50 protein-coding genes, 1 tRNA gene and 1 pseudogene are annotated in these 50,542 nt (G+C 70.9%); 36 read left to right on the top strand and 16 right to left on the bottom strand.

Annotated elements, in window-relative coordinates; genetic code table 11:
• Nucleotides 1–64 precede the first annotated feature (64 nt).
• The 4 genes from FHS44_RS39435 to FHS44_RS39420 form a co-directional block, all read right to left on the bottom strand.
• Complete coding sequence (locus FHS44_RS39435; protein WP_184725612.1) at nt 65–529, bottom strand: hypothetical protein; 465 nt, start codon at nt 527–529, stop codon at nt 65–67.
• A 98-nt stretch (nt 530–627) separates the two neighbouring features.
• The gene (locus tag FHS44_RS39430; protein WP_184725610.1) at nt 628–1,440 is read right to left on the bottom strand and encodes an alpha/beta hydrolase; all 813 of its coding nucleotides are present in this window, start codon (nt 1,438–1,440) and stop codon (nt 628–630) included.
• Nucleotides 1,441–2,159: 719 nt separating this feature from the next.
• Nucleotides 2,160–2,576, bottom strand: coding sequence for a PPOX class F420-dependent oxidoreductase (locus FHS44_RS39425; protein WP_184725608.1), 417 nt, complete (start codon nt 2,574–2,576; stop codon nt 2,160–2,162).
• A gap of 73 nt (nt 2,577–2,649) precedes the next feature.
• A complete protein-coding gene (locus FHS44_RS39420; RefSeq protein WP_184725606.1) occupies nt 2,650–3,510 on the bottom strand; it encodes a helix-turn-helix transcriptional regulator in 861 nt (286 codons plus the stop codon).
• A 111-nt stretch (nt 3,511–3,621) separates the two neighbouring features.
• Between FHS44_RS39420 and FHS44_RS39415 the strand changes: the two genes are divergently transcribed.
• A complete protein-coding gene (locus tag FHS44_RS39415) occupies nt 3,622–4,386 on the top strand; it encodes an SDR family oxidoreductase (RefSeq protein ID WP_184725604.1) in 765 nt (254 codons plus the stop codon).
• Between the two features lie 345 nt (nt 4,387–4,731).
• Here the strand turns inward: FHS44_RS39415 and FHS44_RS39410 are convergent, their stop codons facing one another.
• The 7 genes from FHS44_RS39410 to FHS44_RS39380 form a co-directional block, all read right to left on the bottom strand.
• The gene (locus FHS44_RS39410) at nt 4,732–5,076 is read right to left on the bottom strand and encodes a hypothetical protein (RefSeq protein ID WP_184725603.1); all 345 of its coding nucleotides are present in this window, start codon (nt 5,074–5,076) and stop codon (nt 4,732–4,734) included.
• A 1-nt stretch (nt 5,077) separates the two neighbouring features.
• Entirely contained in the window at nt 5,078–5,545 is a 468-nt protein-coding gene (locus tag FHS44_RS39405; protein WP_184725601.1) for a hypothetical protein, read from the bottom strand.
• Between the two features lie 491 nt (nt 5,546–6,036).
• Entirely contained in the window at nt 6,037–7,455 is a 1,419-nt protein-coding gene (locus FHS44_RS39400; RefSeq protein ID WP_184725599.1) for a hypothetical protein, read from the bottom strand.
• Nucleotides 7,456–7,633: 178 nt separating this feature from the next.
• Nucleotides 7,634–8,365: a DUF6082 family protein gene (locus tag FHS44_RS39395; RefSeq protein WP_184725597.1), complete on the bottom strand. Its 732-nt coding sequence runs from the start codon at nt 8,363–8,365 to the stop codon at nt 7,634–7,636.
• On the bottom strand, nt 8,365–8,976 hold the full coding sequence (locus FHS44_RS39390) for a DUF6879 family protein (RefSeq protein ID WP_184725595.1): 612 nt from the start codon (nt 8,974–8,976) through the stop codon (nt 8,365–8,367). Before FHS44_RS39390 ends, FHS44_RS39395 begins: the two co-directional genes overlap by 1 nt.
• Nucleotides 8,969–9,238 (bottom strand): hypothetical protein, encoded by a 270-nt coding sequence (locus FHS44_RS39385; RefSeq protein ID WP_184725593.1) that lies wholly within the window; start codon nt 9,236–9,238, stop codon nt 8,969–8,971. The genes FHS44_RS39390 and FHS44_RS39385 overlap by 8 nt, the downstream gene beginning before the upstream one ends.
• A 140-nt stretch (nt 9,239–9,378) precedes the next feature.
• On the bottom strand, nt 9,379–10,449 hold the full coding sequence (locus tag FHS44_RS39380) for an ADP-ribosylglycohydrolase family protein (protein WP_184725591.1): 1,071 nt from the start codon (nt 10,447–10,449) through the stop codon (nt 9,379–9,381).
• 85 nt (nt 10,450–10,534) lie between these two features.
• On the opposite strand from FHS44_RS39380, the gene FHS44_RS39375 reads away from it, so the two are divergent.
• The 12 genes from FHS44_RS39375 (at nt 10,535) to FHS44_RS40500 (ending at nt 24,173) form a co-directional block, all read left to right on the top strand.
• Nucleotides 10,535–11,500 (top strand): zinc-binding dehydrogenase, encoded by a 966-nt coding sequence (locus FHS44_RS39375; protein ID WP_184725589.1) that lies wholly within the window; start codon nt 10,535–10,537, stop codon nt 11,498–11,500.
• Nucleotides 11,501–12,144: 644 nt separating this feature from the next.
• On the top strand, nt 12,145–13,191 hold the full coding sequence (locus FHS44_RS39370) for an NrtA/SsuA/CpmA family ABC transporter substrate-binding protein (protein WP_184725587.1): 1,047 nt from the start codon (nt 12,145–12,147) through the stop codon (nt 13,189–13,191).
• Nucleotides 13,188–14,030 carry an ABC transporter permease gene (locus tag FHS44_RS39365; protein WP_184725584.1) on the top strand — a complete coding sequence of 281 codons (843 nt, stop codon included), beginning with the start codon at nt 13,188–13,190 and terminating at the stop codon, nt 14,028–14,030. The genes FHS44_RS39370 and FHS44_RS39365 overlap by 4 nt, the downstream gene beginning before the upstream one ends.
• Nucleotides 14,027–14,743 (top strand): ABC transporter ATP-binding protein, encoded by a 717-nt coding sequence (locus tag FHS44_RS39360; protein WP_184725582.1) that lies wholly within the window; start codon nt 14,027–14,029, stop codon nt 14,741–14,743. The genes FHS44_RS39365 and FHS44_RS39360 overlap by 4 nt, the downstream gene beginning before the upstream one ends.
• 35 nt (nt 14,744–14,778) lie before the next feature.
• Nucleotides 14,779–15,855: an ABC transporter substrate-binding protein gene (locus FHS44_RS39355; RefSeq protein ID WP_184725580.1), complete on the top strand. Its 1,077-nt coding sequence runs from the start codon at nt 14,779–14,781 to the stop codon at nt 15,853–15,855.
• Nucleotides 15,852–16,820, top strand: coding sequence for an LLM class flavin-dependent oxidoreductase (locus tag FHS44_RS39350; protein ID WP_184725578.1), 969 nt, complete (start codon nt 15,852–15,854; stop codon nt 16,818–16,820). The genes FHS44_RS39355 and FHS44_RS39350 overlap by 4 nt, the downstream gene beginning before the upstream one ends.
• Nucleotides 16,810–17,961 carry an LLM class flavin-dependent oxidoreductase gene (locus FHS44_RS39345; RefSeq protein WP_184725576.1) on the top strand — a complete coding sequence of 384 codons (1,152 nt, stop codon included), beginning with the start codon at nt 16,810–16,812 and terminating at the stop codon, nt 17,959–17,961. The genes FHS44_RS39350 and FHS44_RS39345 overlap by 11 nt, the downstream gene beginning before the upstream one ends.
• Nucleotides 17,958–18,860, top strand: a complete 903-nt coding sequence (locus tag FHS44_RS39340; RefSeq protein WP_184725575.1) for an aliphatic sulfonate ABC transporter substrate-binding protein — start codon at nt 17,958–17,960, stop codon at nt 18,858–18,860. The genes FHS44_RS39345 and FHS44_RS39340 overlap by 4 nt, the downstream gene beginning before the upstream one ends.
• 145 nt (nt 18,861–19,005) lie before the next feature.
• Nucleotides 19,006–21,276 (top strand): catalase, encoded by a 2,271-nt coding sequence (locus FHS44_RS39335; protein WP_184725572.1) that lies wholly within the window; start codon nt 19,006–19,008, stop codon nt 21,274–21,276.
• Between the two features lie 70 nt (nt 21,277–21,346).
• On the top strand, nt 21,347–22,096 hold the full coding sequence (locus FHS44_RS39330; protein ID WP_246436727.1) for a class I SAM-dependent DNA methyltransferase: 750 nt from the start codon (nt 21,347–21,349) through the stop codon (nt 22,094–22,096).
• Entirely contained in the window at nt 22,096–23,088 is a 993-nt protein-coding gene (locus tag FHS44_RS39325) for an iron-containing redox enzyme family protein (RefSeq protein ID WP_184725569.1), read from the top strand. The genes FHS44_RS39330 and FHS44_RS39325 overlap by 1 nt, the downstream gene beginning before the upstream one ends.
• Nucleotides 23,085–24,173 (top strand): glycosyltransferase family 2 protein, encoded by a 1,089-nt coding sequence (locus FHS44_RS40500; RefSeq protein WP_312864009.1) that lies wholly within the window; start codon nt 23,085–23,087, stop codon nt 24,171–24,173. Before FHS44_RS39325 ends, FHS44_RS40500 begins: the two co-directional genes overlap by 4 nt.
• Here FHS44_RS40500 and FHS44_RS41550 read toward each other — a convergent pair.
• Nucleotides 24,137–24,259: pseudogene (locus tag FHS44_RS41550) on the bottom strand (hypothetical protein); the annotation flags it as partial. The gene FHS44_RS40500 and the pseudogene FHS44_RS41550 sit on opposite strands and share 37 nt — an antisense overlap.
• A gap of 51 nt (nt 24,260–24,310) precedes the next feature.
• Between FHS44_RS41550 and FHS44_RS39315 the strand changes: the two are divergent.
• Entirely contained in the window at nt 24,311–24,802 is a 492-nt protein-coding gene (locus tag FHS44_RS39315; protein ID WP_184725564.1) for a metallophosphoesterase family protein, read from the top strand.
• A 5-nt stretch (nt 24,803–24,807) separates the two neighbouring features.
• On the opposite strand, the gene FHS44_RS39310 is transcribed toward FHS44_RS39315, so the two are convergent.
• On the bottom strand, nt 24,808–25,611 hold the full coding sequence (locus tag FHS44_RS39310) for a helix-turn-helix domain-containing protein (protein WP_312864008.1): 804 nt from the start codon (nt 25,609–25,611) through the stop codon (nt 24,808–24,810).
• Nucleotides 25,612–25,677: 66 nt separating this feature from the next.
• Complete coding sequence (gene secA2, locus FHS44_RS39305; RefSeq protein WP_376771660.1) at nt 25,678–27,888, bottom strand: accessory Sec system translocase SecA2; 2,211 nt, start codon at nt 27,886–27,888, stop codon at nt 25,678–25,680.
• Nucleotides 27,889–28,046: 158 nt separating this feature from the next.
• Here secA2 and FHS44_RS39300 point away from each other — a divergent pair, with 158 nt between their 5' ends.
• Nucleotides 28,047–28,406 (top strand): VOC family protein, encoded by a 360-nt coding sequence (locus FHS44_RS39300; protein WP_184725560.1) that lies wholly within the window; start codon nt 28,047–28,049, stop codon nt 28,404–28,406.
• Nucleotides 28,407–28,593: 187 nt separating this feature from the next.
• Complete coding sequence (locus FHS44_RS39295; protein WP_246436726.1) at nt 28,594–29,442, top strand: DMT family transporter; 849 nt, start codon at nt 28,594–28,596, stop codon at nt 29,440–29,442.
• Here FHS44_RS39295 and FHS44_RS39290 read toward each other — a convergent pair.
• A complete protein-coding gene (locus tag FHS44_RS39290) occupies nt 29,439–30,569 on the bottom strand; it encodes an FAD-dependent oxidoreductase (protein ID WP_184725556.1) in 1,131 nt (376 codons plus the stop codon). The two genes, FHS44_RS39295 and FHS44_RS39290, sit on opposite strands and share 4 nt — an antisense overlap.
• Before the next feature lie 75 nt (nt 30,570–30,644).
• On the opposite strand from FHS44_RS39290, the gene FHS44_RS39285 reads away from it, so the two are divergent.
• On the top strand, nt 30,645–31,229 hold the full coding sequence (locus FHS44_RS39285) for a TetR/AcrR family transcriptional regulator (protein WP_312864007.1): 585 nt from the start codon (nt 30,645–30,647) through the stop codon (nt 31,227–31,229).
• 3 nt (nt 31,230–31,232) lie between these two features.
• Here the strand turns inward: FHS44_RS39285 and FHS44_RS39280 are convergent.
• Nucleotides 31,233–31,306, bottom strand: a tRNA-Met gene (locus FHS44_RS39280).
• A gap of 147 nt (nt 31,307–31,453) precedes the next feature.
• On the opposite strand from FHS44_RS39280, the gene FHS44_RS39275 reads away from it, so the two are divergent.
• The 19 genes from FHS44_RS39275 (at nt 31,454) to FHS44_RS39185 (ending at nt 50,422) form a co-directional block, all read left to right on the top strand.
• Complete coding sequence (locus FHS44_RS39275; RefSeq protein WP_184725554.1) at nt 31,454–32,143, top strand: TetR/AcrR family transcriptional regulator; 690 nt, start codon at nt 31,454–31,456, stop codon at nt 32,141–32,143.
• A 271-nt stretch (nt 32,144–32,414) separates the two neighbouring features.
• On the top strand, nt 32,415–33,464 hold the full coding sequence (locus FHS44_RS39270; protein ID WP_184725552.1) for an acyl-CoA dehydrogenase family protein: 1,050 nt from the start codon (nt 32,415–32,417) through the stop codon (nt 33,462–33,464).
• 1 nt (nt 33,465) lies between these two features.
• Entirely contained in the window at nt 33,466–34,593 is a 1,128-nt protein-coding gene (locus tag FHS44_RS39265; RefSeq protein ID WP_184725550.1) for an acyl-CoA dehydrogenase family protein, read from the top strand.
• A gap of 96 nt (nt 34,594–34,689) precedes the next feature.
• Nucleotides 34,690–35,931: an ABC transporter substrate-binding protein gene (locus tag FHS44_RS39260; RefSeq protein ID WP_184725548.1), complete on the top strand. Its 1,242-nt coding sequence runs from the start codon at nt 34,690–34,692 to the stop codon at nt 35,929–35,931.
• Nucleotides 35,932–35,938: 7 nt separating this feature from the next.
• Entirely contained in the window at nt 35,939–36,805 is an 867-nt protein-coding gene (locus FHS44_RS39255) for a branched-chain amino acid ABC transporter permease (protein ID WP_184725546.1), read from the top strand.
• A 2-nt stretch (nt 36,806–36,807) separates the two neighbouring features.
• Entirely contained in the window at nt 36,808–38,640 is a 1,833-nt protein-coding gene (locus FHS44_RS39250; RefSeq protein ID WP_184725544.1) for a branched-chain amino acid ABC transporter ATP-binding protein/permease, read from the top strand.
• Complete coding sequence (locus FHS44_RS39245; protein ID WP_184725542.1) at nt 38,640–39,389, top strand: ABC transporter ATP-binding protein; 750 nt, start codon at nt 38,640–38,642, stop codon at nt 39,387–39,389. The genes FHS44_RS39250 and FHS44_RS39245 overlap by 1 nt, the downstream gene beginning before the upstream one ends.
• A 17-nt stretch (nt 39,390–39,406) precedes the next feature.
• Nucleotides 39,407–40,153: an SDR family NAD(P)-dependent oxidoreductase gene (locus FHS44_RS39240; protein ID WP_184725540.1), complete on the top strand. Its 747-nt coding sequence runs from the start codon at nt 39,407–39,409 to the stop codon at nt 40,151–40,153.
• A 2-nt stretch (nt 40,154–40,155) separates the two neighbouring features.
• Nucleotides 40,156–41,337: a CaiB/BaiF CoA transferase family protein gene (locus FHS44_RS39235; protein WP_246436730.1), complete on the top strand. Its 1,182-nt coding sequence runs from the start codon at nt 40,156–40,158 to the stop codon at nt 41,335–41,337.
• On the top strand, nt 41,334–43,436 hold the full coding sequence (locus tag FHS44_RS39230; RefSeq protein WP_184725536.1) for an acetate--CoA ligase family protein: 2,103 nt from the start codon (nt 41,334–41,336) through the stop codon (nt 43,434–43,436). Before FHS44_RS39235 ends, FHS44_RS39230 begins: the two co-directional genes overlap by 4 nt.
• Entirely contained in the window at nt 43,429–43,875 is a 447-nt protein-coding gene (locus FHS44_RS39225) for a MaoC family dehydratase N-terminal domain-containing protein (RefSeq protein WP_184725534.1), read from the top strand. The genes FHS44_RS39230 and FHS44_RS39225 overlap by 8 nt, the downstream gene beginning before the upstream one ends.
• Before the next feature lie 26 nt (nt 43,876–43,901).
• The gene (locus tag FHS44_RS39220) at nt 43,902–44,321 is read left to right on the top strand and encodes a MaoC/PaaZ C-terminal domain-containing protein (RefSeq protein WP_221461837.1); all 420 of its coding nucleotides are present in this window, start codon (nt 43,902–43,904) and stop codon (nt 44,319–44,321) included.
• A complete protein-coding gene (locus tag FHS44_RS39215; RefSeq protein WP_184725530.1) occupies nt 44,318–44,701 on the top strand; it encodes a Zn-ribbon domain-containing OB-fold protein in 384 nt (127 codons plus the stop codon). The genes FHS44_RS39220 and FHS44_RS39215 overlap by 4 nt, the downstream gene beginning before the upstream one ends.
• Nucleotides 44,698–45,861 (top strand): acetyl-CoA acetyltransferase, encoded by a 1,164-nt coding sequence (locus FHS44_RS39210; protein WP_184725522.1) that lies wholly within the window; start codon nt 44,698–44,700, stop codon nt 45,859–45,861. The genes FHS44_RS39215 and FHS44_RS39210 overlap by 4 nt, the downstream gene beginning before the upstream one ends.
• Nucleotides 45,858–46,679, top strand: coding sequence for an enoyl-CoA hydratase/isomerase family protein (locus FHS44_RS39205; protein ID WP_184725520.1), 822 nt, complete (start codon nt 45,858–45,860; stop codon nt 46,677–46,679). Before FHS44_RS39210 ends, FHS44_RS39205 begins: the two co-directional genes overlap by 4 nt.
• Nucleotides 46,676–47,479, top strand: a complete 804-nt coding sequence (locus tag FHS44_RS39200) for an enoyl-CoA hydratase/isomerase family protein (protein ID WP_184725518.1) — start codon at nt 46,676–46,678, stop codon at nt 47,477–47,479. The genes FHS44_RS39205 and FHS44_RS39200 overlap by 4 nt, the downstream gene beginning before the upstream one ends.
• A 3-nt stretch (nt 47,480–47,482) precedes the next feature.
• Nucleotides 47,483–48,268, top strand: a complete 786-nt coding sequence (locus tag FHS44_RS39195; protein WP_184725516.1) for an electron transfer flavoprotein subunit beta/FixA family protein — start codon at nt 47,483–47,485, stop codon at nt 48,266–48,268.
• A 13-nt stretch (nt 48,269–48,281) separates the two neighbouring features.
• A complete protein-coding gene (locus FHS44_RS39190) occupies nt 48,282–49,247 on the top strand; it encodes an electron transfer flavoprotein subunit alpha/FixB family protein (RefSeq protein WP_184725514.1) in 966 nt (321 codons plus the stop codon).
• Nucleotides 49,247–50,422, top strand: coding sequence for an MFS transporter (locus FHS44_RS39185; RefSeq protein WP_221461836.1), 1,176 nt, complete (start codon nt 49,247–49,249; stop codon nt 50,420–50,422). The genes FHS44_RS39190 and FHS44_RS39185 overlap by 1 nt, the downstream gene beginning before the upstream one ends.
• The last annotated feature ends 120 nt before the right edge of the window (nt 50,423–50,542 follow it).

The raw sequence follows: 50,542 nt of genomic DNA, 5'->3' as shown, positions 1-50,542 counted from the left end.
GGATCACCCGAGGATGCCCTGCTCAACGGTCTGGACCCCGGCCGCTCGAATGGACGCGCTGAGGCTAGCGATCAACTCTCAAACACCTTCTGAGAGACATGTAGAAATCGTCGCTCGTTTCCCCGGAAAGCCGCGGCCTCTCTGCGCTCCCGGTACGGGAGGCCGTTATCTTGTTTTTGGCTTCCTCCCAGTTCGTCTGGATCTTCCTCGCCGCATCAGGAAGGAGATTTTCGGGAAGCTCGGACAGGTAGTAGGACCGGATGATGTAGATTTTTCCGGTGGGCTTGTTCCCATAGTTCGGGATACATGGATGGTCGGCGAGGCTGGTGGGGACAAGTTCGAGTTTCGGGGGAGGGGTGATTCCGGCGATGGCCGTACGGATGAGCCTCTCGACTCGTTCGGTGGCCTGAGTTTCGGACAGAGAGGGGCCTTCGGCCGTCATCGCTTCCTCCGTGGGGCTGCTGAGACAGCCTGTCGTCAGTAATACCAACACCGCCGACACCGTCGCGATGCGCAGCCGTCGTGTCATGTCTCCCTTTCCTGCGCTGGTGAACAGCCGATGAAGGTTGCCGGCCTGCGGTTGTCGAGCTCTGTGCCCCGACGCGGGAGCCGGTCGGGATTCCCGCATCATTGCTTCCCGGCGAGAACCATGGCGTAATCAGTGTGGGAACTGACCTCTTCGGTTATTCCGGTGACGATATAGCCGATATTCTGGAGTGAATCTTTTTCTTTCACCCAATAATCGGAATGACCGCCTTCTCCGGTGCGGAAACGGGTGGCGCCGAACCCGGACTTGCTGGGGTTCGCGGTGAACCAGCCAGCCTTGGCGACCAGATCGTCGTCGTTGGCTCCCACCCACACATGCTCTGCGTCGATGCCCAAATCCACGGCCTGTTCGACACCGACGCCGGGGCTGCCGACAAACACCAGGTCGTCGGCGAACGTGCCGAAGGGGCGTTGTGCCGCGGCCTTTCCTGTGGTCAGGGAGCCGTAGCTGTGTCCCACCATGGTCAGATGGGTCGGCACCTCGGGGTCGTGGGTGCTGTGCACCCCGTCGACGAAGGAGAGCAGTTCCTTCGATCCCTTCTCGGCGGCCCCGCTCATAGCCACTGTTTTGGCGGGGTTGACCAGCCCAGGATCGACCTGGGGAGCGTCGTAGCCGAGCCAGGCGATCGAGGCGGTCTTCTTGAGCGGGTCCACGCTGTTCGCCTGGTCCCACACGACCAGGGAACGCCGGAAGTCTTCGGTGCTGTTCTCCACCTGGGTGGTCAGACCGGGCACATACGTGGTGATGTGGTGAGCCTTGTCGGGGTCGCCATACGACACCACCGCCCGGCCATGCGGGGCCGTGGCGTCGAAGAGCAGCAACAGTGCCGGTGGGCGGCCCTCCTTGTCTCCCTTGTCGAGGGCTGCCCGTACCTCCGCGGCGGCCTTCAGCATGGCTGAGGCGTGGTCTCTCTCCTCTTGTGCGACCGTACGTTGCGCTTCAACGGCGAATCCACGCACAGCCGTGAGCACATGTTCTGCATCTGGGACCCGGCTTCGAGCAAAGGAGGGCCGGTCCTGTTCAGTTCCCTGATGAGGGATTCCATCTGTCCGACGTCTATCCCCCGGAAACCGCTGGGACCTGCGGACATGGTCGTCCGGGGTGGTGTGACCACCTGAATTCGTGGAGGGGACGTTCCCCCTCTCCGTACGATCAATTCCGCGATTTCGTCCAGTGCCCGTTGGAACGCCTGTTGTAGCAGTGCGCGACGTTGGAACAACTCTTTGGCGAAGGTGGGGGCACCGCCGCCCACCCAGGTTTCGGCCTGCGCTATCTGGCTGGCCTTGTCCAGGCCCGAGGCATTGGCTTGTGCGAGCCCGGCAATCCTACGGTGTGCTTCGACGGCGGCTTCCGTTTCGGCGTTCATGCTCGGGGCTGTCACCGCGGTATTCCACCATGAAAGGTTCCCGTTGATCAACGCCGGGGGTTTCGTGGGACGGTTTCTCTGTTTAGAGGGATGCAGTGGCCCTCACGTCTACCTTTTTGGGGTGGTGTTTCTGAATTTTCCGGCGCGTGCCGGGCGCTGCCGTACGGCATGAAAAACGGGGGCGAAGGCGGGGAGTGTCCTGCCCCCTGAGCTGTTGTCCGAGATCAGGGGGGAGGTCACGCCTGGTCAGGCCTGGTTGTTGTCCTTGAGGGTGCCCCAGCCGTGCCAGCGGTCTATTTGGATCCAGGCGCTTACTCGGGTGCGGTCTCGGCGGGGGTATTTTCTGCCGGTGTAGTGCTCGGAGATCCGGTCGATGTCGGTGAGGTCCTCGTCGTCGTGGATGTCGGTGACGTGGCCGATGAGGCTGATGTGGGTGTACCAGTCGCTCTCGTCGAGGACGGTGAGGGTGACGCGGGGGTCGTTGCGGAGGTGGTCGAGGCGTTTGCGGCCCTCGTCCAGGTTGACCAGGATCCGGCCGTCGTCCCAGAGGTACCAGGTGGCCGTGGAGACCGGCTGGCCGTCGGGCTGGAGTGTGGCGATGACGGCGGGGTTGGCCTTTCTCAGCATGGCGACTGCCTCTTCGGGAAGCGGCGGCTTCGACATGGTCCCTCCAGTTCGCGGTTCGCAAGATGTGCGTTCACGGTGCCACATCCCCGGTGTGTACGGCTTCGCGGCCCTATGGGAAGGACGTTTCCCCGGGGATGGGGAAGTGTTGGTGGCCCAGGACGGACAGGAGGCGGAGTTTCTCGTGGGCCTCGGTGTGCGGGGGAGCGGTGAGCACGAGCAGCGCCTGGGACTGGTCCTCGGTGAACAGGACCTGGCAGTCCAGTTCGATCGGGCCGAGTTCGGGATGGATCAGTGTCTTGTGGTCCTCGAAACGCCTGGCGACCTCGTGCCGTTCCCACAGCTCGGCGAACTCGGTGCTCGCCTTCCGCAGCGCCCTGACCAGCTCACCCGCTCTGGAACGGGGTCCCATCGACCCGTAGGCCGCCCGGAGGTTCGCGACCTGGGTACGGCTGTGCCTGTCATGGTCCTCCTCGGGGTAGCGCGACCGCGCCGAGGGATCGGTGAACCAGCGGTAGGCCTCGCTGCGGGCCAGGCCGGTGTGGTGGGAGCCGTCACCGAACAGGGCGTCGGCCATCCGGTTCTGGACCAGCGGTTCGCCCAGGTTGGACAGGATGAGCGCCGGAGTGTCGTCGAGACGGTCGAGCACCCGCAGCAGGGCGGGGGCGACGTGCGCCGCGACCGAGACCGCCGCCGGAGGGGTGTGCCCCGCCACCTGGAACAGGTAGTCACGCTCGTCGGTCGTCAGCCGTAGCGCGCGGGCGAGTGAGGCGAGCATCTGCTCGCTCGGCTGGGGGCCGCGCCGCTGTTCGAGCCGCGTGTAGTAGTCGGCCGACATCGCGGCCAGCGCCGCCACCTCCTCACGCCGCAGGCCGGGGGCACGGCGGCGCGCGCCGGTCGGCAGGCCGACGTCCCGAGGCTGCAGTGCCTCACGGCGACGGCGCAGGAAGTCGGCGAGCGCGCTGCGATCCATGGGTTCAGTATCCGCCCCCGACCCCCACGCCGACGGCCGTGAACCAAGGACCGCCGATCCCCCGATGCGGCGTCCCTGAATAGGCCGCGGCCCACGGAGCAGGCTGGACGTATGAACATCTCAGGGAACACCGTCTTCATCCCGGGCTCGACGAGCGGCATCGGTCTGGCCCTCGCCCTCGAACTGGAGGCCAGGGGGAACAGGGTCATCGTCGGCGGCAGGCGCGCGGACCTGCTCGAACGGATCGCCGCCGAGCATCCGGGCCTCGACACCGTACGGATCGACACGGCCGACCCCGCGAGCATCGAGTCCGCCGCAAAGGAGGTGCTGACCAGGCACCCGGACCTCAACGTCCTGGTCACCATGGCCGGGATCATGCGCGTCGAGGACTGGCACAGGCCGCAGACCTTCCTCGCCTCGGCGGAGGAGACCATCACCACCAACGTGCTCGGCCCCATCCGGCTCATCGCCGCGTTCGTCGAGCACCTCCAAGAGCAGTCGGACGCCACCATCGTCACCGTCTCCTCGGGGCTGGCTTTCGCGCCGCTCAGGGTCACGCCCAGCTACAACGCGTCCAAGGCCGCGATCCACATGCTCAGCGAGTCGGTACGGCTCCAGCTCGCCGACACGAACGTGAAGGTCGTGGAACTCGTGCCGCCGGCCGTCAGGACCGCGCTGCTGCCCGGCCAGGAGGAGAGCGACTTCGCGATGCCGCTTGAGGAGTTCGTGACGGAGGTCGTCGAACTGCTGCGGGAGCAGCCGGACGTCAAGGAGATCCAGGTCGAACGGGTGAAGTTCCTGCGCTACGGCGAGGCACGCGGCGACTACGACCGGGTCGTCGAGACACTCAACGCCTCCGACCCGCACGGGAGGTAGCGACGGCGCTCGTGTCCCGCACGGGCGGTGGTGAAACGTCTCAGGTCCACGCGGGAAGCTTCGAGCCACATGGGAGGTAGCGACGGCGCTTGCGTTCCGCACGGGCGGGAGCGAAACGCCTCAGGTCCGCGCGGAAGCAGTGAAGACCTCTCTGAGCCACATGGGAGTGAAGGCGCCTGCGATCCGCACGGACAGTAGTGAAACGTCTCAGGTCCATGCGGAAAGCAGTGAAAACGCCTCCGACCCGCACGGGAGGTAGCGACGGTGCCTGCGTCTCGCACGGGCGGTGGCGAAATGCCTCAGGTGGAAGCAGTGAACATGCGTCGTCGCCGTTGAGCGTCGGTCTCAGGCGTCGCCGATTCGTTCCAGGGGGTCGAGGAGAAGCCAGAAGCCGTCGTTTCCCGCCTCGGCCAGGACCGTCTGCGGTCCGGTGTCGGTCTCGTGCGGGCGGAGTTCGAGGTGGAGCGACACGGCGTCCTCCCCGGCGTCCACGGGCTCGATTCGCAGGTGTGCCCGGCCCAGCATGCGCCAGCGGAACCCCAGGGTCTCCCCGCCGAAGGCCACCGAGTGGATGCGGAGCAGGCCCGTGCCGTCCGGGGCGAAGATCACCTCGTCGCCGACGAGCACGGTCGCCGTGCCGCGGGCCGTACGCCATCTGCCGATCGGACCTCGGCCCAGGACGTCGTCCACGCTAGGAACCGGACACGGGGGAGCAGTCGTAGGTCATGAGATAGACCTCCATGGAGATCGACCCGGGCGGGGCGGCGAGGTCGTGGAAGTTGCGGGTCACGGCCGCCCCGAAGATACGCGGGTAGGTCTCGCGGATGGCGGCGTTGACCCGGGTCGCCAGGCGCACGCCGTTACCCCCGCCACCGTCGGCGCCGAAGGTCAGCACCATGCCCGCGTGCCTCCCGGCCAGCTGGTCGCGGTGCCGCAGGAGCTCCTGCCTGACCTGTACGGCCAGCGCCTCGTCACCCATGCCGGGCGAGAGCTGGAAGGAGATCGTGATCGGCTTCGCCTGGACGTCCCCGAGGCGGCTGACACAGGGGGACGGAGCGGGTTTGCGGGAGGGCCGGGGCTTGGTGGACGCGCTGGCGTGCGGCGAGGGCCGGTCGGGGGTGGGGGAGGGAGTCGGCAGGGGGCGGACGGTGTCCCGCAACGGCCGGGCGGTGCCCGTGGCGGTGGGCCCCGCCTTCCCGGGGGCCTGGGCCTCCGTGGCGCCCTGGAACTTTTCAGTGGCCTGGACGTCCGGGGCGGGCCTGGATTCTCCGGTCTGAGAGGTCCCGGTCTGGGAAGCCTCAGCCTGAGAAGTCTGAGTCTGGGGGGCCTCGTTCTGGGAAGCCTCGGTCTGAGCAGTCCCGGTCCGGGGAGCGTCGGTTTGGGCAGCTTCGGTCTGAGGAGACCCAGCCTGAGGCGCCTCAGTCTGGGGAATCCCGGTTTGGGATGGTTTGGCGGGGTGAGGTTCCGTCGGAGGCTGGGCGTTCGCGGAAGTTCGTGCCTCGGGTGCGGTCGTGGGATGGGCCTCGGCGGCGGCCCGGGGGTGTGGGTCGGGGGACTGGGCGCCCAGCATGATGATCGTCACGCCGAGCAGCAGGTCGGCGAAGAGCCAGCCCGCGAGCAGGGTCGAGGTGGAGGTCCTGCGACGGGAGGTCACCAGGCGGCCCTCCGCCGTACGTCCTGGTCATCCTCGGCGCGGGAGTCGTCCGAGCGAGAACCCGCGCGGGAGTCGTCCCCGGCACGAGCTCCCACACGAGGGTCGTCCCCGGGACGAGAACTCGCACGGGAGTCCTCGGAGCGAGAACCCGCGCGGGCGGCCAGGCGTTCGACGCGGGACAGGCGGGCCTCGGTCGTGGCGGACCAGCCTTCGAGGGCCTCCTTGATCTCCGCGCCCGTGCCGCCGAAGGTGCGGCGGAACTCCTCCGTCGTGCCGAGGAGGGTGTCGTTGACCCGTTCCCCGAGGAGATCGACGGCCTTCTCCGTCGAGGAGCCGACCGCGTCGATCGACAGGGCGGCGCGGTCGACGGCGTAGCCGATGCTCTTGGTGGCGTCCACCAGTTTGTCGATCCGGCTGTCCAGGCCGGAGACCGTGCCCTGCACCGACCGCATGGAGCGGACGAGTTCGTCGTTGAACGAGCGCCGCATGTCGAGGGTGGTCTGCGAGATGGTCGTCGAGAGCTGGTTGCCCGCCTTGGTCACGGCCTGTCCGGTCTTGGTGCCCGCGCTGTCGATCATGGCGGACGCGCGTGCGACGACCGTGGTGAGGTCGTCGCAGGTGCTGTTGACGGCCGCCAGTTGTTTGCCGAGGAGTTCGACGCCGTCGCGTACGTCGAGCGCGCTCGCGGTCAGCGCGTCGGTGGTCTTCCTGGTCGCCTCCAGGGTCAGGGTGAGCGCCTCGACCAGTTCGGTGTGCACCTTGCGCGCCATCGTGCCGACGGAGCCGATGTCGGCCGCCGCCTTGCTCAGCTCGGCGCCGAAGCGGGCGGGGGAGGACAGCCGGACCGCGCCGAGCAGGAGGCTCGCCCGGGTGAGCGCGGCGCGCAGCCGTACGCGCAGGGTGGCGAGGTCACGCTCGGCGGCGTCCTCCTTCCTGTTCTTCGTGACGTTCTCCAGCACCGTCCAGAGGATGAGGCAGAAGATCGCCGCGAGCGTGCACAGCGCGATGTTGTCGAACTTGAAGAACTCGGGCAGCCTGCCGTCGAAGCCCTGCTGCCACATCTCCAGGAAGGGGCGGCGGGCCGCCTCCGGGCCTCCCGTGTCGAGGACGTCACCGTAGGCGCCCGTGGCCATCATCAGCCCGAGCCAGGTGATGAAGATCGGCACGAAGACCAGGGCGGGGCCGACAGCGGCGCCCAGCCCGAACCGTCGTCCGCGCTCCTGCTGGGCCTCGGTGAGGATGGTGTCGTCGGGGGAGAAGGCGGCGAACAGGTCGATCTCACACCAGCGTTCCGCCTCGCCGGGATCGATGACCGCATCCGCGAGGTCGTGGAGCTGGTCCTGGCGGGCCGCCAGACAGGGGTGACCGGCAAGTTCGCGAAGCTCGGCGGCGAGCTCCTGGTCCGTCACGGACACTCGACGTCCCCTCTCGATGACGCTGGGCGCCGTCCGCCGATCCGATGGACCGGTGCACGCCGCCGGAAGGCGTGATCATTTCGGCATACGGCGGATCTGTCAAAGGAAGAAAAGAGGGATCGGTACGGTGACACGGAGAATCGCCGCAATGACGACGTGTGTCCCTCGTGCCGGATGCTCAGCCGCCGCCGGACCGCGCACGAAACGCCCTGCGACGCCGTACGGCCAGCAACGCCAGGAGCAACAGCCAGCCTCGCACGGGACGCCGGGCAGGGGGCTCGGGAAGAGGGGCGGCCGGGACGGGGACCGTACGGTAGACCTCGTCGAGGATGCGGTTGAAACGCCGCTCCCTGCGGGTGCCCGCGCTCACCAGGCGGCGTCGCCTGGCGTCGGTCCAGAACCGCCACCCCGTGGGGCCCGCCAGTACGACCGACGCGACCGACCGCAGGTGCGCCTCGGTGATGGCACGTAGCTCCCACATCATCAGCCAGTGGTTGACGATCATGTTGACGTACATGTGGGCGCGTTGCTCGTCGGCGTCCTGGGAGGTGAAGAACGTCCCCCAGCAGGCCCGGTAGAGCGGGTCGTCCATGGCCATCCGCATGAGGTCGGTGTGCAGGGCGCGCAGCGTCTGCTCACGGCCCGCCTTGGCCTCGCGCGCCTGCAGGATCAGCGAGGCCGTCACCCCCATGAGGGCGAAGACGGCAAGGACGGCCGAGGCCGCCCCGTAGGTCTGGCCGATGTCGCTCAGCCTGTTCCAGTCGGCGTCCTGGTCGTTGAGCAGGGTGAGAAAAAGCGGAGATATCACCACGAAGCCGGGTACCGCCAGCACAAGGAGGAAGAGCAGGGCGAGGAGAAGGAAGCGGCGCCCGCCTCCGGCGAGTCGGTTGAACAGGGGGCCGCCACGCACTACCCGAGCTTTCTGCCCGTGGTCGGTAACGGGGGAGGAAGCGCCTGCCGCTCCCGTTCGAGGAAGGGAAGGAGGTCCTCGCCACGCGCGTAGAGGTCCTCGACGTCGCTCTTGCAGCCCTCGATCAGCCCGGGGTCGGTGATCCTGCGGGCGCCGCTGAGCGTCCCGCCCTCGTCGTAGAGGACCTCGTACATGACCGAGGAGCCAAGGATGACCAGCTCGGGCAGGTCGCGGCCCGGCTCCAGCTCCTCGGCGTCCAGGACGCGGATCTGCTCTCCCGCCTGCGCTCTCAGCCGGATGAAGTACAGCTCCCAGCGAAGATAGGGACTGTACGGCCTGCGCACGACACGCAGGCGGCGCATCGGGAACCCGGGGGCCTCCAGGACGGGACTCTGGATCTCGTCGCGGGTCTCGTCGATGATGCGCAGCGCCTCGTCCCAGTCGCCCCGGTCCAGGGCCTGCCAGCTTGGGTTGCGCGGTTCCCGGAACGACTGGCGGCATTCGAGCTTCCAGAAAACCCCGTCGATCTCCTGGAAATACGGCCAGAAATCCGAAATATACTCTTCCGGGCTTAAAGTCTCCGCTTTATATGCGCTTATATCATCAATCATCTGGTATATCCCGTTTTGCGGAGATGAGCTGGATCCGGGGAATCACCACCGGGCGTTCGTCACGCGAGAGGCCCACCCCTTCGGGGAGCCGGTCCCGGTAGTCCTCGGTGAGGTCGCGGCCGATCACCGCGATGTCTCCGTTGGAGAGCTCCCAGATGTCCGGGCAGTCCGGACTCGCGGTCGTGGTGCCGAGTTCCAGCGGTGAACTGCCGAGGCGCCTGCTCAGCTCGGCGCGCGGATCGGCCTCCCAAGGACGTGCCATGATGCCCTCGATTCGCCGGGCTCTCCAACGTCCCCCGAGTTTCACATGATCCATCCGGCCCCGCAATGGACCTCGCCGATGGCTTTTCCTGACGGCCCGGCGGAAATCCCGCCGAATGAGTAATTGGAAGCGGGCCGTGGTCAGTCGCGGGGATACCGTTTCTCCCAGGACCCGTCCGCCGCGGTCTCCCCGGCCGTCCAGGTCACGAAGTCGTCGGCGAGGTCGGTGATGGTCTCGCGGCCTTCGAGGTCGGCGAGCCAGTCGGTGGGCAGGGACCGATGTCCGTGCAGGGCGCCCAGGAGGTTGCCGCAGACGGCGCCGGTCGAGTCGCTGTCGCCGGAGTGGTTGACCGCGAGCAGCAGCGCCCGCCGCAGGTCGCCGGGGCCGGGATGGACCAGCGCGCAGTAGACCGCGATGGCCAGTGCCTCCTCGGCGACCCACGCCCCGCCGAGCGACTCGACCCGCTCCGGGCTCGGGTCTCCCTGCTCCGCCAGGCGTACGGCGGCGCGCAGCGCCAGGCTCGTCTCCTCGTGGGCGGGATGGCCCGCCAGCAGATCCGCCGCTCCCTGTACGGCGGAGCCCAGCGGTTCACCGGCCAGCACGAGATGGACCATGGCGGCGAAGGCGCCCGCCGCGAGGTAGCCGGTCGGATGGCCGTGGGTGATCTGCGCGCACCGGGCCGCCAGTTCGAAAGCCTCCCGGGCGTCCCGCGCGCCGTACCCGAACGGGGCGGAGCGCATGACCGTGCCGCAGCCCTTGGACTCGGGGTTGACCGGCCCCCGCTCGCCGAACGGCGCCGGGCCCGCGAAGCCGTACGTGAGGCCGGACATGCACGCGTTGCCGGGGGCCCGCCGCGCGTAGAGCCAGCCCTGCTCACCCAACCAGCCAGAAGAGTGGGAGGGCCCCGGGAGTCGCTGGGTGTCCAGCCAGCGCAGGTAGGCGTTTCGTACGGCGGGGACGTCGCCGCCGCGGATCAGGCCCTCGACGGTGAACAGCGTCATCTGGGTGTCGTCGGTGACGAGGCCGACCTTGCCGAGCGAGTCGGGGACCGGGCCGGTCACGCCCGCGAGGCCGTACTGTCTGCGGATGCCGTCGATCGAGTCGAACTCGATGGGCGCGCCAAGCGCGTCACCCAGGGCGCCGCCGAGCAGGCTGCCCAGCACCCGGCTCCGGTAGGCGGCGAGGTCGTCGGGGGAACGTCGCACGATCATGACGGCTACTCTATGGCGCCCACTTGACCTAAATGAAAGTTGAGGTTGAAGGCTGTTCCCCAGACGCCGAAGGGGGAGTTGCCGGATGAGAGCCGTACAGGTGGTCAGGTTCGGGGGACCGGAGACGCTGGTGACCGGGCGGCTGCCCGAGCCGGTCGCGGGGGCCGGGCAGGTCGTGGTCGAGGTCGCCGTGGCGGACGTGCTGTTCCTGGACACGCAGCTACGCGGCGGCTGGGCCGAGTACTTCGACGTGCGCCCGCCGTACGTGCCGGGGAGCGGGGTCGGGGGCCGGGTCGTCGCGGTCGGCGAGGGGGTCGATCCCGGCTGGACCGGCAGGGACGTGGTCACCACGGTCGTCGGGGGCGCCTACGCGGAGCGGGCCGTCGCCGTGGCCGAGGGGCTGGTGCCGGTGCCGGACGGGCTGGACATGCGGGAGGCCGTGGCGCTCCTGCAGACCGGCCCCGCCGCGCTGCGCCTGGCCGACGAGGCGAGGATCGCGCCGGGGGAGTGGGTGCTCGTCACCGCGGCGGCCGGTGGTCTCGGCAGCCTGCTGGTCCAGCTCGCGCACGCGGCGGGCGCCAGGGTCGTCGCGGCGGCGCGGGGGGAGCGCAAACTCGCCTTCGCCCGTGAGCTGGGCGCCGACGTCACGGTCGACTACTCGGAGCCCGGCTGGACGGAACAGGTGCGCCGGGCGACCGGTTCTGATGGGCCGGACGTGGTCTTCGACGGGGTCGGCGGGGAGATCGGCCTGGCCTCGTTCGGGGTCACGGCGCGCGGTGGCCGCTTCTTCGGGTACGGCGCGCCCAGCGGCGGCCTCACCGAGGTGGACCGGGAGGAGGCGCGGCGCCGGGAGGTGGACGCGCACGGGATCGAGCAGGTGCAGTTCTCCCCCGAGGAGATCGCGAAGCTGGCAGGGCAGGCCCTGGCGGAGGCGGCCGCGGGCCGGATCAGGCCGGTCATCGGACGGACCTTCCCACTGGAGCGGGCGGCGGACGCGCACATCGCCCTTGAGTCCCGCGAGGTCCTCGGCAAGGTCCTGCTGCTGATCTGACCCCCCTGGGAACCCCTGGCACGCCAGGGGTTCTTCCATGTCTGGACCCGGTGCGTGCGGGCCCTCTCCGGCGAGCATCGGGTACGGCATGCGGGGTTGCCCGGCGAGCAAGAAGGCATCTGGTGAGCGGGAAGTACGGCAAGAGGGCGCTCGGCGGGCATGTCGCCTTCGAGAAGGCGCTTACCGGGCAGGCCATGATCGTCCGAGTCCCTCGCACGATTCCCATGATGTGGTCAACCACGCGAGGCCCACCGTCTCAGCCCAGGTGACGGTCCCGGGCGAAGATCCCGTGGAGAGCCTCGGTAGCGGGACGAACACCCAAAATCCCACCCCCGCCTCAAATGGTATGACATTTCCGGTCCCATATCGTGGGAACAGGGTTGACGGTGATTAAACCTACCTGAAATATAGGGAATGTGTCGCGAGTCCCCCTGACCCTCCGCCGGGTCGTCGATCTCATGCGTCTGGACAGCACCCTCTGTCCGTGACGCGCTCCGTCCTCCACGTTGAGCCTGTCGACCTCTCCTTCCTTCCTCTCGCGTGCCGTACGCCGTCGTTCCCATGACGCGTGCCACAGGCCGTCGCCGCGCGCACCCACCTCCCTGCTTCTCGACCCTCTCGATCTTCAAAAGGGGCCAGCCATCATGCGGACTTCTCCTCCACGGACGCGCGTCGCGCTCGTGCTCGCGGCGCTGACACTCACCGCCCTCACCGCCGCCTGCGGAGGAGGCGGCGCGGGCAAGACGGCGGCCGCGGCCGCCGGGGACCCCGCGGGCAAGGACGGCGGGGCCGTACTCAGGATCAAGGACCCGGGCAACGCCGGGCCGCTGGCCGTCGCCAAGAAGGAGGGGATCCTGGAGAAGCGGCTGGCCGAGGTCGGGGCCAAGGTGGAGTGGGGCGGCTCCTACGCCTCCTTCACGGCCACCGTGGACGCCGTCCGCTCCGGCTCGATCAACGTGCTCGAAGGGGCGATCTCCCCGGTCCTCGGCTATCTCGTGAGCAGCAAGGACATCAAGATCTTCGCGTTCACCGACCCGGAGACCGACGCCGAGGCGCCGCAGACCGACGGCCTCGTCGTCAAGCCGGACAGTCCCATCAAGACCGTCAAGGACCTGGTCGGCAAGCAGGTCGCGGTCAACAAGGGTGGCCGCGGGGAGTATCTCCTGCTGCTCGCCCTGCAGGAGGCCGGAATCCCCGCCGACCAGGTCAAGCGGGTCTACCTCAACCCCGACCAGGGCGCCTCCGCCTTCGCCACCGGCAAGGTGGACGCCTGGTGGGCGATCGTGCGGGCCTACCCCGAGGCGGTCGCCAAGGGGGCGCGGGTCGTGGTCCACGGCCGTGACCTGCCGGACAAGGACCTGAACATGCAGGCGGCCCGCACCGAGCTGCTCACCCAGCATCCCGAGGTCGTCCGCGTCTACCTGAAGGTCCTGCAGGAACTCACCGAGGAGGCGAAGACCAACCCCGGCAAGTTCCAGAACGTCTTCCTCACCCAGGGGCCGACCGCCCTGTCCGGCGCCCGGCTTGAGGAGGAGAACGCCAAGTCCCGGTACGCCAACGTGCCGCGCTTCGCCACCCCCGCCGACTCCTCCTACATCGCCGATGTGGCCTCGGTCTTCCAGAAGTACGGTGTGCTGCCCGGCGGGATCGACCCCAAGGACGTGATCTTCGACCTCAAGCCCGCGTCATGACGCTGGAGAAGATCCCCACGGTCACCCAGCCGATTCCCCTCGAACCACCCCGCTACCTGGGCTCGCGCAGACGCCCTCCCGGTCTCTCCGCCGCGCTGCGCCTGCTGGTCCCGCTGGTGCTGCTGGCGGCCTGGTGGTACGGCACCGCGACGGGGCTCATCTCCCCGGAGATCCTCGCCGGGCCGGGGGCCGTCGTCGCCGCACTCGGCGAACTGGCCGCGACCGGGCAGCTCGGCGACTACCTGCTGGCCTCGGCGCAGCGGGCCGGGCTCGGCGTCCTCACCGGCGGGGGGATCGGCCTCCTGCTCGGGGTGGTGGCCGGTCTGTCCGCCCTGGGGGAGGAACTGGTCGACCCGACCATGCAGATGAAGCGGGCCGTGCCGTTCCTGGCCCTGGTGCCGCTGTTCATCTCCTGGTTCGGCGTCGAGGAGACGTTCAAGGTAGTCCTGATCGCGGTCGCCGCGGCCAGCCCGATGTACGCCTACACCTACCTCGGGGTGCGCGGCGTGGACAGGAAGATCGTCGAGGCCGCCAGGGGGTTCGGGCTCACCGGGGTCAGGCTCGCCTTCGGCGTGATCGTCCCGACCGCGCTGCCCAACATCCTCATGGCCCTGCGCATCTGCCTGTCGGTCTCGCTGACCGGCCTGATCGCGGCCGAGCAGATCGGCGCGACCGAGGGGATCGGCTACCTCGTCACGCTGGCCCAGCAGTACTACCGAACCGACTACATGGTCCTGTGTGTCGTGATCTACGCCGTGCTCGGCCTGCTGATCGACCTGGTCATCCGGGGTGTCGAGCGGGTCGCCATGCCCTGGCGCGGGCAGGTGACGGCCCGGTGAGTGACACAGTGAGCGGCACGGCCGTCAGCATCAGGGGGCTGCGCAAGGCCTTCGGCGCCAAGACCGTCCTGGACGGGATCGACCTGGAGATCGGGCGGGGGGAGTTCTTCGTCCTGCTCGGGCCGAGCGGCACGGGCAAGACCACCCTGCTGCGCATCCTGGCCGGGCTCGAACTCCCCGACGGCGGAACCGTCCTGGCGCCGCGGCGCCGTACGACCGTCTATCAGGAGCCGCGCCTGGTCCAGGCCCGCAGGGTGCTCGCCAACGTCGTCCTGGGACTGCCCAGGTCGGCGCGCGAGGCGGGGCTGGCGGCGCTTGAGGAGGTCGGCCTCGCCGGACACGACAGGGCGTGGCCCGCGACCCTGTCCGGAGGGGAGGCGCAGCGGGTCGCCCTGGCCAGGGCCCTGGTCCGCGACCCCGAACTCCTCCTGCTCGACGAGCCGTTCGCCGCGCTCGACGCGCTGACCCGCCTGCAGATGCAGGAGCTGGTCGCCGAGCTGTGCGAGCGGCACCGGCCCGCCGTCGTGCTCGTCACCCACGACGTGGACGAGGCGGTACGGCTGGCGGACCGGGTCGTGGTGCTGCGGGACGGCGCCTTCGCCGTCGAGCAGCCGATCGACCTTCCCCACCCGCGTGACCGCAACGACCCGGCGTTCATCGCCCACCGGCGGCTGTTCCTGTCCCACCTCGGTGTCGCCGCGACCGCGCACTGACCACTCGTAGAAGAAGAACAGTACGGAGGACTCACGTGTCCGCGATCGACAAGATCTGGTTCACCCGTTGCCCGGTTCCCACCGCGAGCGGGCTCGCCTACAACCTGGGCTGGCTCAACGAGGAGTTCGGCGAGGTCGGCGTCCTGCAGGACGCGGGCCCCGAGCTGGCGGAACGCCACTTCGACCACCAGCTCCTCGGGCTCTTCCGCGAGGGCGGGAACGTTCCCGCGCTGGCCGCCCACGCCGAGGGGGCCAGGACCCGCCTGATCGGCCTGACCTGGATCGAGGAGTGGCAGTCGATCCTGGTCCGCCCCGACTCGGGGATCACCGACGCGGCCGGGCTGCGCGGCGCCCGGGTCGCGCTGCCGAGGTGGGCCGAGACGCGCGCCAGGAGCTTCCCCAGGGCGATGGCCCTGCACGGGTTCAAGGGGGCGCTGTCCCAGGCCGGGCTCGGCTTCGACGACGTGACGTTCGTCGAGGTCGGCCAGCCGAGGTCCGACGTCGGGCGGGGCGCCGCGGAACGGGCCTGGTCGTGGCCCGGCATCGAGGAGCTGGCCTCGGGCGAGGTGGACGCGATCTACGTCAAGGGCGCCCGCTCGGCCGACCAGGCCAGGGAGATCGGCGCCGTCGTCGCCGTCGACCTGGACGCCGCCGACGACCGTCGCAGCCGCGTCAACAACGGCACCCCCAGGCCCATCACCGTGCACGAGGACCTGCTCACCGAGCACCCGGACCTGGTCGCCGCCTTCCTGGCCCAGACGCTGCGGGCCGCGGACTGGGCGGCGGACAACCTGGAGGCCGTCCGCGGCATCCTGGCCGCCGAGACCCGCTCGGAGAAGGACGGCGTCGTCACCGCCTACCGGGGCGACTTCCACCGCGGCCTCCACCCGGACCTGTCGCCGGAGCGGCTCGCGCTGCTGCGCCGTCAGAAGGACTTCCTGCTGCTGCACGGCTTCCTCGCCGCCGACGTCGATCTCGACGCCTGGGTTGCCCACGAGCCGCTGGCCGCGGCGCGGGAGCTGCTCGACGGGCGGCGCGCCGACGGTCTCTGGGCGGACGCGCCCGGCGAGGTGAAGGCCCGGATCGAGGGAGAGCGGGCGGGAGTCCGATGACCACGTTCCTGATCACCCTGCCGACCCGCGACAACGGCGGGCGCGGAGTCCGGGCCGAACTGCCCGGCTTCGTCACCGACCCCCGGGCGCCCTTCGGCCCGTTCGACCACCTGCTGAACGCGGGCAGGGCCGCGGAGCTCGCGGCTTTCGACGGCGCGCTGCTGCCCTTCGACCCGTGGGGGGAGGAATCGCTGGTCGCCGCGGGGAGCCTGCTCAGGCAGAGCCGCTGGCTGCGGGTGGCCGCCGGGTTCCACCCCGGCGTCGCGACCCCCGTCTACGCGGCGAAGGTCTCGGCCTCGCTGCAGCGCTTCTCCGGCGACCGCCTCGACTGGCGGGTCGTCGTGGACCTCGACCCCGAGGTCGCCAGGGCGCAGGGCGACTTCCTTGAGGGCGCGGACCGCTACGCGCGGGCCGAGGAGTTCCTCACCGTCGCCAGGGGCGTCTGGACGCAGGAGGACTACAGCTACGAGGGACGCTTCTACCAGGTGCTCGCCGGGGGCTTCCTGTCGCCGCTCGCGGGCAGGCCCTTCCCCCGGGTGTATCTGTCGGGAACCTCCCCGCAGGCGCTTGAACTGTCCGCCCGCCACGCCGACGTGCACCTGTTCGACCCCGGCGATGACTTCGAGGGTTCCGGTCTCCGGGACGTGACGTACGGCCTGCGCCTGCCGGTGCTCGTCCGTGACGACGACGAGGAGGCCTGGCGGGCGGCGCGGCGTCTGTGGCTGCGTGGCGGCGGCACCGAGGACACCCTGCCCGAGCTCGACCCGGACACCGGGCTGTGGAACGGCTTCCCGGGCCCCGGTCTTGTGGGGTCCCAGGAGAGCGTGGCGGCCAGGATCAGGGACTACGTGGACCGGGGGATTGGCGCCTTCGTCCTTGAGGCGACGCCGTACGTCGAGGAGACCTACCGCCTCGGGGAGCGGCTGCTGCCGCTGCTGGTGAAGGAGAACGCCCATGTCCGTTGACATCTACTGGCGGATCGGCACGCACGGCGACCAGCCGTCGCTGCGTAGGAGGGTAGCCAGCCGGGGCGAGTGGGCCCCGGTCGTGCCCGGCAGCCTGGCCCCGGGCGTGCGCGACGGGCGGCGGGACGGCTACAGCTACGTCGAGCACATGGGGGACGTCGCCAGGGCCTCGGAGGTCTCCGGCTTCGTCGGCGGGCTGCTGCCCTCGTTCCCGAACACCGACGACCCGTGGGCCACGGCGGCGACGCTGGCCAGGGAGACGACGACCTACCGGTTCATGATCGCCTTCCAGCCGGGCTTCCTCCACCCGGTGCAGGCGGCCCGGATGTCGGCGAGCCTCCAGCGCGCGACGGGCGGGCGGGTCGTCTACAACGTCATCTCCGGTGGCGGCGGCCCCGACCAGCTCTGGTGGGGGGACAAGGTCGCCCACGACGACCGCTACGCGCGGACCTCGGAGTTCCTCGACGTGCTCAGGGGCGTCTGGGACGGCGGGCCGTACGACTTCGAGGGGCGGTTCTACCGGGTCAGGGGCGCCGGGCTGCCGCAGGAGCTGACCGGGCAGCCCTTTCCCGAGATCTGCTTCTCCGGGTCGTCGAAGGCGGCCATCGACGCGGCCGGGCGGCACGCGGACTACTACCTGTCGTGGCTCGAACCCTTCCACGCGCTGAGTGAGAAGTTCGACCAGGTCAGGGCCAACAGCGACCGCACGCCCAAGTTCGCCGTCCGCATCGACGTGGTCGCCCGCGAGACCGAGGAGGAGGCCTGGGAGGAGATCCGCAGGGGCTGGGACAACATCGACCCGACCGTGCTCCGCGGCGCCACCGGCGACTCCATCGGCTGGCAGCGCAGCCAGTCGTTCGTCACGGGCGCCATCAACGGCCACCGCGACCTTGAGGTCACCCCGAACGTCTGGGGCGGCTTCCACCTGCTGCGGGGCGGGCCCGCCTTCGGGCTCGTCGGCAGCTACGAGCAGGTCGCCGAGCGGCTCGACGAACTGATCAACCTCGGTGTCGGCGCGTTCATCCTCGCCGGCGTGCCCCACCTGGAGGAGGCCTACCGCGTCGGCGAGAACGTCCTGCCGCTGCTGCGTGGCCACGACCTCCGCGTCACATCACCCCTTCCGGAAGGAACACCCTCATGAGCGTCCGCGTCGGCTACTTCCCGCACAACAACTCGCTGTGGGTCCTGCGGCACCGGGGCATCCTGGAGCGCGCGATCCCCGACGTCGAGTGGGTCGACCTGCGCGACCTCCCGGCCGGTGACAAGCCGGACCCGACCAAGGGGCTGCCCTCGGTCCACGGTGACCACCTCTTCGACGGCGGCTACGACTTCGTCGGCACCGGTTCGACGCCGCCGGTCACCGCCCAGGGCAAGGGCCACGACATCGTCTACGTGGCCGTCTCCGGCTCCCGCCACGAGAACGGCAGGCTGGTGGTGCGGGAGGACTCCCCGATCACCTCCCTGGAGGACCTGAAGGGGAAGAAAGTCGCGCTCGGACACGGCTCGTGGCAGACGACGCTGCTGCTGTTCGCCCTCGACAAGGCCGGGCTGACCTGGAAGGACATCGTCCCCGTTGACGCCGGGGTGGACGCGGGCGAGCTGTTCCTCAACGGGGAGGTGGACGCCTGGGTCGGCTCCTACCCCTCGCTCAGCAAGGTCGAGGCGCAGGCGCCGGTCCGCGAGCTGATCGCGACCGACGGGCTGTTCAGCCACCGCTCGCTCTGGTTCACCCGGCGCGACTTCGCCGAGCAGCACCCCGAGCAGCTCGCCGCGATCGTCGCCGCCCTGCAGGAGTCCGACACCTGGATCACCGAGAACTACCGCGAGGCGGCCGAGCTGTTCGCCGCCGACGACGGCGGTGACCTCGACCACTGGGAGAACGCCCTGCGCAAGCGCCCCTTCGGGCTGAACCCGGTGACCGAGGAGTTCGTCGCCGAGCAGCAGCGGGCCGCCGACCTCTTCCACGCCAGCGGCCTCATCGACCGCAAGATCACCGTCGCGGACGCCGTAGACCCGGAGATCGCCAAGCTGCTCAAGTGAACACCGTGGAAAGGCTCCTCCTCCGGAGGGGCCTTTCTTGCTGTTTCTCTTGAGTGTCGCCGCTTTGAGGGCTCGAACGCGGGTATGTCGTACCGCCGCCGGACCGATCCGACGGTCCCGCTGTCAACGGCGCAGGGAGAGAACGATGGAGAAGTCCAACCCGGTCAGGGAAGCGATTGACAAAGTAGTTGACAAACTGTCAGATCATCACGCCGAGATTCCCGGCCGTCCCGGCAGCGAACCGCCGACGGTCGAGGAGCCGACCGAGCCCAGGGGACCGCTCAGGCCCAAGCCCGACCAGCGCGGACCCGACCCGTACAGCCCCACCGGACAGGCGGTGGACGTGACACCCGAGGAGCGGGCCCAGGGCGGCGAGTACCTCACCACGGCCCAGGGGCTGCGCCTGGCCGACACCGACCACTCGCTCAAGGCAGGCCCCCGGGGGCCGGTGCTGCTGCAGGACCACCACCTGCGCGAGAAGGTCATGCACTTCGACCACGAGCGCATCCCCGAGCGCGTCGTGCACGCCCGTGGCGCCGCCGCGCACGGCGTCTTCCAGTCGTACGGCACCGCGGCCTCGGTGACCAGGGCGGCCTTCCTCGCCAAGGGCGCCGAGACGCCGGTCTTCGTGCGCTTCTCCACGGTCCTCGGGTCGCGGGGCTCGGCCGACACGGTGCGTGACACCCGGGGCTTCGCCACGAAGTTCTACACCGCCGAGGGCGTCTTCGACCTGGTGGGCAACAACATCCCGGTGTTCTTCATCCAGGACGCGATCAAGTTCCCCGACGTCATCCACGCGGGCAAGCCGCACCCGGACCGGGAGATCCCCCAGGCGCAGAGCGCGCACGACACGTTCTGGGACTTCGTCTCCCTGCACACCGAGGCCACCCACCACACGCTGTGGAACATGTCCGACCGCGGCATCCCCCGCTCCTACCGGACGATGGAGGGCTTCGGCGTCCACACCTTCCGGCTGGTCGACGCCGAGGGGGCGACGGCGCTGGTGAAGTTCCACTGGAAGCCCAAGGCGGGGGTGCACTCCCTGGTGTGGGAGGAGGCGCAACTGATCGGCGGCGCCGACCCGGACTTCCACCGGCGCGACCTCGCCGACGCGATCGAGGCCGGTGCCCACCCGCAGTGGGAGCTGGGCATCCAGGTCTTCCCCGACACCCCGGAGCAGACGTTCGAGGGCATCGACCTGCTGGACCCGACGAAGATCGTCCCTGAGGAGCTGGCACCGGTCCAGCCGGTCGGTCTGCTCACCCTCAACGCCAACCCGGTGAACTACTTCGCCGAGACCGAGCAGGTCGCCTTCCACGTCGGCCACCTGGTGCCCGGCATCGACGTCACCGACGATCCACTGCTCGCCGGACGGCTGTTCTCCTACCTGGACACGCAGATCACCCGCCTCGGCGGCCCCAACTTCGGGCAGATCCCCATCAACCGCACGCACGCCCCCGTCAACGACATGCTGCGGGACAGCTTCCACCAGGACGCCGTGCACGCGGGGGTCGCGCCGTACAAGCCGAACTCGCTGGACGGCGGCTGCCCGTTCTTCGCGGGGGCGCAGGAGGGCGGGTACGTGGAGACGCCGGTTCAGGTGGCCGCGTCGCGGAAGGTGCGCGAGGCCCCGGCGTCGTTCGCCGACCACTTCAGCCAGCCCCGCCTGTTCTGGCTGAGCCTGAGCCCGGTCGAGCGCGAGCACGTCATCGCCGCCTACACCTTCGAGCTCGGCAAGGTCTACGAGCAGGCCATCAAGGAGCGCAACCTGCGCGTCCTGGCCGAGATCGACCCCTACCTGTGCGAGCAGGTGGCGCAGGGCCTCGGCCTGCCGGTTCCGAAGCCGGTCAACTCCCTGCCGTCCGTCAACCCGAGCCCGGCCCTGTCCCAGGTGGGCAAGTCCTGGCCGACCACTGGCCGGGTCATCGGCATCGTCGCCGACGGCGCGGGGGATCTGGCGGCGGTCGAGGCCGTCCGTCAGGCGGTCCTCGGCGGCGGCATGGTGCCGCTGGTCATCGCCCCGACCGGTGGGACGCTCGGCTCGGGCGATGACGCCGTCACGGTGCAGCGCACGTTCACCACCGCCAGGTCCGTCGAGTTCGACGCCCTGCTGCTCGCGGGCACCCCCGAGCCGGGCAGGGACGCCAACGGGGCCAGGGACGCCAAGGCAGGAAACGCCACGGCGGCGCGCACCGACCCCCGGGTGCTGCTCATGCTCGGTGAGGCCTTCCGCCACGCCAAGCCGATCGGCGGCTGGGCGGACGCCACGCAGGCGCTCACCGCCGCCGGGATCGACCCCTCGGCACCCGGCGTTGTCGTCGGGGACAACGGAGAGGCGGTGCTTGAGGAGGTCGTCCGACTGCTGGGCAGGCACCGGGTCTGGGAACGCTTCCCCGCCCCGGTCGAACCCGTCTGACCAGGCTGTTTTCGCAGGTCACTATGGGGGGAGCCTCTAGGGCGAGGGAACGGGGGCTCCCATGGCGCAGATGTTCGACCCATCCGCATACGGCCGTGCCATCGCCGACGTCTACGACGACGTCTACGGCACGACCATCCCGGAGACCAGCACCGACGCCGCGGTGGACCGGCTTGAGGAACTCGCCGAAGGCGGGCCGGTCCTGGAGTTCGGCATCGGCACCGGACGGCTGGCGCTGCCGCTCGTGGCGCGGGGGCTGGTCGTCGCGGGCGTCGAGGGCTCCGCGGAGATGACGCGGCGGCTGCGCGCCAAGCCGGGCGGGGACCGCGTCCCGGTGACGCCGGGGGACTTCGCGACGACCCGGGTCGAGGGCGAGTTCGGCCTGGTCGTCCTGGCGATCAACACGATCTTCGCGTTGCCGTCCCAGGACGCCCAGGTCGCCTGCTTCCGCAACGCCGCCGCCCACCTGCGTCCCGGGGGCCGCTTCGTGGTCGAGGCGTGGGTCCCCGACCCCGGCGCGTTCAGGGACGGTACGGCGCTGCGCCTGCTGACGCTGAGCGAGGAGAGGGTGCTGGTCGAGGCGGCACGGCTGTCGGCCGCGGAGCAGATGATGTACACGACGAAGGTCAACCTGACCTCCGACGGGCTGCGGCTGCTGCCCGCCAACCATCGCTACGCCTGGCCCGCCGAACTCGACCTGATGGGACGGCTGGCGGGCATGGAACGCGAGCACCGCTGGGCCGACTGGAACGGCTCGCCGTACACCGACGACAGCCGCTCGCACGTGTCGGTCTACCGCTCGCCCTCCGGGAGGCCGTGATGCGCCTGCCCACGCCGCGAGGTCCCGTCACCGCCGCGATCTTCGAACGGCTCACCCGCCCGCCCCACGCGTTCGACCCGCCGTCCCTCGGCGTCGAGGACGACGAGGACCTCCAGCTCGCGCTCTTCGTCTGCTACGAGGTGCACTACCAGGGGTTCGAGGAGGTCGACGACGCCTGGGAGTGGGAGCCGTCGCTGCTTGAGGTCAGGCGGACGCTGGAACGGTGGTTCGAGGAGGGGCTCGCGCGTGCCGTACCCCCTCAGAAAAATGTGGAGCCCGAGCGGCTCTGCCGCGCGCTGACCGAGCTGGTCGCCGCCACCGAGGGACCCCCGCTCGCCGCGTTCCTGGAGAGGAGGGCCGACCCCGAGCAGTTCAGGGAGTTCGTCGTCCACCGCTCGATCTACCACCTGAAGGAGGCCGACCCGCACACCTGGGCCGTGCCCCGGCTGCGTGGCCGCGCCAAGGCGGCCCTGGTGGAGATCCAGGCCGACGAGTACGGCGGAGGCCGCAGGGAGCGGATGCACTCGGAGCTGTTCCGGGCCACCATGCGTGGACTGGGCCTGGACGACTCCTACGGCGCCTACCTCGACCGGGTCCCGGCGGTCACCCTGGCGACCGTCAACCTCATGTCCCTGTTCGGCCTGCACCGCAGGCGCAGGGGAGCCCTGCTCGGGCACCTGGCGGTCCTTGAGACGACCTCCTCGCTGCCCAACCTCAAATACGGCCGTGGCCTGCGGAGACTGGGCGGCGACGCCACGGCCTGCCGCTTCTACGACGAGCACGTGCTGGCCGACGCCGTACACGAGCAGATCGCCGTGCACGACATGTGCGGTGGGCTCGCCGCCGCCGAGCCCGCCCTGACCGGCGACATCCTGTACGGCGCCGCCTGCGCCCTCGCCCTCGACGCCCTCTTCGCCGGGTATGTCCTGGACCGCTGGACCGGGGGGAGCACGTCGCTGCGCGAGCCGAGCCTGGTGGCGGGTGGGCCGTGACGGAGCTGGACTACGTGCTGCCGCTGCGCTGGGAGGACGACTCGGGCCTCGAAGAGCTGACCGGCTACCTGCGGTGGCTGGGCCGCGAGGTCCGCGTCGTCGTCGTGGACGGCTCCCCGCCCGCGCTCTTCGACCGGCACGCCGCTCTCTGGGACGGCCACGTCCTGCACGTGCGTCCCGACGCCGACCTGCGCTTCGCCAACGGCAAGGTCAACGGGGTGGCCACCGGGATGCGCCTGGCCCGCGCCGAGCACGTGGTCATCGCCGACGACGACGTCCGCTACGGCGCGGCCGAGCTGGCCAGGATGGACGCGCTGCTGGAGACGGCCGACCTGGTCAGGCCGCAGAACTACTTCGACCCGCTGCCCTGGCACGCCCGCTGGGACACCGCCCGCGTGCTGCTCAACCGTGGCCTCGGCGCCGACTACCCGGGCACGTTCGGGGTGCGCCGGTCGGTCTTCCGGGAGATGGGCGGCTACGACGGGGACGTGCTGTTCGAGAACCTGGAACTCATCCGCACGGTCCGCGCCCACGGTGGCCGCGAGCACCGCGCGCACGACCTCTACGTCCGCCGCCTGCCGCCCGCCGTCGGGCGCTTCTGGTCCCAGCGCGTACGGCAGGCCTACGACGACCTGGCGCAGCCGCCCCGGATGCTGTTCTTCCTGGCCGTGCTGCCGACGCTGGTCACCGGCCTGCTACGGCGTCGGCACGGGACGGTGCTGGCCGGTGCCGCCGCCTGCGTGGCGGTGGCGGAGGCCGGGCGCCGCAGGGCGGGGGGACGCCGGGTCTTCCCCCGCACGGCCTCGCTGTTCGCCCCGGTGTGGGTGCTGGAGCGGGCCGTGTGCAGCTGGCCCGCGCTGGCGGCGCGGTTGTTCGGGGGCGGGATCCCCTACGCGGGGCACCGGATGCTGACCGCCGCGCATCCGGTCCGCGAGCTGGTGGAACGCGCTCAGAGGTCGGGCTCGCTCGGGGCCCGGAACCCGGTGATCTTGTGCGAGCCATCGCAGAACGGCTTGGCCGAGGACCGCCCGCAGCGGCACAGCGCGACCGTCGCCCGCCCCGGGTCGATGACCTCCCCGTCCTGAGTCGTCAGCGTGAACTCCCCCCTGAGCAACAATGGCCCGTCCTCATATGGGGTGATTGTGGAGCGATAGTCCGGTTTGTGGCTCATGATGGGGTTGTGCCCGGCGAGGTGGAGGGAAAACGCGGGAAGGATGGGGGCATGAAGGTGGTCGTTCTCTCCGACACGCACGCGCCCCGGCGCTGGAAGTCCTGTCCGCCCCGGGTGGCGGAGCACTTGCGCGGCGCGGACGCGATCCTGCACGCGGGCGACGTCTGCGTCCCCGGCGTCCTGGACGAACTGGCCGCCTACGCCCCGGTCCACGTGGTCAAGGGCAACAACGACGGACCGGACATACGGGCGCCGGAGACGCTCGAACTCGACCTCGGCGGGCTGCGGGTCGCGATGATCCACGACAGCGGCACCGCCAGGGGACGGCTCGCCAGGATGCGCCGCCGCTTCCCCACGGCCGACCTCGTCGTCTTCGGGCACTCCCACATCCCTCTCGACGAAAGCGACGAGAGCGACGGCGGCTTCCGCGTCTTCAACCCCGGCTCGCCGACCGACCGCCGCCGTCAGCCCCACGGCACCCTGGGAATCCTGCGGATCGAGGACGGCCACCTCGTCGAGGCCGAGATCGTCCCCGTCACCTGAGGGTCTCAGTCGGGGTGGTGCTGGTGCTGCAGGTAGGCGGCCGTCTCCGGGTTAGCGGGGAAGTAGGCCTCGATGGCCAGCTCGGCGACCGTGATGTCCAGCGGGGTGCCGAAGGTCGCCATGGTGCTGAAGAAGGCGAGTTCGCGATACCCCCTGCGGATTCTCAGCGGGATCACGATGTCGCCGGGGCCTGGCCGGTCGATCTCGGGCACCGGCTGGTCGCACGGGTAGTCGTCGAGCTCCCGCCAGAGCGCGCTCAGCTCCGGGTCGGCGGTGAGACTGATCTGACGGCGCAGCCGGTGCAGCAGGTGGGCCCGCCACTCGCCCAGGTTGATGATCCGCTGGGACATCCCCCTGGGGTGCAGGCTCAGCCGCAGCACGTTGACCGGGGGGACGAGCAGTTCGGGGGCCACCCCGCGCAGCAGCAGCCCCGTCGCGGCGTTGCGGTCGATCACGTTCCAGCGCTGGTCGACCACCACGGCGGGGTACGGCTCGTGCCCGCTCAGCACCTGGCCGAGCGCCTCGCGCACCGCGGCCATCTCCGGCGAGCCGAGCGGCGTCTCCGAGTAGACCGGCGCGAACCCCCCGGACAGCAGCAGGTGGTTGCGCTCACGCAGCGGCAGGTCCAGCTCCTCGGCCAGCCGCAGGATCATCTCCCTGCTCGGATTCGAGCGGCCGGTCTCCACGAAGCTCAGGTGCCTTGTGGAGATCTCGGCCTGCAGGGCGAGGTCCATCTGGCTCATCCGCCGTCGTTCCCGCCACTGGCGCAACAGTTCACCGACGGGGCGGGACACGCTGGTGGTGGTCACAATTAACACGATATCGGGGGCAAGTTGGCAAAACCATTACCGGCCGCCCGGCGGGGGAATGGCGTGTCAGCGGCGGCGGACCTTGGTGACCAGGCGGTTGAGGATGCGCTCCCACTCGGTGCCGAAGGGGTTCTCCTGGACGAGGTAGGTCCAGGTCGCGGTCGGCCGTTTGATGCCCGCCTCGTCGTGGTCGAGGCCGTCCTCGGTGATCGTGGCCGCCTCGAACGTCTCGATCGAACGCGACTCGATCTCGGCGAGCATCCGCTCGTAGGCGGGCTTGGCCTCCTTGTTGAACTCGTCGATCGGGCTCAGGCGGCCGAGCGCGCGCAGATGGATGCCCTCGCGCAGCTCGGCGAGGTAGGCGAGGTGGTCGGCCCACGACCGGTCGAGGTGGTAGAGCACGATCTGCCTGGCGGCCTCGTTCAGCACCTCCTCCCCGACCGCTTCCTCAAGGGAGGACCAGCGCTCGGGAACCGCCGAGGCCAGCGCCTGGCCCGCCGAGTTTCCGCGCAGGACCTTGTCACGGAGGTCGAGCACGGTGCCCCGGTGCTGTTCGAGCAGGCGGGTGTAGCGCCAGGTGTTGCGGTGGATCTCCATGTCCACGCCCTCGGCGACCCGCTGGGCGTGCCCGACGAGACCGTGGTCGGGCACGCCCCTGGCGTACTCGTCGGCCACGTAGTGGGCGATCAGGTCGTCCTCGCCGCTGACGAAGAAGACCGAACCGCCGGGGTCGCCCTGACGCCCGGCCCGGCCACGGAGCTGGTCGTCCAGACGGCTGCTGGTGTGCCGTCCGGAACCGATGACGTACAGCCCGCCGAGCTCCTCGACGCCCTCGCCGAGCCGGATGTCGGTGCCGCGACCCGCCATCTGGGTGGAGACCGTGATCGCGTCCCGCTCACCGGCCTTCGAGATGATCGAGGCCTCCTCGGCGTCGTTCTTCGCGTTGAGGACCACGCACTCCAGGCCCCGGCCGCTGAGGGTCAGCGAGAGACGCTCGGACTCGGCGACGTCCAGGGTGCCGATCAGGATCGGCCGCCCGGTCGCGTGCACCTCGACGATCTCCTCGACCAGGGCGCGGTCCTTGTCCATCCGGTACTCGAAGAGCCGGTCGGGGGCGTCGATCCGCACGCAGGGCCGGTTGGGCGGCACCACGGCGACCTTGAGGTCGTAGAACTCGCGGAGCTGGTCGCCGACCGCGACCGCGGTGCCGGTCATGCCGCACCGCTGCGGATAGCGGGTGATCAGACCCTGCACGGTGATCGAGTCGAGGATCTCGCCGGTCGCCGAGGGCGGCAGCGCCTCCTTGGCCTCCACCGCCGCCTGCAGGCCGTCCGGCCAGCGCTGCAGCAGCGCGACCCGGCCCCTGGACGGGTTGATCAGGTGCACCTTGCCGTCGCGGACGATGTAGTCCACGTCCTTGGTCAGCAGGGCGTGCGCGTGCAGGGCGAGGTTGACCTCGGTCAGCGTGCCCGGGGTGTCGTAGAGGTCGATGCCGAGCGCCTGCTCGACGGTGTCGATGCCCTTGCTCGTCAGGTGCACGTTGCGCGCCTGGTCGTCCAGCTCGTAGTGGTAGCCCCTGACGAGCTGGCGGACCAGCACGGCCATCTCGGGGACCGCGTTGCCCGGGTCGGTGGCCCCGGCGAGCACCAGCGGAATCCTGGCCTCGTCCACGAGCACCGAGTCGGCCTCGTCCACCAGCGCGACCTCGGGGGCGGGCATGACCAGGTCGGCGGCGTCCACCCGGGTGCGGTCGCGCAGCACGTCGAAGCCGATCTCGCTGACCGGGCCGTAGGTCACGTCCTTGGCGTAGGCGGCCTTGCGCTCCTCGTGGGTCGAGGTCTGGCCGATCCAGCCGACCGAGACGCCGAGCGCCTCGTACAGCGGGCCCATCCACTCGGCGTCGCGCTGCGCCAGGTAGTCGTTGACCGAGATCACGTGGACGCGCTTGCCCTGCAGGGCGTATCCGGCCGCGGCCATCGCCCCGGACAGGGTCTTGCCCTCGCCGGTGGCCATCTCGGCGACGTTGCCGGAGAGCAGGGCGAGCATGCCGACGAGCTGCACGTCGTACGGCCGCAGCCCCAGGGTGCGCCGGGCGGCCTCCCGCACGACGGCGCAGAACTCGGGCAGGTCCTCCACCGAGGGCCTGGGCAGCTCGTCGAGCTCGCGGAGCCGTTCCTCCCTGGCACCCGCGGCGGCGACGGTCCGCTCGAAGGGGGCCAGGTCGATCGACCCGGGACGCTCAAGGAACCGCCTGATGCGCTGAGTTATCGAGGCCACGTCTCCTCCAACGCCCGTTTCCGGGCTCACGTTCCCAACGAGCCTCACCGTACCGACCGGACGGATCATCGTGTAGCCCGAGGGCGGAACGGCGCGTTCGGGAAAGGATTTCGCAATCCTGACATGAGCTGACAGGTATGGACGTGACGATGGTGGCCATGACGACGATCGCTCAGTTTCTCGCCGTGAACATCGACTGCGCCGAGCCCAGGAAGCTGGCGGAGTTCTACGCGGCGGTCTTCGGTTACGAGGTCCAGTACGCCGACGACGCCTACGCCGCAGTCGGCGACGGCACGATGACCATCTACTTCCAGCGCAACCCCGACCGCGAGGCCGCCGCCTGGCCCGGCCCCGGCAAGCAGTTCCACCTGGACGTACGGGTTCCCGACGTGGAGCAGGCGGTCAAGGACTACCTGGAGCTCGGGGCCACCAGGCCGGACTTCCAGCCGGGAGGGCACTGGGTGGTCCTGGCCGACCCGGAGGGCCACCTGTTCTGCGTCTGCCCGCCCCAGCAGTAGGCGGGGCCGTACCGAAAAACAGCGAAAAAGTGGGCTGGAGCGGCTTTTTGTGGCAAAAATCGCTCTTGTCGCCTGAGAGAGGACTCTTACCCGCTCTTGAAGAGCTTTAAGCTTGCGGGATGACCCGAGAATCGCTTCTTTACTCATGTCTGGTCGCTTCCGGTGGGTGGCGATGACCTGGGTCGGTATGTCGATCGCTCTGATCGGCGCACTCGGCTACGCCCTCGGGGCGGCCCTCCAGCAGTTCGAGGCGGTCTCCGAGGGCGCCTCGCTCAGATTGATGAGACGGCCCCGCTGGTGGCTCGGCGGGGTGATCGGCTTCACCGGTGCCTGCCTGCACGCGGTCGCGCTGAGCCTCGCGCCGCTGGTCGTGGTGCAGCCGATCAGCGTGGCGACGCTGGTGTTCGCGGTGCCGCTGGCCGCGGTGCTGCACGGCAGACGCCCGCGCAGACAGGAGGTCCTCGGGTCGATCGCGGTGGCCGTCGGACTGCTCGGCCTGATGATGCTCGTCCCCGCGCACGCCGGGACCCCTCACATGTCCAACGGCCAGGCGTTCGGCTTCCTCGCCTGCGTCGGGCTGATCGTGCTGGTCACCCACCTGGCCGCGCGCAGGGCGACCGGTTCGACGAAGGCGCTGCTGCTCTCGGTCGGGGCGGGGGCGGTGACCGCCAGCGTCTCGACCTTCGTGCGGGTGGTCGGCGGCGGTCTCGAAGGAGACCTGAGCAGGCTGCTGACCTGGTTCACCGTGGCGATCCCGGTGCTGCTCGTCTGCGCGGTCGTGCTGCTGCAGAAGTCCTACGAGGTGGGGTGCTTCGGCATCGCCTACGCCGGGGTCCAGGTGGTCGACCCGATCACCTCGATCATCGCGGGGGCCGTCCTGCTGAAGGAACCCATGCCGACCGGGGCGGCCAACGTGGTGCCCGCGCTGCTGGCCGCCGCGGTGCTGATCTGGGGGACCGTCACGCTGGGACGGCTCTCACCCGAACACGGCGGCAGCCGTACGGCGGCGCGCGAGCCCGCGGCCGTCTCTTCCTAACCCTGCGGGGGACGCCAGGCGAGGACGTCGTCCATCGCGGCCGTCGCCCGGCCGGGGGCGAACCGCCAGGCGAGTGACACCGCCGTGTCGCGCAGCCGTACGGCGAGCGGCGCCCGCAGCCGGGTGGCCCGGCAGAGTGAGGCGGACCTCGCGGTGATCCGCGCGGTCCGCGCCAGCCGGGCCGAGGTGTAGTCGGCGAGATCCCCGCTCGTGTCCGCGACGTGGGCGAGCACCACGGCGTCCTCGATCGCCTGGCAGGCGCCCTGGCCCAGGTTGGGCGTCATCGGGTGGGCGGCGTCGCCGAGCAGCGCGATCCTGCCCCGGTGCATCGCGGGCAGCGGAGCCGTCAGGTGGTGGACGTCGTTCCTGAGCACGTCCCCGGGCGCTGCGGCGGCGAGCAGCTCGGGGATGGGGGAGTGCCACCGGCCGAACAGGCGCAGCAGCTCGGCGCGCTGGTCACCGCCGCCCCCACCTGCGGGAACGGTGTCGGTGGCGTAGCAGTAGGTCAGGCCGCCCGCCAGCGGCATGATCCCGAAGACCCTGCCCGCGCCCCAGGTCTCCGAGGCGGGGCCGGTCTCGACGCCGGACACCAGCACCCGCCAGGCCGTGACCCCGGCGTAGCGCGGCGCCGGATGACCGGGGAACAGCGCGGCCCTGACGGGGGAGGAGACGCCGTCCGCGGCGACGACCAGGTCCGCGCGCAGGGTCTCCGCCTCGGTGCGCACCTCGCCTTCGGGGGTGGCCGCCACAACCGTGGTGCCGAGCCGTACGGTGCCGGGCTTGAGGGCCGTGTGCAGCGCCTCGACGAGTTCGGCGCGGCGCAGCAGGACCACCGAGTCGCCGTCGTAGCGCGCCGAGGTCGCCTCCTCGGTCGTGCGGACCAGCCAGCGCCCGTCGGGCCGCCGCAGGCCCAGCTCGCCCCTGACCGCCGACAGGGCGCGGACCGGGTCGCCGACGCCGATCGTGTCCAGCGCCCGCAGGGCGTTCGCCGCGACGGCCAGCCCCGAGCCGACCGGTTCGAGGGCGGGGGCCCGTTCGAGAACCGTCACGTCCCAGCCCCGCCGCTGGAGCGCCGCCGCCGCCGTCAGGCCGCCGATTCCCGCCCCGATCACCACCGCGTGTGCCACATCGCACCCCTTCACTACAGATGTAGTTGGAGGCTACTCCTCCTCCCGGGTCAACTACAACCGTAGTATTGGACCGTGAAGTCCCAACGTGCCGAGCTGATCGCGGACACCGCCATCGCCCTGCTGGCCGAGCGCGGGATGCGCGGCCTGACCCACCGGGCCGTCGACGAGGAGGCGGGGCTGCCCGCCGGTTCGACCTCCAACCTCGCCCGCACCCGCCGCGCGCTGCTCGAACTGACCCTGGAACGGCTCACCGAGCTTGAGGTCCAGACCTTCGCCGCCCTCCTCGACGACACCGTGGGGCCGCCCTCGCCGGAGGCGCTCGTCGAGCTGGCCGCCAGGACGCTGTGGGAGCAGCTCACCGTCGGCCGCCACAGGACGCTCGCCCGCTACGAGCTGGCCCTTGAGGCCACCCGCCGCCCCGAGCTGCGCGAGGTCTACGACCAGGCGGGCAGCCGCTTCCGCGCCCCCGCCGTCGCGATCCTCACCGCCGCCGGTTCCCCCGATCCGGTACGGCACGGCCGCCAGGTCGTCGCCTTCGGGGAGGGCGTGATGTTCGACACCATCGCGGGCTCCGGGGACGAGCCGACCCTCGACGACCTACGGCTCGGCCTCGCCGAACTGCTGCGCGGAATGGTGGGCGGTAAGGGGGGCGTGTAAAGGTACCCGCACCAGGACTCGAACCTGGGACCTCCGCGTTATGAGTGCGGCGCTCTCACCGGCTGAGCCATGCGGGCCCGCGTTGCCGTAGTGGGATCTCACCCCGCTTCTCGGCGGCTCACTCCGGGCGTAGACTGAATGATATTCAGGGATTCCGCGTATGCTGGTCGGTCGTCAGTGACCGCCGCCGATCCGGATCGGAGAACTACGTGGTAAAGGCCGGAGTGAGGTCGAGGAAGCAGGGGGAGCCGCCTCAGCCGCCCGGGGAGGCGGAGCCGACCGTCGATCTCGACGACCCCAGGTTGCAGACCCCGGCCGCCAGGGGGCTGATGAGCGCGGCCCGCGACCTGTTCGTCAAGCAGGGCTTCTCCGCGACGAGCGTCAGCGACATCACCGAACGAGCGGGCATGAGCGTCGGCTCGCTCTACTACCACTACGGCAGCAAGACCAACGTCTACCTGGCCATCTGGCTGCAGTACCAGCGCAGCCAGGAGGTCCGGGCGCGCGAGGCGGTCGCCGCGGTGCGCGCCGCCGGGGTCACCGACGGCCTGCGCCTGTACCTGTCGGGCACGCGCGCCTACCTGCTCGGCGCCTGGGAGCACCGCGACGTGGTACGGCTGGTCGCCGACGGGGACACGCCCCCGGGGTTCGGGCTGCGGATGCGCAGGATCAACCAGGAGTGGCTGCGCCGCAACGGCGCCCTGCTGAGCGGGAACACCGACCTGTTCGCCGACGACGACTCGCTGGGGGCGCGGGCGCTGGTCGCGATCGTCACCGACGCCATGAGCGGGATCTGCCGCGAGGTGGCCGCGTGCGCGACCCGCGAGGAGGCCGAGGAGCTGGTGACCAGGGCGATCGAGGTCTTCGCGCGGCTCGCCGACGTCCAGCTTGAGGGGAGCGCCCCGCGGGGGTGACAGCGGTCTGAACGTCATTCACCGTCGGCACCGGTTGCCGGCGGTGATTTTTTTGTCCCTTTCTCCAAAGGGGCCCGAAGGGGTCTCCGGGACAAAACCCCAGGTGGAGAACGTTCCCCCGGCTGGAAGGCCCGGTTTTCGGTTTGTTGCGCGAAGGTAACGGCCGGGTTTCCATTGACGCCCTCTGAAGCCGCATGTTAGACCTCATCTGAACGTCATTCAGTGGTCGTCCGACCCTGGAGGGTTCGCGAGGAGGCACAGGAGGTGCGGCGTGCGCGCTCTGCTCAGTGACGAGCAACGGATGCTCAAGGAGGTGGCCGGACAGATCGCCGGGACGTCGGGCCCGGTGAACCCCGGCGACCTGGCCACCCTCGACCGGAGCGCGGCCTGGCGGGCACTGGCGCAGGCGGGCCTGCTGGCGCTGCGGGCGCGTGACGAGGACGGCACACCGGTCGGCTCCGGCGTCGAGGTGGCCATGGTCGCCGAGGCCACGGGCGCGGGGCTGGTCCCGGTGCCCTACCTGGGCTCGGCGGTCATGGCCATGGAACTGCTCGCCCTGGCCGGGGCCGAGGAGGAGGCCGGGGAACTGGCCGACGGCGTGGCCAGGGCCGGGGTGCTGCTCGACGGGAACCTCGAAGGGCTCGCCCACCTGCCGGGGGACGGGCCGTGGTACGGCTGGGACATCGACGGCGCCGACCACGCGCTCGCCCTCCTGGACACCGTGGACGGCACGCGGGTGGTGCGGGTCCCGCTGGGCACCGGCTTCGCCGGGGCGGACGGCGCCGACCTCACCCGCGTCCTGGCCCGCCGCGACGCCCCGATCGACCCGGCCACGCTCCAGACGGTCGGCGACCCCCTGACAGCCGAGGACCTGACCCGCTGGGAAGCGCTCGCGCTGGCCGCGGTCTGCGCCGACACGGTCGGCGTCATGCGCTCGGCGGTGACGAAGGCCGTCGACTACGCCAAGGAACGCGTGCAGTACGGCGTGCCCATCGGCTCCTTCCAGGCGGTCCAGCACATGTGCGCCGAGGCGTACGTGAGCACGGAGGCCGCGGCCAGCGCCACCAACTACGCCGCCTGGGCCGTGGACGCGCTCGACCCCGAGGAGGCGCTGCTGGCCGCCAGGACCGCCAAGGCCCACTGCGCCGGGGTCGCCCGCGAGGTGACCGAGACCGTCATGCAGGTCTTCGGCGGCATCGGCCAGACCTACGAGCACATCGCGCACGTGCACACCCGCCGTGCCCTGACCAACCGCCAGGTCCTCGGCGACGAGGGCGCCCAACTGCTGCGCATCGCCGACGTCCGGCTGACGGGAGAGTGACATGGACTACCGGGACACCCCCGAGGAGGCGGCCTTCCGCGCGACCCTGCGCGGGTGGCTGACCGAGAACATCCCCGCGGGCTGGGACAAGGTCGAGGACCCCGAGGCCGCGGCACGGCTGCGCCGCTCCTGGCACCGCACGCTCTACCAGGCCGGATACGTCGGCATGAGCTGGCCCGTCGAGTACGGCGGGCGCGGGCTGAGCGCCACCTACGACGCGATCCTCAACGAGGAGGCGGGCAACCTGAACGCGCCCCCGCTGCCCTCGGTCGGCTACCTGGGACGGGCCATCTTCACCTACGGCTCCGAGGAGCAGAAGCAGCAGTTCCTGCCCAGCCTGCTCTCCGGCGAGGTGCAGTGGTGCCAGGGCTTCAGTGAGCCCGAGGCCGGTTCCGACCTCGCCTCGCTGCGCACCACGGCCAAGCTGGACGGCGACCACTACGTGGTCAACGGCCAGAAGATGTGGACCAGCGGCGGCCAGTACGCCGACTGGTGCATGCTGCTGGCCCGCACCGACCCCGAGGTCCCCAAGCACAAAGGCATCTCGTGCTTCCTGGTCTCCATGAGCGAGCCCGGGGTCACCGTACGGCCCATCGTGATCGCCAGCGGCGAGGCCGAGACCTGCGAGGTCTTCTGGGACGAGGTGCGCGTCCCCGTCGCCCAGCGGCTCGGCGAGCCCGGCGAGGGCTGGCGGATCGCGATGACCACGGTCGCCTACGAGCGCGGTCCCGCCGACATCGGCTTCATCGCCACCTACCGCCGCACCCTGGCCAAAGTGGAGCGGATGGCCGCGGAACGCGGTCTGCTCGACCGGCCGGAGACGCGCAAGCAGTTGGCCCGCGCCTACGTGCGCGGCGAGGTGCTGCGGCTGAACTGCGTCGAGCAACTGGCCGCGCGGGTCTCCGGGCAGCAGCCCGGCCCCGAGGGGTCGGTCGCCAAGCTGCTGTGGGCCGACGCCGAGCAGTCACTTCAGCACCTGGCCATGGACATCCTCGGCGCCGACGAGCTGACCGGCGTCGAGAGCGGCTGGCTCAGCTCCTACTTCACCTCCCGCCCGGTCAGTGTGTACGGCGGCTCCGCGCAGATCCAGAAGAACATCATCGCCAGGATGCTCGGCCTGCCCCGCTGAGCCCGAGGAACGTTCCACCCACCGGCTTCAAGATCATCGAACACCCCCTGAATGTCATTCAGTCGCAGGTTCCCCCACTCGGCTGAGGAGGCCGTAATGAAACAACGGCACACTCGTTTCGCGACGTTACTGACCATCGTGATGGTGACGCTTCCCCTCGCCGCGTGCGGCGACACGAGCGACACCGCTTCCGGTTCCGATGGCGGTGCCAAGCCCTTCATCGTGTACTTCACCGGCGACTACTCGGGCGCCGTCTCCACCAACAACGCCAGCCTGGACGCGGGCATCAAGATCGCCGCCGAGGAGTTCAACGCCTCGGGCGGCATCGAGGGCCGCAAGATCGTCGTCGAGACGGCCAACGACCAGAACGACCCGACCAAGGCCGTCAGCCTGCTCCAGCAGCGCCTTGCCTCAGGCGGCAAGCCCGACCTGGTCTACCCCGGCGGATCGAGCGCGGTCTCGCTGTCCCTGCTGCCCATCCTGACCCGGCAGAAGATCCTGTCCGTCGGCGGCACCGTCAGCACGCTGCTCAACGACCCGGCCAAGTACCCCTACCACTTCGGCGTCTCCTCACCCGGCAAGGACTACGCCCCCGCCCTGGTCTCGGCCGCGACCGCCAAGGGCCACAAGAAGATCGCCATGCTGTACTCCAACGACGCCACAGGCCAGAGCTCAGCGGCGATCTACAAGGAGGCCGTCCAGGGCGCGGGCATGGAGTTCGTCGAGGCCCGCTACGAGGCGACCTCGCTGGACATGACCTCGCAGCTCAACCAGCTCCGCTCGCAGAACCCCGACGCGCTGGTGCTCAACGGCTACGGCACCGCCGCGCTCTACGCGATGCGCAGCAGGGCCCAGATCGGCTGGGAGATCCCCACCTACTGCGACCAGCTCGCCTCCAGCTTCCCCTACCTGAAGAACCTCGGCGCCGACCAGCTCAAGGGTGTCAACGTGGTCTTCTCCTCCGCCACGCTGTCCACCAGCGAGCACCACCCCGGCCTTGCCGACTTCATCGCCAAGATCAAGGCGAGCCCCGCGGCCTCCGGGATGTCCAGCACCGGCTGGGGCCTGTACTCCACCGGCCACGACGCCCTCGCCGTGGTCGTGTACGCCGCCAGACAGGCCAAGTCAACCGAGCCGGACAAGCTCAAGGCCGCCCTGGAGAGCCTCGCCAAGCCGACCGGCGCGCCGCTGTGGTTCAACGCAGGACCCTCCGGCCAGTACCTCCAGTACGCCTACTCCGGCACCGACCACTTCCCGACCGCGGGAGCCGACACCTTCCAGTACGTCGCGCCCGGCGCCTACGACGGCGACGGCTTCTACGCCCCCGGCAAGGCGTGAGGCGACGATGACGACGGTATGGGCGGGCCTGGCGACAGGCGCGATCTACTCGCTGGTCGCGATCGGCTACAACGTGGTGCTGCTGGCCTCGGGCACGTTCAACTTCGCCCACGCCCAGCTCCTGATGGTCGGCACCTTCCTGGCCTACACCGGGGCGGTCACCCTCGGGCTGCCCGCCGTACCGACCGTGCTGCTGGCGGCGGCGGGAACGGCGGCGATCGCGCTGATCGAGGAGCGGGTCGCGATCCGGCCCCTCCTCGGCCGCTCGGACGCGCACGGCGCCCTGATCACCACGGTCGGCGCCGCGACGATCCTGGACGGCCTGGCCGCGGCGATCTGGGGAAGGCAGCCGCTGACCGTCCCCTCCGGCCTGCCCGACCGGCCGCTGACCCTGCTCGGCGGCGCGGTCAGGCCGGTCGACCTGGCCCTCATCGGGCTGACCCTGCTGCTCGGCGTCGGCCTGCACCTGTGGACCAGGCACACCCTCGTCGGGCTCGCCTCGCTCGCCTCCGCCGAGGACCGGCAGGCGGCCTCGGCCAGGGGCATCAACGTGCGGCTGCTCGGCGTCGGCGCCTTCGTGCTCGCCGGGGCCATCGCCGGGGCGTTCGGGCTGCTGGTCGGGGCGCGCACCTACGCGGTCTTCGACCTCGGGCACGCGCTGGCGCTGTTCGGCTTCGTGGCGATAGCGATCGGCGGCTCGGGCAGCCAGCTCGGCGGTCTGATCGGCGGCTTCGCGACCGGGCTCATCTACGCCTTCGCGGTGCGCTACATCGGCGCGGCCTACCCGCAGCTCGTGGTCTTCGGGGTGTTCCTGCTGATCCTCTTCCTACGACCGCGCGGCCTGTTCGGCGCCGCGCTCGAACGGCGGGTTTAGCCATGGCCGCAGTCGTCAACCGCCTCCGCCCGCTGGGCGTCCCGATCCTGCTGCTCCTCCTGCTCGCCGGGCCGGGAACGGGCCTGATCAACTCCTACTGGTCGCGCACGGTGATGCTGATCGCGATCCTGAGCCTGCTCGTCAGCGGTCTGAACGTCGTCCTCGGCTACGCGGGGGAGCTGGCCATGGGCCAGGTCGCCCTCTACGCGGTCGGCGCCTACGTCGCCGGTTACCTGGGCGTACGGCTCGGCATGACGGACGTGACGCTGGCCCTGGCGGCGGCGGTCCTCGCGGCGGTCGTGGTCGGGCTGGTGACCGGCGTCCCCGGGCTGAGACTCGGCGGCTGGTCGCTGGCGATGGTGACTTTCTTCCTCGTCATCCTCGTGCCCAACCTGATCGACGTCTTCGAACACTTCACCGGTGGCACGCTCGGCCTGGCCGCCGCGGTCCCGACGCTGTTCGGCGCCGAGATCACCGGCGACCGGCTCTACATCCTGATCCTCGTGGTCACCGGCCTGTGGTTCGCCGTCGCCCGCAACCTGCTGCTGTCCAGGCACGGCAACATGTTCCTGGTCCTGCGGCAGAGCCCGATCCTGGCCTCCATGCTGGGCGTGTCGGTCTACCGGCTGAAACTGCTCGTCTACGTCGTCGGCGCGATCCCCGCCGCCCTGGCCGGGGCGCTGTTCTCGATGCTCGACGGCTTCATCGCGCCGGAGACCTTCACCTTCGCCCTGGCGCTCAGCGTGCTGGCCGCCTCCGTCGTCGGCGGCTCGACCTCGGTGTACGGCGCGCTCGCCGGAGCGGCGGTCATGCAGCTCGGCCAGCAGACCTTCACCCAGTTCCAGGACTGGCAACTCGTCATCTACGGCGCCTTCCTGCTGCTGGCCGGGGTGCTGTTCAACAGGGGACTGGCCGGGCTCTTCCACGACGGCGTCGCCGCGGCCTGCCGCAGGGGCTGGCTGCCGCAGAACAGGCCCTCCGCGAAGGCCGCCGCCGCCTCGGAGGGGCGGGAGCCGCACCTCGGACGGCTGGACGGCGCGGTGCTGCGGACCGAGGGGCTGAGCAAGTCCTTCGGCGGCAACAAGGCCCTCCAGGACGTCTCCGTCGAGGCGCGTCCCGGCGAGGTGACCGCCCTGATCGGCCCGAACGGCTCGGGCAAGACGACCCTGCTCAACCTCATCTGCGGCTTCTACAGGCCCTCGGGCGGACGGCTGCTGCTGGACGAGGAGCAGGTCGGCGGGCGGGCGCCGTACCGGATCGCGAGGTTGGGGGTGGCCAGGACCTTCCAGACGCCGTTGATCCCCCAGCACATGAGCACCCTGGCGTTCGTCGCCACCGGGAGATACGTCACCCACCGGGTGGGGCTGCTCGCGGCGGTGCTGCGGCTGCCCGCCTTCCGGCGCGGGTACGCGGCCGACGACGCCGAGGCGTACGCGCTGCTGCGGCTGCTGGGCATCGAGGACGTCGCCGACCGGCCCGTCAACTCGCTCGCCCTGGGCACCCGCAGGCTCGTCGAGGTGGCCCGCTCGCTCGCCGCCGGACCCCGGGTCTTCCTCTTCGACGAGGTCGGCTCCGGTCTCGACGAGAGCGACCTGGTGGTGCTCGAACGGGCGATCGAGATGATCCGCGCCGCGGGCGGCACCGTGATCCTCGTCGAGCACAACTTCCCGCTGGTGCTCAAGCTGGCCGACCGCATCCACGTGCTGAGCCAGGGCCAACTGATCGCCACCGGCACCCCGGCGGAGATCCAGGCCGACCGCCGGGTGCTCGCCGAGTACACCGGCGCCACCGACGACGAGGCCACTGAGCCCGCGACACGGAAGGGAGGTCGGTGATGCTGTCCGCCGTAGGAGTCACCGGTGGGTACGGAGACCTGCGCGTGCTGTGGGGAGTCGACGTCGCGGTACGGCCTGGCCGTACGACCGTCGTGCTCGGACGCAACGGCGCGGGCAAAACGTCGCTGCTGTGCGCGGTCGCGGGACTGCTGCCGACCGTCAGCCAGGGCACGGTCACGCTCGACGGCAAGGACCTCGGTGGCGTCCCCGCGCACCGCAGGGTCCGCGCCGGGCTGGCCCTGGTGCAGGAGAACAAACGCGTCTTCCACGCCCGCACGGTCGAGGAGAACCTGCTGCTCGGCGGCTACGCGCTCGGCGGCCTCGGCCTGCGCAGCACGGCCAGGCGTGCCGCGCTCGAACAGGCCTACCAGCGCTTCCCCATACTCGCCGAGCGGCGCAGGGCCCCCGCGGGCAGCCTGTCGGGCGGCCAGCAGCAGATGCTCGCCATCGGCCAGGCGCTGATGCCGGGACCGAAGCTGCTGATGCTCGACGAGCCCTCGGCGGGCCTGGCCCCGGCCATCGTGGACGAGGTCCTGACGATGGTCGCCGCGCTGCGCGACGAGGGGCTGTCCATCCTGCTCGTCGAGCAGCGGGTGGAGAACGCGCTGGCCATAGCCGACGACGTGGTGGTGATGGAGAACGGGCGCGTCGTCACCTCGGGCCCCAAGGCCGGTTTCGACGACGGTGCCGTCATCCGCGAGGTGTATCTGGGCCGGTCGGGCGAACGGCTGACCACGGACAACCGGTGAGGGACAGGAGCAAGGCAATGCAGTTGCAGGACAGGGTCGCCGTCGTGACCGGCGCGGCCCAGGGAATCGGCAGAGCCGTCGCGGAGGCCTACGCCGCAGAGGGCGCGCGGGTCGCGGTCGTGGACGTGCTCGCCGAGGACGCCGAGAAGGTCGCCGAGGGCATCCGCGCGCGGGGCGGCCAGGCGCTGGCCGTACCGTGCGACGTGTCGAGCAGGGACGAGGTCAACCGGGCCGCGGCCGAGGTGAAGGAGGCCTACGGGCCGATCGACATCCTGGTGAGCAACGCGGGCGTCACCCGGCCCGCCATGCTGCACAAGATGACCGACGAGCAGTGGGACCAGGTCATCGCGGTGCACCTGTCAGGCTCGTTCTACTGGTTGCAAGCCGTGGTGCACGACATGATCGAACGCGAGAGCGGCAGGATCGTCTTCACCTCCTCCTCGACCGCGCAGAACGGCTCCATCGGGCAGGTCAACTACGCCTCGGCGAAGTCCGGGATGCTCGGCATGATGCGCTCGGCGGCGCGTGAGCTGGGCCGCTACAACATCCTCGTCAACGCGGTCGCCCCCACGGCGGCCACCGAGATGACCCTCAAGGTCCGTACCGACCCGCGCTTCGCCGACGGGATCAAACGGCTGCCGCTACGCCGCTACGCCGAACCCGAGGAGATCGCGCCGACCTTCGTCTACCTCGCCTCCGCGGCCTCCAGCTACGTCACCGGCCAGGTGATCTCGGTGGACGGCGGCGGGATGATGGTGCGTTGACGATGACGGCCGCCTCGGGACGCGGGCCGCTCGACGGCACCCGGATCGTCACCTTCGCCCCGCTCTATCAGGGTCCGTACGCGACGATGCTGCTCGCCGACCTCGGCGCGGACGTGATCGTGGTCGAACGGCCGGGCACCGGCGACCCGGCCCGCGCCCAGGGCGCCATGTTCGACGCGCTCAACCGGGGAAAACGCTCGGTCACCCTGGACCTCAAACGGCCGGAGGACCAGGAGGCCGCGCTGCGGCTCGCCGGGACCGCCGACGTGCTGTTCGAGGCCTACCGGCCCGGCACGATGGAGCGCTTCGGCCTCGGCTACCCCCGGCTCAGCGCCTTCAACCCGGGCCTGGTCTACGTGTCGATCTCCGGATTCGGGCAGGCCGGGCCGTACCGGGACCGTCCAGGCCACGACCTGATGTTCCAGGCGGTGGCCGGGCTGCTCGACGGCCTGTGCGACCGGCCGGAGACGGTGATCCCGCCCCCCGACCTGGAGGCGGGAGCCGTCGTCGGCGCCCTGTACGCGGCACTCGGCGCGCTCGCCGGACTGCTTGGCAGGGCCACGACCGGCAGGGGCACCCACGTGGACATGTCCACCCACGAGGCGCTCCTGGCGATCCTCACACTCCGTCTGGAACCCGTGCTCAACGGCGGCCCGGTGGAGACACCGGGGCGCGAGCCCGGATACGGGATCTACCGGTGCGCCGACGGGCTGCCGCTCGCGCTCGGCATCGGCTTCGAGGACCACTTCTGGACCACGCTGTGCCGGGCGACCGGCCTGACCGGGCACGCGGAACTGCGCCAGGCAGAACGTTTGGCGCGGAGCGAGGAACTGGTCGCGGACCTGGCCGCCGCCCTGGCCACCCGGCCCAGGGCGCACTGGCAGGAGACGTTCGACCGGGTCGGCGTCCCGGCCAGCCCAGTCCACCGGCTGCGGGAGGCGCTCGCCGACCCCCAGGTGGTGGCCCGGGGCACCGTAGGGGACCTGGCGGACGGGGGTGGGCATTACGTGCGCCAGCCACTGCGGCTGAGCGGCTACGACACGCCCGCCCCTGCCCCCGCCCCACACCTGGGCGCGCACAACGCCCTGCTCTCCGCCCAGGCCCCGACCCCGGCTTCGGCTTCGGCAGGCCGCGCACTACCCCCCACAACGACCATCGACCCGCCAGGGGTGACCGCGTCATGACGACAGAAGAAACCCGCTCCCCACTCGACCGGCTCCTTTCCCCCCGTTCGATCGCGATGGTCGGCGCCTCCAACAGCCCGACCCGGATCGGCGGCACCGTCTTCGCCAACCTGCTGCGCGCCTTCCCCGGCGAGGTGCACCCCGTCCACCCCAGGGACGAGGTCGTCCAGGGGCGCACGGCCTACCGCAGCGTCGCCGACCTGCCCGAGGCCGTGGACATGGCGGTGATCGCCGTGCCCGCCCCGGCCGTCGTGGACGTGGTCGCCGCGTGTGCGGCCAGGGGCGTCGGCGGCGCCACCGTCATCACCTCCGGCTTCGCCGAGGCCGGGCCCGAGGGACGCGCCCTGCAGGACCGGCTGACCGCGGTCGCCAGGGAGACCGGGATCCGCGTCATCGGCCCCAACTGCATCGGATACATGAACGCCCACGGCGGCGTGATGGCCAACTTCATGGTCACCGTGGACGAGCCGCTGCCCACGCCGGGACCGGTGGCCCTGGTCTCGCAGAGCGGCGGCTTCGGCTCCTACATCACCAACAAGGCGGTGCTCGCCGGGCTCAGGCTCGGCTGGTTCGTCTCCACCGGCAACGAGTCCGACGTGAACGTGGCCAACGTGCTGCGCCACCTCGTGGAACGGCCCGAGGTCGGGGTGCTGCTGTCCTTCGCCGAGACGCTGCGCAACCCGGAGGTCTTCGTCGAGACCGCCCGCCGGGCCGCCGAACTGGACAAACCGCTGGTGCTGCTCAAGGCGGGACGTTCCGAGGAGGCCGCGCGGGCGGCGATGAGCCACACCGCCTCGATCGTCGGCTCCGCGCGGGTGCTCGACGCGGTCTGTCAGCAGTACGGCGTGTTCGTCGCCTCGACCATGGAGGAACTGCTCGACCTGGGCACGATCTTCCAGGATGGCCGCCGCGCCAGGGGCGACCGGGTCGTGGTGATGACCTCCTCGGGAGGGGCCGGGGTGCTGCTCGCCGACGAGGCGGGCCTGGCCGGGCTCTCGGTGCCGGTGCTGCCCGAGGAGGAGCAGCGCTCGCTGGCCGAGAAGATGCCGGTGCCGTTCTACGGCAGCACCGTCAACCCCGTGGACACCACCGCGCAGACCACCGCCATGCCCGAGGCGTACCGGAAGGTGCTGTTCTCCGTGGCGGGCAGCCCCTCGGCCGACATGGTCGCCGCCGTCACCTGGGCCAGGCCGGGCCCCGCGAACGACGCGATCGTCGAGATGTACGGCGGGACCGACAAACCCGTCGCGATCCTGTCCACCGCCTGGAGCGAGCAGTTCCAGGAGGCCGGGGTGCCGACCTACACCGACCCGCGCCGCGCCATGGTCGCCCTCGCCGCTCTCGTACGGCAGTCGCGCCGCGGCCCCCTCCCCGAGACCGGGTTCGTCCCCGACGCCGGACGGATCGGCCGGGTCCGCGCCCTGCTGGCCGGGGCCGGGACGGAGACGACGCTGCTCGAATCGACGGGCAAACGGATTTTGGCCGAGTACGGCGTGCCCGTCACCCCCGAGGAGCAGGTGACGAGCGTCGAGGCCGCGATCGAGGCGGCCGAACGGATCGGCGGCGCCGTGGCGCTCAAGGTGATGAGCTACCAGCTTCCGCACAAGTCCGACGCCGGGGCGATCAGGCTCGGGCTGCGCGGGGCGGACGCGGTCAGGGCCGGATACCTGGAGATGCTCGACGAGGTCGCCGCCCGCGAACCGGACGCCCGCGTCGAGGGCGTGCTCGTCCAGCGGATGGTGCCCGCCAGGATGGAACTGACCTGCGGCGTCAACCGCGACCCCGTCTTCGGGCCGATGGTCGCGCTCGGCCTCGGCGGCGTGCTCGTCGAGGTGCTCAGCGAGGCCGTACTGCTGCGCCCGCCGTTCGACGCAGAAACCGCCCGCGCGGCGCTGCGGGACCTGCTCGGCGGACGCCTGGTGACCGGGCGGCGCGGCCTGTCCGACGCCGAACAGGACGCGATAGCCCAGGTCATGACCGGTCTCGGCGACCTGGCCCTCGAACTTCCCGAGGTGGCCGAGGTGGACGTGAACCCGCTGCGCGTCGCCGACGACGCGGTGTACGCAGCCGACGCCCTGATCGTGGTCGGCCATGGCTGACCGCGACCTGATCGGCCACGAGTACCCGAGCTACAGCTTCCCGGTCGAGTACGGCAAGGTCCGCGAGTTCGCGCTCGCGGTCAAGGACGAGGACCCGGTGCACCACGACGTCGAGGCGGCCAGGGCGGCTGGATACCCGCACCTGCCCGTCCCGCCGACCTTCTCCGCGGTGACGAGTCACTGGGCCGTGCGTGGTGGCCTCGACGTCCTCGGCCTCGACCTGAGACGGGTGCTGGCCGGGGGAGCCGAGTGGGAGTACCTCGGCGACATCGTCGTCGGCGACGTGCTGACCGTGCGCTCGCGCATCGCCGACGTGCTCAGCAAACAGGGCGGACGCGGCCCGATGACGCTGGTCGTCACCGAGCACACCTTCGTCAACCAACGACAGGAGACCGTGCTCCGGCTGCGCAGCACGGTGATCGAACTGGGGGAGCGATGAACGAACGGCAGGTATCGGAATGTCCGGTGCCACCCGCCCCCGCCCGCAGGGTCGGCCCGCTGACCCGCACCGACTTCGTGCGCTACGCCGGGGCGGGCGGCGACTTCAACCCGATCCACCACGACGAGACCTTCGCCAGAGCCGCGGGCTACCCCTCGGTCTTCGGGCACGGGCTGCTCACCGCGGGAGTCCTCGGTGGATACGCCGCCGCCTGGCTCGGCCGCAGGAACCTGCGCGGCCTCAGCGTGCGCTACGTGGACCAGGTCTGGCCCGGCGACGTCCTCGTGCTCGGCGGCGAGGTGCTCGCCTCCGAAGCCGTGGCGGACGGCACCGAGGTGCGGGTCTCACTCACGGTGCACAGCGAGGCGCGGGGACGCGACCCCCGGCTGGTGCTGAGCGGCGGCGCCACCGCGACCTACCCCGCCTCCGGTGGGGAGCGGGCATGACGGAGCTCGCCCCGCACCGGGGCTATCTCGACCGGCTCGCCGAGGGGACCGTGCCGTTCCAGCGCTGCACGGCCTGCGGTGCCGCGGTCTTCTATCCCAGGGCGCTCTGCCCCGCCTGCGGCTCGACCGGTCTCGACTGGAGCCACAGCGCGGGCCTGGGAACCGTCCACTCGGTCAGCGTCCTCTTCCCCCGTGACGCCCCGCCGTACCCCGTCGTCCTGGTGGACCTCGACGAGGGCTTCCGCGTGATGAGCACCGTCGTGGACGTCCCCGCCGAACAGGTGCGGATCGGCGACCGGGTGCGCGCCCACGTCGAGCCGGACGGGCCACGCGTGGTGTTCACCGTACTGACCGGAGACGGCGAAGGGAGCCGGGCATGACGGGCGGGCTACGCGGCGCCGCGGCGGTCGTGGGGGTCGCCGAGTCGGACCTCGGTGAGGTCGGCCCCGACCGCTACGCCATCGACCTGGCGGCACAGGCCGCCGCAGAGGCGCTCGGCGAGGCCGGGCTGACCACCCGCGACGTGGACGGCCTGTTCTGCGCCATCGCCGGACGCGGCATGGCGCCGCTCGACGTCGCCGAATACCTGGGCGTACGGCCCCGCTACACCGACGGCACGATGGTCGGCGGCAGCTCCTTCGTCTCGCACCTGCACCACGCCGCGCTGGCCATCGCCGCGGGGGCGTGCGAGGTCGCGCTGATCGTCTACGGCAGCACCGCCCGCTCCGACAGCGGCAGGGGACGCCTGGCCATGGGGCCGCCCGAGCTGCCCTCCTACGAGGCCGCCTACCGGCCCCGGATGCCGATCACCGGCTACGCCCTGGCCGCCGCCCGCCACATGCACGAGTACGGCACGACCAGGGCGGACCTCGCCGAGGTCGCGGTCGCCGCCAGGCGCTGGGCGATGCTCAACCCGAAGGCGTTCGCCCGCGACCCGCTGACCGTCGAGGACGTCCTCGCCGCGCGGGTCGTCTCCAGCCCCCTGTCCACCCTGGACTGCTGCCTGGTCACCGACGGCGGCGGGGCGGTCGTGGTGACGAGCGCGGCCAGGGCCCGTGACCTGCCCCGGCCCCCGGTCTACCTGCTGGGGGCCGGGGAGGCGCACCGGCACCGGAGCATCTCCCAGATGCCCGACCTGACCGTCACCGCGGCCACCGAGTCCTCAGAGCGCGCCTACGCCATGGCCGGGGTCGGCCCCGCCGACATCGACGTCGTCCAGCTCTACGACGCCTTCACCATCAACACCGTCATGTTCCTTGAGGACCTGGGCTTCTGCGCCAAGGGCGAGGGCGGCGCCTTCGTCTCCGGCGGCAGGATCGCGCCCGGCGGGGACCTGCCGGTCAACACCAACGGCGGCGGCCTGTCCTACTGCCACCCCGGCATGTACGGCATCTTCACCATCATCGAGGCCACCCGGCAGCTCAGGGGAGAGGCCGGGGACCGGCAGCGGCCCGGCGCCGAACTCGCCCTCGCACACGGCAACGGCGGCCAGTTCTCCAGCCAGGTGACCGCGATCCTCGGAACGGAGCGAACCCTGTGAACCCCGTTCTGACCAGACTCGACGGAGACGTGTTCACCGTCACCCTCAACCGCCCCCAGCGGCTCAACGCCCTGGACACGGCGACCCTGCACGCCCTGGCCGAGATCTGGCGGGAGGCGGCCGACCCCGCGATCAGGGCGGTCGTCGTCACCGGCGCGGGCCGGGGGTTCTGCGCGGGCGCCGACCTGCGCGCCCAGAGGGACACCACCGGGAAGGGCGGCGAGAGCCTGCGCCACACCTACCACCCGCACGTGCTGGCCATGGCCGCCCTGGACAAACCCGTCATCGCCGCGGTGAACGGCCCCGCCGCCGGAGCGGGCCTGTCCCTCGCCGCGGGCGCCGACCTGCGGATCGCGGCACGGGAGGCGACGTTCGTCCCGGCCTTCGGCGCGATCGGGCTGGTGCCCGACGCGGGCGGCGCCTACTTCCTGCCGCGCCTGCTCGGCTACGCCCGCGCCTACGAGTGGCTGGTGACCGGCAGGGCGCTGGACGCGGACGAGGCGCTCGCCTGGGGACTCGTCAGCGAGGTCGTCTCCGCCGAGGAACTGCTGCCCCGCGCCACCGAACTCGCCAGGCGGATGGCCGCCACCCCCGGCCTGGCGGCCGGACTCACCAAACGGCTGCTCAACCACGGACTGAACGTCGGGCTGGCGGAACTGCTCGACGAGGAGGCACGGCTGCAGGCCATGGCCGTCGCCGCCCCCGGCCGAGCCGAGGCCCGGGCGAAGATGGCCGACCGCGTCTCCAGGGCGAAGGTCTTCGAGGCCGCCGTCTCCGAGGCCGTGGTCCCCAGAAGCCCATCCAGGGAGGAACGTTGAACGAGTACACCACGGTCACCGTCGAGAAGAAGGACGGCCTCGCCGTCATCGCGCTGAACCGTCCGGAACGGCTCAACGCGATCGGCGGCGGCCTCGAAAGGGAGCTGAGCCTGGCGCTGGCCGACGTCGCCGCCGACCCCGGGGTGCGGGCCGTACTGCTGCGCGGGGAGGGCCGGGCGTTCTGCGCGGGCGGTGACGTCAAGGACATGTCCGGCCGGGCGGAGAACGAGGAGGGGCCAAGCCCGGCCCAGCAGGTGTACCAGCTCCTGCACGGCCGCCACATCCTGGAGACCATCCTGTCGGTGCCGCAGCCGATCGTCGCCGCCGTGCACGGCTACGCCATGGGGCTGGGCGCCACGATCGCCCTGTTCTGCGACGTCGTGATCGCCGCCGAGGACGCCCAGTTCGCCGACACCCACGTCGCGGTCGGGCTGGTCGCGGGCGACGGGGGAGCGGTCGCCTGGCCACTGGCCATGCCGCTCGGGGCGGCCAAGTACTACCTCATGACCGGTGACCGGCTCGACGGAACCGAGGCGGCCAGACTCGGCCTCGTGCTGCGGGCCGTACCGGCCGACCGGCTGCTCGACGAGGCGACCGCGGTGGCGCGCCGCCTGGCCGAGGCCGCGCCGCTCGCGGTCCAGGGCACCAAGGCCACGGTCAACCAGATCGTGCGCGAACGGATGAACCTGCTGCTCGACCTGGGACTCACCCTCGAAGGCGGCACCTTCGTCAGCGACGACCACCGGGAGGCCGCCGCAGCGTTCGTCGCCAAGCGCAGGCCCGAGTTCAGGGGACGGTGACCGATGAGGATCGTCGTCTGCGTCAAACACGTCCCCGACATGGCGTCCGACCCGGGCTTCACCGCCGACCACCGGGTCGACCGCGACGGCGTCCAGGGACGCCTGTCCGAACTGGACGAACACGCCGTCGAGCAGGCGCTGCGCGTCCTGGACGCGGCGCCGGACACCCACCTGACCTACCTGACGGTCGGACCTGCCGCGGCTGCCGAGGCGCTGCGCAGGGCGCTCGCCATGGGCGGCCACGCCGCGGTGCACGTCAGCGACGACGCGATCGCGGGCTCCGACGCACCGGCGACCGCGCTGGTGCTCGCCGCCGCGCTGCGCCGCCTCGAACCCGACCTGGTGCTGTGCGCGATGGCCTCGACCGACGGCGGCACCTCACTGGTGCCCGCGATGCTCGCCGAGCACCTGGCATTGCCGCAGCTCACCTTCGCCGCCGAACTGACCGTCGAGCCGGGGACCGCGACCGTGCGCATCAGGCGGGACGGCTCCCGGGCGACCGAGGAGCTGCGGGCGACGCTGCCCGCCGTGGTCTCGGTGACCGACCGTACCGGCGAGGCCCGCTACCCGTCCTTCAAGGGGATCATGGCGGCCAAGAAGAAGCCCCTGGAGACCTGGAACCTCGCCGACCTGGGCGTTCCCGCCGACCAGGTGGGCGCGGGCGCGGCCCGCACGGTTGTCGACGCGATCACGGCTCGCCCCCCGAGGACGGCCGGTACGGCGCTGCCCGACGAGGGCGAGGGCGGGCTGCGGCTCGCCGACTTCCTGTCCGGCCAGAAGTTCGTCTGAGGAAGGAGCGGTCATGGCAGAGGTCCTGGTGCTCATCGGGCACATCGAGGGACAGATCCGCAAACCCGGCCTGGAACTGCTCACCCTGGCCCGCGAACTCGGCACCCCGGTCGCCGTCTGCGCGGGACCCGGCCTCGACGCGGAGGTGATACGCACCCTCGCCCGGTACGGCGCGCACCGCGTGCACCTGGTCGAGTCCGGCGAGCTTGAGGACCACCCGGTCGGCTGGGTTCAGGTCCTTGCCGATTTGGCCGCCACGGCACCGCAGGCGGTCCTGCTCGAATCGACCCCCGAGGGCAGGGAAATCGCCGCCCGCCTTGCCGTACGGCTCGGCAGCGGGGTGCTGACCGACGCCGTGGACGTGCGCCCGGGACCGGAAGGACCCGTGGTCACCCAGTGGGCGTTCGCCGCGGGCTACGAGGTCACCGCACGCGTCGTCACGGGCGTCCCCGTCATCGCCGTCAAACCCAACGCCGTCGCTCCCGTGCCCTTGGCGGAGGAGATTGAACCCGAGATCTCCCGCTCAGGTCTCGACCTGGACGAGGCGTCGCTGCGCACCCACGTCGTCTCGCGCGCCGTACGGCACAGCACAGGAAGACCGCAGCTCACCGAGGCCGAGGTCGTGGTCTCGGGAGGCAGGGGCCTGGGCGGCGCCGACCATTTCGAACTGGTCGAACGGCTCGCCGACGCGCTCGGCGGCGCCGTGGGCGCCTCACGGGCGGCGGTCGACGCGGGGTGGTACCCCCACACCCACCAGGTCGGGCAGACCGGCGTCACCGTCTCGCCGCAGCTCTACGTCGCCCTCGGCATCTCCGGAGCCATCCAGCACCGGGCCGGGATGCAGACCAGCAAGACGATCGTGGCGGTGAACAAGGACCGGGAGGCGCCCATCTTCGACCTCGCCGACCACGGCGTCGTCGGCGACCTGTTCAGCGTCGTACCGCAACTGCTGGACGAGATCGCGCGGCGGCGACGATAGTGCGAGCCCTCTTCGGGGAACAGCCCCGCGAGGTCGGGATCCTGGCCGTCGTGGCCTTCACCGTCGCGGTCGGCTTCGGCATCCAGTCACCGGCCATCCCGGTCTTCGCGAGCGAGTTCGGAGTGGGAAGCGCGGCGGTCGGCGCGTTGGTCTCGGCGTTCGCGTTCATGCGCCTGGCGACCGGGCTGCCGGGAGGACGGCTGGTCAACCGCTTCGGCGAACGGACGATCCTCACCGCCGGGATGGCGCTGCTCGCGGTGACCAGCGTCCTCGCCGGGCTGTCCTGGAACTTCACGCTGCTGCTCATCTTCCGCGGGGCCTGCGGGATCGGCTCGGCGATGTACACGGTCTCGGCCATGAGCCTGCTGCTGAGGGTCACCCCGGCCTCGTCGCGGGGCCGGGCCACCGGCCTGTTCCAGGGCGGCTACTACCTCGGCACCGTGACCGGCCCCGCCCTGGGTGGCGGCCTGCTCAGCCTCTCCCCCCGCCTTCCCTTCTTCGTGTACGGCGTCGCGGTCGCCATCGCCGGGGCCATCGCCACGGTCGCACTGAACCGTGCCGACCTTCGAGGACGGACCGATGCGAAGGGGACGAGGACGTCGGTGGCCAGCGCGCTGGGACACCAGTCGTACCGGGCCGCACTGACCACGAACTTCGGCCTCGGCTGGGCGGTGTTCGGGGTGCGCGTCTCGGTGCTGCCGCTGTTCCTGCTGCACGTGCTGAAGGCGGGCCCCGCCTGGATCGGGATCGGCCTCGCCGTCGGCGCGGTGCTCCAGGCGGTCACCCTGCCGGTCGCCGGTCGCGTCGCCGACCTGTGGGGCCGCAGGCTCTCGCTGATCGCGGGGGAGGGGCTGATCCTCGTCAGCCTGGTCATGGTCACCACCTGGCAGGCCCTGCCCGGCTATCTCGCGGCCTTCGCCCTCATGGGCCTGGGAACGGCCTTCTGCACCACGGGCGGCGCGGCGGCCGTGGGGGACGTGACCCAGGGCCGGGGCGGAACCGCCATCGCCACCTACCAGATGGCCGCCGACCTCGGCATGGTCGTCGGCCCCCTCGTGGCCGGCCAGATAGCCGAGACCTACTCCTACGAAACCGCCTTCACCACCACCGCCGCCATAGTCCTGGCCGGCCTCCTCATGGCCATAGCGATCCCCCGTCCTCTCCCCAAGAGCTGAGGGTTTGGCCTTACCGGTGCCGTGTGTGAGGAGTTTCGGCTTGGGCGCGTCGGTGAGCTGGACTGAGGAGCGACGGAGCGAAGCGGAGGAGCGACGAGGGAAGTCACCGACTTCAGGCGC

Origin of the sequence: Streptosporangium saharense (assembly GCF_014203715.1) — a bacterium.
GTDB lineage: Bacteria > Actinomycetota > Actinomycetes > Streptosporangiales > Streptosporangiaceae > Streptosporangium > Streptosporangium saharense.
This window is presented reverse-complemented; position numbering and strand designations above follow the sequence as displayed.

Coding starts and splice junctions, on each gene's coding strand:
- FHS44_RS39340 (WP_184725575.1), top strand. CDS start 17,958: ATGAGCGTCCGCGTCGGCTACTTCCCGCACAACAACTCGCTGTGGGTC.
- FHS44_RS39325 (WP_184725569.1), top strand. CDS start 22,096: ATGCGCCTGCCCACGCCGCGAGGTCCCGTCACCGCCGCGATCTTCGAA.
- FHS44_RS39215 (WP_184725530.1), top strand. CDS start 44,318: ATGACGGAGCTCGCCCCGCACCGGGGCTATCTCGACCGGCTCGCCGAG.
- FHS44_RS39235 (WP_246436730.1), top strand. CDS start 40,156: ATGACGGCCGCCTCGGGACGCGGGCCGCTCGACGGCACCCGGATCGTC.
- FHS44_RS39430 (WP_184725610.1), bottom strand. CDS start 1,440: ATGCTGAAGGCCGCCGCGGAGGTACGGGCAGCCCTCGACAAGGGAGAC.
- FHS44_RS39390 (WP_184725595.1), bottom strand. CDS start 8,976: ATGATTGATGATATAAGCGCATATAAAGCGGAGACTTTAAGCCCGGAA.
- FHS44_RS39425 (WP_184725608.1), bottom strand. CDS start 2,576: ATGTCGAAGCCGCCGCTTCCCGAAGAGGCAGTCGCCATGCTGAGAAAG.
- FHS44_RS39370 (WP_184725587.1), top strand. CDS start 12,145: ATGCGGACTTCTCCTCCACGGACGCGCGTCGCGCTCGTGCTCGCGGCG.
- FHS44_RS39365 (WP_184725584.1), top strand. CDS start 13,188: ATGACGCTGGAGAAGATCCCCACGGTCACCCAGCCGATTCCCCTCGAA.
- FHS44_RS39230 (WP_184725536.1), top strand. CDS start 41,334: ATGACGACAGAAGAAACCCGCTCCCCACTCGACCGGCTCCTTTCCCCC.
- FHS44_RS39245 (WP_184725542.1), top strand. CDS start 38,640: ATGCTGTCCGCCGTAGGAGTCACCGGTGGGTACGGAGACCTGCGCGTG.
- FHS44_RS39420 (WP_184725606.1), bottom strand. CDS start 3,510: ATGGATCGCAGCGCGCTCGCCGACTTCCTGCGCCGTCGCCGTGAGGCA.
- FHS44_RS39190 (WP_184725514.1), top strand. CDS start 48,282: ATGGCAGAGGTCCTGGTGCTCATCGGGCACATCGAGGGACAGATCCGC.
- FHS44_RS39345 (WP_184725576.1), top strand. CDS start 16,810: ATGTCCGTTGACATCTACTGGCGGATCGGCACGCACGGCGACCAGCCG.
- FHS44_RS39330 (WP_246436727.1), top strand. CDS start 21,347: ATGTTCGACCCATCCGCATACGGCCGTGCCATCGCCGACGTCTACGAC.
- FHS44_RS39260 (WP_184725548.1), top strand. CDS start 34,690: ATGAAACAACGGCACACTCGTTTCGCGACGTTACTGACCATCGTGATG.
- FHS44_RS39250 (WP_184725544.1), top strand. CDS start 36,808: ATGGCCGCAGTCGTCAACCGCCTCCGCCCGCTGGGCGTCCCGATCCTG.
- FHS44_RS39210 (WP_184725522.1), top strand. CDS start 44,698: ATGACGGGCGGGCTACGCGGCGCCGCGGCGGTCGTGGGGGTCGCCGAG.
- FHS44_RS39335 (WP_184725572.1), top strand. CDS start 19,006: ATGGAGAAGTCCAACCCGGTCAGGGAAGCGATTGACAAAGTAGTTGAC.
- FHS44_RS39295 (WP_246436726.1), top strand. CDS start 28,594: ATGTCGATCGCTCTGATCGGCGCACTCGGCTACGCCCTCGGGGCGGCC.
- FHS44_RS39385 (WP_184725593.1), bottom strand. CDS start 9,238: ATGGCACGTCCTTGGGAGGCCGATCCGCGCGCCGAGCTGAGCAGGCGC.
- FHS44_RS39255 (WP_184725546.1), top strand. CDS start 35,939: ATGACGACGGTATGGGCGGGCCTGGCGACAGGCGCGATCTACTCGCTG.
- FHS44_RS39315 (WP_184725564.1), top strand. CDS start 24,311: ATGAAGGTGGTCGTTCTCTCCGACACGCACGCGCCCCGGCGCTGGAAG.
- FHS44_RS39225 (WP_184725534.1), top strand. CDS start 43,429: ATGGCTGACCGCGACCTGATCGGCCACGAGTACCCGAGCTACAGCTTC.
- FHS44_RS39415 (WP_184725604.1), top strand. CDS start 3,622: ATGAACATCTCAGGGAACACCGTCTTCATCCCGGGCTCGACGAGCGGC.
- FHS44_RS39195 (WP_184725516.1), top strand. CDS start 47,483: ATGAGGATCGTCGTCTGCGTCAAACACGTCCCCGACATGGCGTCCGAC.
- FHS44_RS39350 (WP_184725578.1), top strand. CDS start 15,852: ATGACCACGTTCCTGATCACCCTGCCGACCCGCGACAACGGCGGGCGC.
- FHS44_RS39265 (WP_184725550.1), top strand. CDS start 33,466: ATGGACTACCGGGACACCCCCGAGGAGGCGGCCTTCCGCGCGACCCTG.
- FHS44_RS39300 (WP_184725560.1), top strand. CDS start 28,047: ATGACGACGATCGCTCAGTTTCTCGCCGTGAACATCGACTGCGCCGAG.
- FHS44_RS39240 (WP_184725540.1), top strand. CDS start 39,407: ATGCAGTTGCAGGACAGGGTCGCCGTCGTGACCGGCGCGGCCCAGGGA.
- FHS44_RS39380 (WP_184725591.1), bottom strand. CDS start 10,449: ATGATCGTGCGACGTTCCCCCGACGACCTCGCCGCCTACCGGAGCCGG.
- FHS44_RS39375 (WP_184725589.1), top strand. CDS start 10,535: ATGAGAGCCGTACAGGTGGTCAGGTTCGGGGGACCGGAGACGCTGGTG.
- FHS44_RS39435 (WP_184725612.1), bottom strand. CDS start 529: ATGACACGACGGCTGCGCATCGCGACGGTGTCGGCGGTGTTGGTATTA.